Raw genomic sequence first — 57,671 nt, forward strand, 5'->3', positions numbered from 1 at the left:
CATCTAAGGGAGCCGTTCAATCACTTACAAGATCATTAGCAAAAGATTTAGCTGAATATGGAATTAGAGTAAATGCTGTATCTCCTGGTACAATTGATACACCATTTCATGCTCAAATTAAAGCAACTAAACCTGAGGTATTTGCTTCATGGGCAAATAATATTATGCTAGGAAGAATAGGTAAACCAGAAGAAGTTGCTTCGGTTATATCCTTTTTAGCAAGTGACGATGCATCCTTTATGACAGCTGAAACTGTTCAGATTGGTGGAGGTCAAGCCTTAGGCATATAGTATAAATACTTTTACTTATAGAAGTTAGAGCAGATGAATTTCCAGAATGAGTCGTTTATCTGCATTAGAATACCCTTTTTTCTTAATAGGTAAGCATGTTGATATCAATGGAGGTTTATTGTTTTATAAATCTTTGATTAGCAGATTCCGGGAAGATGTATTATACCCAATCGTTTCCCGGAATTTTGTTTAATATTTAGAATCAAATTAATATGAATCAGAAAGTTATTAGTTTCGGAGAAATTATGTTGCGTTTATCAACGCCTGGATATAAAAGATTCAATCAAGCGTCAGAGTTTGTTGCAACTTATGGTGGAGGAGAAGCCAATGTTGCAGTTTCTTTAGCAAACTATGGCATCCCAACAGAATTTGTAACGCGTCTGCCAAATAATGATATGGGTAGAGCGTGTACTATGGAATTACGAAAATATGGCGTCGGAATCGATCAAATCATTTATGGAGGAGAGAGATTGGGAATCTATTTTTTAGAAACAGGTGCAGTTAGCCGTGGAAGTAAAGTTGTTTATGATCGAGCAAATTCTGCTGTTTCTCAGATTGAAATCGGTATGATCGACTGGGATAAGGTTTTTGAAGGAGCCACATGGTTCCATTGGACAGGAATTACTCCAGCAATTTCGCAAGGAGCTGCTGATGTTTGTCTCGAAGCCATTAAGAAAGCCAATGAAAAAGGTATTACGGTATCGTGTGATTTGAACTATCGAAAGAATCTTTGGAAATATGGTAAAACAGCTGGTGAAGTTATGCCAGAGTTGGTTGCAGGTACAGATATTATTCTTGGAAACGAAGAAGATGCTGAAAAGGTCCTTGGTGTGAAAGCAGAAGGTGTTGATGTAACTGGTGGACACGTAGAAGGTGCAGCTTATGAATCTGTTTCGAGACAGATTATGAAGCAATTCCCTCGTTGTAAAAAAGTAATTACCACTTTACGTGGATCAATTAATGCGAATCACAATTTATGGTCAGGTGTACTTTGGGATGGAAAGACACTTTTTGACTCTCCAACTTACCAAATTACTCACATTGTTGATAGAGTAGGTGGCGGTGATTCGTTTATGGGAGGATTAATTTATGGCTTATTAACTTGGCCAAAAGATGATCAGAAAGCACTAAATTTTGCAGTTGCTGCGTCGTGTCTTAAACATACCATTTTTGGTGATTTTAATCAGGTGAGTGTTGATGAGGTAGAAAAATTAATGAGTGGAGATGCTTCCGGAAGAGTAGCACGATAAAATAATAATGAGTTATGAATTAGAAATTTATAATGATAACTAACGCATTGATAATTTTTAATTCGTAATTCTCAATTCGTAATTTAATAAATATGGCTCAGTTTTCAAGAATAGAGGTGGCATTAAAGATGGCAGAAACAGGAATTGTACCTGTTTTCTTTCATAAAGATATTGAAATTTGTAAAAAAGTTGTAAATGCTTGTTACAAAGGTGGAATTCGAGTTTTTGAATTCACTAATAGAGGAGATTTTGCTCATGAGGTATTTGCTGAATTGATTAAATGGTCTACTATTAATACACCTGAAATGATTTTAGGTATTGGCTCAGTTGTCGATCCAGGCACAACATCATTATATATTCAATTGGGAACTAATTTTGTGGTTTCTCCAATTTTGAATCCAGAAATGGCAAAAGTGTGTAATCGAAGAAAAATTCTTTGGTCGCCTGGTTGTGGTAGTTTAAGTGAAATCAACTATGCTGAAGAATTGGGTGCTGAGGTTTGTAAAATTTTCCCAGGTTCTTCGGTAGGTGGTCCCGATTTTGTAAAAGCTATAAAAGGACCTTGCCCTTGGTCTTCGATAATGCCTACAGGTGGTGTTAGTCCCGATGAGGAGAATCTTTCTGCGTGGTTTAAAGCAGGGGTGACTTGTGTGGGGATGGGATCACAATTGATTGGTAAAAATATTATAGAGAGTAACGCTTATGAAGAGTTAACTCAAACTGCTATGAAAGCATTGAAGTTTGTACAAAAAATTAAAAAGGAAAAATAAGATTACAGCGTGTGAAGTAGAAAAAGTTAGGTGTATTTGTTTGGAATGTAATTTAAGCTTAGCTTGGATGACCAGTTTGTTAATTTGATATTGTATTTAGAATATTCAGTTTTTGTTTTGAGGAAAACTCTAGTTTATTGTGGTTTTTTAATGTGTTGTAAACAACTATTTTACATCGTTCTTGTGAGTTATATACATAATTGATTTTGTACATAGTTTGTATAAGGATGAAAAGTGATTAAATTTGTCCAACCAATAGCGTTTTTGCTATTAGCTAGAATGAAAGTAATTGTTATTTATATGGACTTATTAGATAATTTTAAGACGATTGAAGTTGTAACACCTGTTGATAAAATTATTCGTCAGATTAGAGGCTTAATTGTTTCGGGGTATTTAAACCCTGGTGATAAATTACCTTCAGAAAGAAAGCTTTCAGAAAAGCTAGGAGTTGGTAGAACGTATATTAGAGATGCTATAAAAAAATTAGAATTTTTTGGCGTATTAACCACTCTACCACAATCTGGTGTTATTGTAAATGGAATTGATATTTCAGCAATGGAAGGTCTTTTTTCTAATATAATGAAAATAGAGCGACCAGATTTCTTTTCTTTGGTAGAGACTAGGGTTACTATGGAGGTTTTTTCGATGCGATGTGCTGCCGAAAGAAGAACAGAAGATGATTTAATAGAATTAGAAAAAGCATTGGAAGCATATGAAGAGAAGGCTAAAAAACACCTTCCTGCTGAAAATGAAGACTTTTTATTTCATTTAAAGATTGCTGAAGCTGGACATAATGCGGTGATAAAAGCCATGATGCTAATTATTTTGCCGGATATTTTAGCCATATACAGACAAGAACATGTTTGCCAAAAAGATGTGACTGAAGGAAATTCCAATGAACATCGAGATATTCTAAATGCAATAAAAGAGCAGGATGGTGAAAAAGCAGCTTTACTAATGGAGAATCATTTACAGAATGTCTTAGATTTTAGTAAAAGAATGTTGTAATTAGATAATGCGTAGATAGGTATTTATTGCAATTTGGATGTGTCATTTCCATGCAAAGTATTCTTTTATAATAACCACTTTCCTCAATTACTAGGTCAAGAATTTGCTTGATCTACTTCACTTTTATACTCAAAGATGAAATTAATATTTCAATTCATTGAGTGTTTTTTGTTACCTTTTTTTTTCAAGTCAGGCTCGTTTTTATTTACTAATCGTTAGAATCAGACATTAATTCTGATTTTCTAGTGTAAAGGGTGAATTATGGATTTATTAGAAGTCATTTTTATTGTTGGGGCAGGTGTTTTTGCTGGATTTTTAAATGTTCTTGCAGGAGGCGGCTCATTAATTACCTTGCCACTTCTCATCTTCTTGGGATTACCTCCAACCATTGCCAATGGAACAAATAGAATTGGTATTCTAGCTCAAAATATATTTTCAGTTGCAAAGTTTAATCAAAAAAAGGTACACTCTTATCCTTACAGTATTTATTTGGGCATATCTGCTTTAATAGGTTCAATCATAGGTGCTTTTCTTGTTGTTGATATTGATGAAGAACTTTTCAAACGTATTCTTTCCATTGTAATGGTATGTGTGGCCGTTTTAATTCTCTTCAATAATAAAGCTGGAGAATTGGCTACTGGGGAGAAAATGGAATTTAAAAACCAAATGTGGGGGGTAATCAGCTTCTTTTTTATTGGTATTTATGGTGGTTTTCTGCATGCAGGTATTGGCTTTATTGTTATCCTAGCCCTAACTAAATTAAATGGTTTCTCTTTGGTAAAAACCAATAGTATAAAAGTAACTGTGGCCTTAGTTTATACTTTTGCTGCAGTTGGCGTTTTCATTTATAAAGATGCTATCAACTGGAAATATGCATTAATTCTTGCTGTAGGAAATGCGCTTGGAGGATATTTGGGAGCTGCTTTTTCTGTAAAACGAGGCGACAAATGGATAAAAGGGATTTTATTAGTAGCCATATTGGTTTTGGCTGTTAAATTGTGGTTTTTTTAAATTGATAAATTTTTTTCAATGACTAATAAAAAAGTAATCACTTTTGGAGAAATTATGTTGCGATTGGCGACACCTGGTTACAAACGATTTTCTCAAGCGAGTACACTCGAAGCGACTTATGGTGGTGGTGAAGCAAATGTATCTGTATCACTGGCAAACTTTGGTATTCCCACTGCCTGTGTAACACGTTTGCCGAATAATGATATGGGGAGGTTTTGTGTAGAATCTCTAAAGGAATATGGTGTAGATACAAGTTCAATTGTATTTGGAGGTGAACGTTTGGGAATCTATTTTTTGGAAACAGGAGCTGTTGCTAGAGGTTCTAAAGTAGTTTATGATCGAGCAAATTCTGCATTTACAGGTTTTGCAAAAGGAATGATCGATTGGGATGAGGTATTTCAAGATGCGGTTTGGTTTCATTGGTCTGGAATTATACCTGCAGTTTCGTTTGGTGCTACACAGGTTTTAGAAGAGGCTCTTGAAAAAGCTAATGAAAAAGGCATTACCGTTTCATGCGATGTGAATTATCGAAGTAAGTTGTGGCATGATGGCAACAAAGCAGAAGAAGTTATGCCGGGTTTAATTGAGAGAACAAATGTGCTTATTGGAAATGAATTTGATGCTGAGAAAGTTCTTGGAATTCATACCAATTTGCCTTCTGATTCAAAATATTCAAAAGTAACATTTGGAGAGGTGTCCAAGCAGCTCATTTTAAGGTATCCTCGATTAGAAAAGGTAATTACATCGAGACGAGGTACTATTAATGCAAATTACAATACCTGGGAAGGAATGCTTTTCGATGGGGAACAGGTTTTTGAATCGGTAACTTATCCTATGACTCATATTGTTGATCGAGTTGGAGGCGGAGATGCTTTGATGGCTGGTTTAATTTATGGAATGCTCAAATGGCCTACGAATAATCAGAAAACCATTGATTTTGCAGTTGCTGCTTCTTTCCTAAAGCATACCATTACTGGTGATGTAAATGATGTTTGTGTTGAAGAAGTAGAACATTTATTAAATGGAGATTTAGGAGGAGAAATAGAAAGGTAAGCACTTCTCAAAACCTAACATTAAAAAAGCTCATCAATTAAAAGTTATTAAACTGATAATAGCTTATAAATATTTTTGATATACGTTAAAACAATAGAAATACGATGAAGAATTTGTACACAGAAGAATTTCGTGAAATTATGAAAGTTAATTATGATTATACTAGTATGAGTTCAACTCGTATCGAAGAAATCATGAATTTTGCAAGGGGTATTAATTTTGAGCGAATAGGAATTGCACATTGTATTACATTTTCAAATGAAGCTCAAATATTGAAGCAATATTTTTCGAAATACTTCGATGTTTATACTATTGATTGTAAGTATGGAAGGATAACTAAAAAGGATATTATTGGCGGAACTGGTGGTCGTATATTATGTAATCCTGCTGGACAAGCCGATTATTTAAATAAGAAAAATACAGAATTAAATATTTCGATGGGTTTATGCGTTGGTCATGATATGATATTTAGTAAAATGTCGAATGGTTTGGTTACAAATTTATTTGATAAAGATTTTACAAATAATAACAATATGGCGGAGGCTATTTCTCATATTTATTAAGTAAAATAATATACTATGAAAACAATTGATTTACACATTCACACAACAGCATCAGATGGTACCTATACACCTAAAGAGCTTGTTAATTATGCTGTAAAAAAGAAACTTTCAGCTATTGCTATTACCGATCATGATACCATGAGAGGTATACAAGAAGCAATGGATTATATTACGGAATCACAACTCCCAATAGAGCTTATCCCGGGTATGGAAATTTCAGCTTTAGGTTTAGGAGAGTTTTATGGAACTCACATTCTAGCCTATTTCCTTGATAAAAATAAGGAAGAATTAACTAATATCTTAAATAATGTAGAGGTTGATCTTCGCAAAAGTTCGGGAAGTCCAGAAGAGGTTATAAAAATTGTTTCGAAATATGGTGGAATTACCTCTTTAGCACATCCCTTGGAATATTCTTATTCGATGCCAAAATTGGAGAAACTTATTGGGGAACTTGCATCTTTGGGTTTAAATGGTGTTGAGTCAATTTACACGACTCACTCTGATGATCAAATTAAACAATTTAAAGCGATAGCTAAAAAATATAATTTGATTTATACTGGAGGCTCAGATTTTCACGGAACCAGAAAACCCGGTGTAGATTTGGGAAATGGTTTTGGAGACATGGTAATTCCTTATGATATAGTGAATTCGATGAAGAAAAAATCGATCGAGAATAATTAACTGTATGACAAATGATTATCAAATTTATGGTATTGTGCGATATGGAGTGTGATGCGTAATTAGCTCACTAATATTTAGTTTGTTTTTTTTAGATTTGGTGGATGTCATGCAATAATGAATAAATAAAATCAACTGGTATTCGGCAATTATCTGCTTACCGAATATCAGTTTTATGCTTATTAAAAATGGCTAATCAGCAGGGATCTAATTTTCTAATCACCTTACAAGGATTGCCTGCTGCAAATACATCTGAAGGAATATTTTTCGTAACAACACTACCAGCACCAATTATAGTTCGGTCTCCAATACTAACTCCTGGGCATATTACAACACTTCCACCAACCCAAACGTCTTCTCCAATTGATATGGCTTTACCTAACTCAAGTCCTGTAGCTCTTTCTTTATAGTTGATTGGATGTGTAGCTGTATATATCTGGACATTAGGCCCAAATATAGTTCGATTCCCAATTTTCACTTGCATGACATCTAATACAACACAGTTGAAATTAAAAAACACTTTTTCTCCAATAACTATGTTTGATCCATAATCACAATAAAATGGAGGTTGTATCCACAAATCATCTTTTGAATTCGGAATTAAATGATTAAGAATTTCTTGTCGTTTATCTTTCTCATCTTCTTTGGAATCATTTAAATCTTTCAATAACAATCTAGTTCTTAGTCTTTCATTTGAAAGTTTTGCATCTAAAGCGTTATATAATTCACCCGAAAGCATTTTTTCTTTTTCTGTTTTCATCTTTTGCTATTCGCTTATTTCTATATGGTATTCTTTACAATTTAAAACTTGAGTTTTATGGAATGTTACATTTTAAACTTGCAATACCGTTTATTTAAGTGTTTAAATATAGTACAAATTGAAATATTTTAGATCTTGTTTTATCATGCAGGCTAAAATGGATCCGCTTATTGCATGACTTTAAAAGCGTCAATAAAAATTGGTTCTGTGGTATAAGAAATTGGCTAAGTAGCGTTTCAATGAGTTTCGGTATTTGATGTAATTTGTTTTATCATTCCCTTAAATATAAATCCATGAAAAGGGTATACGGCATACCAATATAATCTACCTGCTAGGCCTAATGGTCTGAAAGTGGCAGTCTGAATAAGTTCATTGTTAACAAGCTTAAATTCTAACCAAGCTTCCCCAGGTAGCTTCATTTCAGCAAATAAGAGTAAACGTCCTTCGTTTTTGTTAGCATATAATACGCGCCAAAAGTCAATAGAATCCCCAACATTAATAGTAGATGGATTAGTACGTCCTCGTCTAAGTCCAACACCGCCAAATAAGTTGTCTATAAAACCTCTAGTTTTCCATAACCAGTTTCCATAATACCATCCGGTGTTTCCACCAATACGCCAAATTTTATCGATACAAGCTTCACGATTTTCAAAAGGTCTCGTTCGGTTATCTTTGAAACATCCAAAAGAGGGAACTTGAATAAATTCAGATATGTTGAAATTTATATCGCTACTAGAATAGGCATCTTTCCAGCTTGAGATAATTTCGTTGCTTTGAATTTTACTAAAGGCCCTTTTTAAAGAATCTTTATAGCTTAATGGGCTTACTCCAAGAATTGTGTCTAGCCGATTATCACGACAAGTCACTTCTATTTTCATACTATGTACTAGTGATGTGGCGAGCTTGTATGAGGTAGATGTAACAAAATATAACCAGTAGGATGAAAGCTTGGGAGTCATTATGGGAACAACAAAGATTCTACGTTTTAAATTCCGCACTTTCGCAAAATCTAAGAGCATGTTTTTGTAAGACAATATATCTGGACCACCTATATCAAAATTTTGATTAAACGTTTTTGAATTGAATAATGATTTGGAAAGGAATGAAATAACATCTGAAATACCAATGGGTTGACATTTGGTATGCAACCATTTTGGCGTAATCATAACAGGTAGTTTCTCAACTAAATCTCTAATAATCTCAAAAGAAGCACTCCCAGATCCAATAATAATTCCGGCCCTTAAGGCGGTAAAATTATATTCACCTTTGCTAAGTTCCAATTCTACATTTTTTCTTGAAGTTAAATGTTTGGAGAGTTCTGCCTCATTAACAATACCACTTAAATATATAACATGATTTACTTTTGTTTTTTGAAGTGCATTTCTAAAGTTTATGGCAGAAGTTTCTTCCAAGGATTGATAGTCGTCAGATGATGACATGGAGTGTACTAAATAGTAAGCACCATCAATATCTTCAGGGATATTTTCTAAAGATTTCTCATCTAACAAGTCTAACTTAAGCACTGTAATGTTTTCTTTTAAAGATTCAGGAGGATTGAATCTTTTTATGTCTCTTACACAGCAAACCACCTCATGGCCTAATTCAATTAGAACAGGGAGTAGTCGTTTACCAATATATCCTGTTGAACCTGTTAATAGTATTTTCATTTTAATGAATTTAAGGTTACTGTGTTAAGCTTATATCGAATTTTCGCCATGTTTCATAGTTTACCGTTAAATAACCTTACTAAGGTAAAGTATAGTCAGCGATCTACAAAGCCCCGCTTTGAATTTGAACGCGTATTAGGTATTGCTATTTAAAATGTTGCTTAGAGGTAAACTTCAATGCTTTATAAAGTTGTCAAGGTCAGATTTTTCCATTTATAATATTATCTAAAATTTATCGTCTACTGATTTATTTTGATTGTTAATTTACCTAATCAACTCTACTATTTTAGTTTCTAAAATAGGTTTGAAAAGGCTGGGAGTTGTTCTGTGTAATATGACTTTGTTACAATCGTTAAATTTCATAAAAGCTTCAAGTTCTTTAGATAAGGCAATAGAAAAAGCTTCGGTCTTTATAAAATTTGGTTCTAGAGCTAAATGGTTTATATGTAAAATAAATGTCTTTCTCTCAGCCTTACAATCCATTCGTGCAACGAGTTTTCCATTCCATAATATGGGTAGTGAGAAATAACCATATTGGCGTTTAGCTTCGGGAACATAACATTCAATTAAATAATCGAAATTGAATAAGTCTTTCATTCGCTTTCGCTGAATAAGTAGATTGTCAAAAGGAGAGAGGATTTTAAGTTGTGAACGAGATAGAGGTTTTTTTAATAGTTCCAATGAATTTGGCAAAGCGTAATAGCTGTTTTTCTTTACGTCAATCTGCAAAATTTCTTTATTAGAAATCATATCTTTCAATGTAGAATTAACTAGAGGTTTTGTGTTTTTTAGTAGATAAGCTATCTCCGAAGCTTGTCCTAAGCCATTGCTTTGCAGGTATCGCGATATGAGGAAACGGGTATATTCTTCCTTGCTAGGTATAGTCGTATCTATATCGTTCGGAATAACACGTTCTGTTAAGTCGTAAACCTTGTGGAAATTTCGACGAGAAGAAATCATCAAGTCACCTTGCATAAACAAATTTTCCAAGGCTTGTTTTGTAGGTTTTGTTCGCCATTCACCTACTTTTTGTCCTTTAAAGTCAAAATCTTTAGCCATTAAAGAACCTTCGTCGGTAATACGTTTAAGTACCGATTTCATTAGTTTATCATCACGTTTATACCAATGATTTTCTGTTCCATTTAAAATGGCTTGTTTGCGAAATAAGCTATATCGATAATCTCGCATTGGCAGGTAAGCTGCGGCATGCGACCAGTATTCAAATACCTGTTTGTTTGCAATCAGTTGGTCAAGGTGATCGTTTTGGTAGCGAGGGTTACGATTCCACATCGTATGATGATGTGCACGTTGAATAGCCGAAATTGTATCAATTTGAATATAACCAAGGTGCTCAACAACTGATAAACTTGCATCAATTGCTTGACCCGTTTGTTTTGCTGGTGGAATTTTTTGCGATAACAAAACCAATTTTTGAGCTTCTTGTAGGGAGAGTGATTCCGATGTTTTGGTCATTTATTTCTATTGGGTTTTAGATTTTAGCTTGTTTTGACTAACACTATCTATAGCGCTATTCATTTCTTTAATGGTATTGAGTAAAGTATGCTTGTGAATATTTTTTATCTAAGATAAGTGTGTATTCTTTAAAAGCAAGACGTTTCATATATAAAAGGACGTATTAAAAGAGTAGTCTTTTTTACGAGTATTTTTTAGTTGTGATTTAGATCTAACAAATGGGTATTATATAGTTTAAGCATTTATAATTTGAGTAATTCGTTTATACTTAGTATTCTTCTGTCAAAAATATATCTTCATTCAATTAAAACTGTTTTAAATATCATCTCATCTTTGTATATTTATTTCAGATTTTGCGTTCTGATAGAACACCTTAAAACCAGCATTATGAATAAGCTTTTAAATTTTATTTTTTTCTCACTTACCCTTTTGCTGATTTCTTGTGGAGATACAAGTGAGAATGATTTTAGCTTCGTGGAATCGTCAGAAGCTTCGAAAATCAATGAGATAAATAGAAAAGAAGCCTTTGATTATTTGAATGCTGTTCGAAATGAACCAGCGGCATATAGTGATGAGTTAGGTGTCGATTTATCAGATGTTGAGAAACGCCCACAATTAATTTGGAATGAAGAATTGGCTACGGCAGCTTATAATAAAGTTAAAGACATGGCAGAAAAAAAATATTTTTCGCATGTTGACTCGGCTGGTTATGGTATGAATTATAGAATAAATGAAGCAGGTTTCCATCTTGCCGATTATCTGTTACAATCTAAAACTGCGAACAGCTTTGAATCAATAGCTGCTGGAACAAAACTCAATACGGGGAAAATAATGATTCAACGGTTGATTATAGATAAAGATATTGAAGGATTCGGACATAGAAAACATTTACTAGGGATGACTGATTTTTGGGCAGAATCAGCATATTGTGGAATTGGCTTTTACAAACAGCCCGGCTCAAGATATACTCATTATATTTGCGTACTGATAGCGAGACATGAATAAAATAGCTGTATTGTATTAAGTGTCTTAGGAGTAGGGATTCTGTTTACGGAAAGAAGGATTTAGTTTATATCACGATCTCCAATTGGTAGTAAATTTACATCAGAAAGTGTAATGTCTTAAAAGTTAAAATGTAAGATCTAGTGTTTCCTTATTTCTTGTGTATTTTGTAATTCCCCATATTAGTTTAAAAATAGAGGTGGAGGTGCTTCGTAATTTGACATGTTTACAGTCACCTTCCTTTGTTTGTGAAATATAATATGTAAAAACTTCCTTAATTTGTATTGAATCTTAAATGTCTAATAACACTTTTTGTCTATGTAATTTGCTCAAGATTATTCTTACTTTACAAGAATAACAATCCTAAAGTAAATGAACAATTATGAGTAGAAAATACATACGATTTTTCGCAAGCATTTTTCTAATTTGCCTATGTAGTTCTCTTATAGCTCAAAATATTAAATCCCCAAAAGAAAAGAATATCCTCATTCTACATAGTTATCATCAGGGTTTAGAATGGACTGATAATATTTCAGAAGGCATTTTGTCTGTTTTTCAAGATAGAAACGATATTAATCTGTTCTTTGAGTATTTAGACACTAAACGAAACTATTCTCAAGAGTATTTTGATGCACTGAAAGAGATATATAAGAATAAAACCAAACAGAATCCATATACAGTTATTATTACCTGTGATAATGCGGCTTTTGACTTTATGCAAAAGTATAGTGATGAATATTACAATGGTGTTCCAGTTATTTTTTGTGGTGTAAATAATTTGGATAAAACGATATTAAATGAAGTTCCTCATTTTTATGGTTACGATGAAACAGTTGATTATAAAAGCACGCTAAATGCTATAAAGACGATATTTCCTAACAAGAAAAATGTATTAATCGTTAACGATCACACTTTAACAGGAAAAACGATTCGTAAAGAATTAGAAAAAATTCTGCCTCAATTTGAAAATGACCTGAATTTCGAGTTTATGTCTGAATTTAGTATTGATGAACTTAAGAAAAAGGTAAAATCTCTAGATGATACTTATGCTATCTATTTATTGGTCGTAAATAGAGATAAGGATGATAATTTCATCTCTTATAAAAACGGTATTAGGGCAATAAATAAGGTTAGTAAAGTTCCTATTTTTGGTTCGTGGGATTTTTATGAAAATAAAGGTTTGTTAGGTGGGAAAATTACAAGGGGCTTTAATCAAGGTAAATATGCTGCTTTAATGGCAGAAAAAATAATTGAAAATGGGATATCAGATAGTATATCTCAGTATAATAGTGGTGTTAATTCATATGTATTTGATTATAATGAGATGGAGAAGTTTGGTGTGTCTTCTAATCGACTTCCAGAGGGTAGCCTAATCATTAATAAGCCAAAAGGGAATGAGTCTCTATTTAAAATCATATTATTAATATTTTCTCTAGTTCTGCTTATAACTGTAATTGTTTTAGTAATTAGATTGAGAATAAAAAGAAGACGAGAACAGGCCCTTCAGAATTTAGTCAATGAAAAGACACATCTATTGACAGAAATGAATTTATCTCTAAAACATATTATATCCCAGAAAGATAGATTTTTATCAATAATATCGCATGATTTGAGAGGACCATTTAATTATTTGGTTGGTTTCTCAACCATGTTGAACAATGAATTTGATACATTGGACAAGGCAACTCAGAAAGATTTTATCAATACAATTCATCAGGGTATCGATCGCACTTATAAATTATTGGAGGATTTGTTATCATGGTCATATTCGCAGAGTGGTGCGATTAAATTTAAACCTGAAGAGATAAATGCAGGCGAAATAGTAAAAGAAATAATTGAGGTGATGAATTTTTCCTTGGAGCAAAAAAATATTAAGCTAATTAATAATGTGAAAGAATCTGTTTTTGTTAGTGCAGATAAAAATATGCTTTCAACAATTATAAGAAATCTTTTTTCTAATGCTATTAAGTTTACACCCAAAGAAGGCGTAATAGTGCTTGATGCCCAGGAGATTATTGGTGATAATAAAAAGAGTTTTATTGAATTTTCAGTAAAAGATACAGGTGTAGGAATAAGCAAGGAGAATCAATCTATGCTTTTTGATATTGCCAAGGTGTCATCAAACAATGGAACAGATGATGAGCCAGGAACAGGACTAGGTCTTATTCTTTGTAAAGAATTTACAGATAAACATAAAGGTGAAATTTGGGTTGAGAGTGAACCTGAAAAAGGGAGTAGGTTTGTATTTACAATGCCTGCTTTTGAAGCTGAATTTTAAGTCTATTATTGGATTGTGCAAGAGGTGGCTATGTAGCTTTGAGAATTATTTATGTTTTGTTATTTTTCTAATATTCAATTTTTTGTTCAGTGATTCCTATATTTCTTTAGATTAAATCTTATTTTTTGGTAGTAGAACCCATTTTTTAAAGTATTTCAAGGTGATTTTGTTTAAGCAACTTTTTTATCCTCGTGCTTAAATTAGTTTGTATGTCAAGTCCTAAAATATTTCCTCAATTGTTATTTTGAAATATCTATATATCCAATTTCAACTTTTATGCTTACTAATGCTATTTAAGAATAGGTTCAAATTTAAATAAATACGTCTTATTTTGCGATTTTAATTTAAGACTAAAATCTTGAGTTTTTCATTAACACCCACTGTGTTAGTTTGTTATTATATAGAATACATCTAAAAGGAAAGTACTGTGTAATACTAGGTGATTTTTTTATACATTTGTAACTGTGATTCAGTAATGAATATTGAAAGGTGTAAAAAAAATAAACTCATCATGAACAAGAACAATTCCAAAGAATACGATGTGATAATCATTGGTGGCGGAGTCACTGGCGCAGGAACGGCACGAGATTGTGCAATGCGCGGACTGAGCGTTTTACTTGTAGAGCGTCATGATTTTGCTACTGGGGCAACAGGACGTAATCATGGATTATTACATAGTGGTGCTCGTTATGCAGTAACTGATCCTGAATCGGCTTCGGAATGTATTAAAGAAAATATGACTTTGCGACGTATCGCAAACCATTGCGTTGAGGAGAATAATGGTCTATTTGTTACCTTACCTGAGGATGATTTGGCTTTTCAATCCCAATTTGTAGATGCTTGTAAAACGGCGGGTATTGGAACTGAAATTCTAGATCCTGATTTTGCTCGTCGTCTCGAACCATCGGTAAATCCTAATTTAAAAGGTGCCGTAAAAGTTCCTGATGGATCGGTTGATCCTTTTCGTCTGACGATGTCGAACATGTTGGACGCTAAAATTCATGGCGCAGAACTTTTAACTCAGCATGAAGTAACAGATGTGATCTGTGAGCAAAATAGAGCTATAGGTGTTGAGTTATTTAATCATGCAAAAAATGAAAAAGTAAAGTATTACGCTAAAATAATAGTGAATGCTGGAGGTATCTGGGGACATCATATTGCAAGTCTTGCAGGTATTAATATTAATATGTTTCCAGCAAAGGGATCTCTTCTTATATTTGGTCATCGTGTAAACAAAATGGTGCTTAACCGATGTAGAAAACCAGCTAATGCTGATATTCTAGTTCCAGGCGATACTATTTGCCTGATTGGAACCACATCGGAACGTGTTCCATACGATCAAATTGATAATATGTTTGTCTCTCAGGCAGATGTGGATGTTCTTATTCGCGAAGGTGTAAAACTTTCGCCATCGCTAGCTACAACTCGTATTTTACGTGCTTATGCTGGAGTTAGACCTTTAGTTGCAGCTGATAATGATCCTACAGGAAGAAATATTAGTCGTGGTATCGTGTTACTTGATCATCAGGAACGCGATGGACTTTCTGGTTTTATCACAATTACCGGTGGTAAGCTAATGACTTACCGTTTAATGGCTGAAGAGGCTACCAACTTAGTTTGTAAAAAGCTCGCTGTTGATAAGCAATGTGAAACAGCAGAAAAGGCGTTACCAGGTTCAGAAAAAAGTGATTTGTCTTTAGATAATGCAACCGATAAGATTTACTCAGGTATGAGTATTGCTCAAAAATCGGCGAAAGATCGTCATGGAACTCTTGCCAAAAATATTGCTGTCGGAGATAGTAATGACGACTCATTGGTTTGCGAATGCGAGGGTGTTTCGATAGGTGAGGTGAAATATGCAATTAAAGAATTACATGTCAACAACTTGATAGACTTGCGTCGTAGAACTCGTGTAGGCATGGGAACATGTCAAGGCGAACTTTGTGCTTGTCGTGCTGCCGGACTTCTTTGTGAGTCGTTGGAAGAACCCGGTGAAGCAAAAGATGACTTGGCCAATTTCCTTCAGGAACGATGGAAAGGCATGTCGCCAATTGCATGGGGAGATACGATTAATGAGGTTCAGTTTACCTCTTGGATTTACGAAGGTATTTATGGATTGAAACCAGATAACAATTAAGCTCGAAACAATATGAAGTTCGATAATATTATAATAGGAGGTGGGTTGAGTGGACTCACATGTGGCATTAAATTGGCAGAGCTAGGGAAAAAATGTGCGATTGTTTCATCGGGACAAAGTGCCATTCATTTCTTTTCAGGATCATTAGATTTACTTGGAAAAGTGAATGGCGAAGAAGTGTCTAATCCGCTTGAAAGCATTAAAACATTAGCAGATAATCATCCTTACCAACGTGTAGGAATTGATAATATGACTCGTTTAGCTGATGAAGTTCCTCAGTTTTTGGATCGTGCAGGCTTGAAATTTTCTGGAAATGCGAATCAAAATCATTTTGTGCTTACGCCAATGGGGGTTATGAAACCAACTTGGTTGACTATTGAAGATTTTACTCGATTTGAGACAAAGGACTCATTTCCATGGAAAAAAGCCTTAATAATAAACTTTAGTGGATTTTTAGATTTTCATACACTGTTTATAAAGGATGGTTTGAAAAAGTTAGATGTGACTACTCAGATTAAGAATGTTTCGATGAAACAGTTCGAAGCTATTCGTAAAAATCCGAGTGAAATGCGTTCTACTAATATCGCTAAAGTATTCGATAATGGAGATGCTCTTGATGAATTTGCTCAAAAGGCAAATGATTTAAGCGAAGGTTTCGACGTGGTGATATTGCCAGCCGTATTTGGTCTTTTGAACAAGCAAATTGTTTCGGAAATTAAAGCAAAAATACTTAAACCACTTGTCCTTCTTCCAGCTGTACCACCATCGGTACCGGGTATTCGAAGTCAGATATTGCTTCGTAAGAGATTTCAGGCCTTGGGTGGAACTTACTTTTTAGGCGATAATGTTGAAGAAGGATTTTTTGAGAACAACCGACTTGTTGCTATTGCAACCAATAACCATGGCGATATTAAGCTAAAAGCTGATCAATTTATTTTGGCAAGTGGAAGTTTTTATAGCAAAGGAATTGTAGCGACTCGAGATAAAGTATACGAACCAATTTTTGGTTTAGATGTTAATGGCGAAACCAATGGGTCTGAGTGGAAAGACGAGAAGTTTTTTAACGATCAGCCTTATATGCATTTTGGTGTTAAAACTGACAGCCAATTTCATGCAATGATAAATGGAGAGCCTGTAGAGAATTTATTTGTAGCAGGTTCTGTATTAGGAGGAGCTAATGCTCTTAAGGAAGGTAGTGGTGCAGGTATCAGCTTATTGACTTCGTTGCATGTAGCTGAGCAAATTTTAAAATAAGTGTAGGATGAAAAAGGAGATATTTGAGCCGTTTAATGTTAGCGATAATAATTTTGAGCAGTGTGTAAAATGTACTATTTGTACCGTTTACTGTCCTGTTTTGGAAGTTAATCCAGATTATCCTGGACCTAAGCAGTCGGGACCTGATGGAGAACGATTACGCCTAAAGGATGCAAGTTTTTACGATGAGGCGTTAAAGTTATGTCTTAACTGTAAACGTTGTGAGGTAGCTTGTCCACACGGTGTTAAAATTGGAGATATTATTCAGTTAGCTCGAATTAAATATAGCAAGAAGAAGCCAAAGGTTAGAGATATGATTTTGGCTAATACAGATATTGTAGGAACAATGGCGAGTACATTTGCACCTATAGTTAATCCTATAGTTGCTCTTAAGCCAGTTCGACGTATAATGGATTCTGTGCTTAAAATTGATCATCATAGAATATTCCCTAAGTATGCAGGATTGAGATTTGAATCTTGGTATCGCAGATACGCAGAAAAGAAACAAAACGATTTTAAGAAGCATGTTAGTTATTTTCATGGATGTTATGTGAATTATAACTTTCCTCAGTTGGGTAAAGATTTAATTAAGATTATGAATGCTTGTGGTTATGGCGTTCATCTTCTCGAAAAGGAAAAGTGTTGTGGTGTTGCTTTAATTTCCAATGGGTTGATTAAGCAAGCAACGAAGCAGGCTCTTCATAATGTAGAAGCTTTTAAGAAATCTATTGTAGATAAGAATATGCCAGTCATATCTACATCATCAACTTGTATTTTTACTATTCGAGATGAGTATCCACATTTATTAGGTATCAAAAATGACGAAATTCGTGACGAAAGTGAATTGGCTACCCGTTTTTTATATCGTTTAATCGATTCAGGAAAATTGAAACTAGTTTTCAAAAAGAATTATAAGAAACGTATTGCCTATCATACACCATGTCACATGGAGAAATTGGGTTGGTCAATATATTCAACATCGCTTTTGCGTATGATTCCAGGCGTAGACTTTATGGCACTTGAATCGTTATGTTGTGGTATTGCTGGTACTTATGGTTTCAAAAAGGAGAATTACGAAACTTCACAAGGTGTTGGTAAACCTCTTTTTGAGCAAATAGAAAGTTCAAAAGCAGATTTTGTTGCTACCGATTGTGAGACTTGTAAGTGGCAAATTGAAATGTCTACTTCTTTAAAGGTTCAGCATCCAATTTCTATACTTGCCGAGGCATTAGATGTGGAAGCTACAATGAAACTATGGAACGCGTAAATTGTTGAAAATTAGAATGAACGCCTCTTTTAGTGAAAGGCATTCATAAAAAGAATTTATATAAGTAAAGTCTAGTTTTTCAGATGAATGTCGTAGATATAGGATCTGTATTTCCTTTATTTACGGCATTTTTTTGTTGAATTTTAAACTTAGTTTAATTGTGATACTCTATTTTATCCTTTATAAAAGTGTTTTTTTATGAGAGTAAGTAATATTTTTGAATTAATAGGTTTTGATAAATAATCATTACATCCTGATTCTATAGCTTTTTCTTTATCTCCAGATAAACCATAGGCTGTTTGTGCAATAATGATTACATTTTTATTAAACTCTCGTATTTGTTTTGTGGCTTTATAGCCATCCATTTTTTGCATTTTAATATCCATTAAAATCAAATCAATATCAGGATTATTACGACAAGCTTCAACGGTTTCAATTCCATTTATGGTCTTTATAATTTTGTGACTAAATTTCTTGCTAATTATTGTTAATAATGATGCCGATGTTTCATCATCTTCAGCAATTAATATTTTTAAATCTAAGGATTTGGGTAGAATAGTACACTCTTCCTGATCTAATATTATCTCATTATTGGTATGGTGTTTTTCATTTTTTTCGGTATCATAAGGCAATGTGAAATAGAATGTTGATCCCAATCCTTCTTTACTTTCTACCCAAATAGTTCCACCAAGCATTTCGACATACGATTTGGTAATTGTTAAACCAAGTCCGGCACCTTGTAGTGCCATTTTATCCATAATATCAGCTTGTATAAAACGTTCAAAAATAGCAACTAAACGGTCTTTCTGTATTCCAATTCCTGTATCTTTCACGTAAAATTCGAGTTGTGTCTCCTTTCTATTGTAACCAAACTCTATAGAACCTTTGTTTGTATATTTAATAGCATTTTTTACGAGGTTTGTGATAATTGCAAAAACTTTTTCGCGGTCGGTAAAAATGACTGCTTCGTCGGTTGGTAATGTGTTTTTGAAAGTTAGTTTTAATCCTTTTTCTTCAGCTTCAGGTTTGAAGAACGTATCTATATATTCGATTTGTTCATTAACGTTTGAATATTTTTTGTCAATTTTCATTAAGCCAGCTTCAATCTTCGAAATATCAATAATATCATTGATGATATTTAGCATACGCAGACCGCTTTTTTCAATCAATTCGATAAATTCCTTCTGCTTATAGGACTCAAGTTTTGGTTCTTTAAGTAAACCTGCAAATCCGAGTATGCCATTCATTGGCGTTCGAATTTCGTGGCTCATATTAGATAAAAATGCTGTTTTTAAGCGATCACTTTCCTCGGCTTTTTCTTTTGCTTTAATTAATCTTATTTCCATTAATTTTTGCTCAGAAATATCGGTTTGAGAACCAGCTACCCTGTATGGTTTGTTGTTTTTGTCGTATATGGCTTTTCCTCGAGCAAAAATCCATTTATACTGACCATTTTTGCATTTTAATCGAAATTCAGCCTTATAAAAAGGCGTTTCTTTTTTTAAATGGTTTCCAAGTGCAGCAATAGTCAATTCTTTATCATCAGGATGTAGGAGTGATTCCCATGATGAATAATTATTCTCAATTTCATGATCTTCGTATCCCAGCATTGATTTCCATCGTGAGGATAAATAGATTTCATTGGATTTTAAATCCCAATCCCATATGCCATCTTGAGAACCTTCTATAGCTAGCTTAAATCGTTCTTCACTTATCTTTAGTTTTTCTCTATTTATGGCACTTTTTTCAATTTCCTCTTTCAGTTGAAGCGCCTTTTTCATTGCAGAATCTAGGCGTGTAAGTCTTTCTTTTACCACATAATCCCATGCGCCTTTTTTTATAGTTTCCGCAGCGGTTTCTTCATCTATTGTTCCGGTAACAATGATAAAAGGTGTCAATGGACATTTTTGTTTGGCAAATTCTAAAGCATCTAATCCCGTGAATCCAACAAGGTTGTAATCTGAAAGAATAATATCTGGAATATAGTCATCAATGGTTTCCATAAAATCATCAAACTCAAAAACATGTTTGAATTGATGTTTTATTGAACTTTTTAAAATCTGATGATGAATTAATTCGGCATCATATATATTATCCTCTAAAAGCAATATTTTTACGGTTTCTTTCATGCTTATTCAGTTACAATGATTCATTTATTAATAGCCAATAAAGGCCTAAAGTTGAAACAGCTTCAGAAAAGTTTTCAAATTTTATGGGTTTTACCACATAAGAGTTTACACCATAATTGTAGCTTTCTAATATGTCTTGTTCTTCGCTTGACGATGTTAATACAACCACAGGAATATTTTGTGTCTGTTCTTCTGATTTTAACTTTTTTAATATTTCAAGTCCGCCAACCTTTGGAAGCTTAAGATCTAAAAGTATTATTTTTGGTCTTTCGTTTTTATCTCTTTCTACATATCTACCAGTAGCAAATGTATATTCTAAGGCTTCTTCACCATCTTTAATTACTTGGATACTGTTTGCAACATTGTGCTTTCTTAAAGCTCTTAAGGTTAATTCTATGTCATTAGGGTTATCTTCAATGTATAATATGTCCTTTGTTTCCATAAGTTAACTAATATAGTTTAGATTTATAAGGTAAAAAAGAATGTTGTGCCTTTATTTATTTCTGATTCAACCCAAATTTTACCTCCATGTTTGAGAATAATTCGTTGAACGATAGACAAACCAATTCCTGTTCCTGGAAATTCTTCAACAGTGTGTAAGCGTTGAAAAACATCGAATATTCTTCCGGCATACTTCTTATTGAATCCAATTCCGTTATCCTTAATATAAAATACATTTCTTTTATTCTCATTCGTACAACCAATTTCCACAATAGCATTTTCAACTTTACTCGTGAATTTCACAGCGTTTGATATCAAGTTTTGTACGACATGGTAAATGAGTTTTTCATCCGCATTTATTAAGGGTAGAGGCTTTATTTTATAACTAATTTTTCTATTTTGAATACTGGGTTCTAGTTCCCTTTTTACTCTTTGCACAATTGTCAGCAAGTCAACCTGCGATTTATCCAATTTAGTACGTGCCATGCGCGAGAATTCAAGCAAATCAGTAATTAGTTGACCCATGTTTTCTGCATTGTCTATAACAAGGTTTATGTAACGATTCGATTCAGAATTTAGCTGTGGAGCATAATCTTCTTTTAATATTTGTGAGAATCCAATAATAGCTCGTAAGGGTGCTTTCAAATCATGTGAAACTGAATATGAAAAGGCTTCCAATTCCTTATTTGCATCTAGGAGTTTATTATTAGAAATTTCCAATTCCTTTCTAATATCATTAACATCTTCCAATAAATAGGTAAGAGCTTCTTGCGATCTACTAAGTTTTAATGTTTTGTCATTTAATTCTCTTGTCCGTTCTTCAATTAAACCTTCCAAGTCATTTTTATGTGTAGCCAGTTCTAGTTCATATTTTTTTTGTTTAGTTATATCTCTAATTTGTGTAAAAAGCTGATTGGGCTGATTATTACTATCTCTAATAATTGATAACGAAACTTGACCAAATATTATTTTCCCTGATTTATGTACATAAGCTTTACTAAGTGAGCTGTCTTTAATATTTCCTTCAAGTACTTCTTTTACAAATTTTTCTCCTACAAGTTTATCTTCTTTTGTAGTAATGTCAGTATAATTTAGGTTTATTAATTCCTCTTTGGAATAGCCCACAAAATCGCAAAAATAGTTGTTGGCCTTTTGTATCTTACCTTCTATTGTTGTAGTTACTATACCAATATTAGCATTTTCAATTGAACTCTCAAGTAGATTTTGAGCTTTTCTAAGTTCATTTGTTCGATTATTTACTTTTTCTTCTAGAGTTTTTTCTCTGTTTTCAAATTCAGAAATTGCATAATCAAGTATAGTAAGTTGGTTGCCATCAAAATTCGGGAATTGTTTAATTTTATCACCAGATGCATTTTTAATACGTTTAATCATATTGTTGATTGAACTTGATATGCTGTAGAAAATCCAAAGAAATATGATAATACCTAAACACAAAGCCCCAATAAAAAATAGAAGGAAACTACTTTTTGCATGGTTTAAAATATTTACTAAATTTTGATTGAAACTTGCCGCTTTTTCATCTGCATAATCAATCATTAGACCCGTTTTCTTTAAAAGTAATAGGATGTGATCGTTTCCTTTTCCCTTCGCGATTTTTGCAGCTGTATTTTTGTCACCATTCTTCACTAGGTTAATAATTTCATCTCTAATTGGTTTCCAGTTAACAAAAGTGGCGAAAGCGTTATTCATTAATTCTAAATCACCAAGAAATTTCTCTCTTACAATTTTAAAGTTATCATATATGAGTTGTTCATTTCTATTTATTAGGTTTATTGAATTATTTAATTCAATTTCGTTTTCAGACAATACGATGTCACTCATAGAACGATGTATGGCATTGATATAAATATCAATATCGCGAGCACTTTTGTTCACTGTATATGGGTGTTCAAAAATGTCATTGGTTACTTTATTAATCTCTTGAATATCTCTATAATAGAAAACACTACTGATGCTAAAAGATAAAATGATCAAAAGTAAACCTATAAATAATCGAGTTTGAAATTTTGGATGTTTAATTTTTCTCATCTGTTTTTTAGTTTATTGATTTCATTTTTCAGATCGTTAATTTTAAATTCTCGATCAACAAACAAATTATTAAAACGCTCCAGTTCTTTATTTTTCGTTTCTAATTCTTTGGTTCTTTCTTTTACTAACTCTTCTAGATTCTCACGATGTTTAGTGAGTTCTTGTTCTGCTAATTTTCGTACGTGAATATCAGAACCAACAGCAGTAGATATTCCATTTTCATCTGCTTTTGTTCCATGCCATGCTATCCATTTATATAAGCCGTTTTTACACAAGTAACGATTTTCAAAAGAGCTAGTTTTTTTGCCTTTCATCTGATCTAAGGCTTCATCAATTGTTTTTTGTCTATCATCAGGATGGACAAAATCAATAAATGGTTTTGATGTAAATTCTTTATTTGAATATCCAAGTATTTTGTTTACTGCTTTATTTGCTTCAACAAAATAGCCTGTGTTGATATTCGCTTTACATATTATGCTAGGTGATATATCAAACGTATTTCTGAGATTCTTTTTTGTATTGATTAAGTCTTTATTCTGTTTTAATAAGATTAACTCATTTTTTTTTAGTGAAAATTGCGTGTTTTTAAGACGCAGTAATGTATATGCAATTCCAAAAATTAATATAAATAGGAATATTATAGTAATTATAATTGGTGGAGAAAACGGAGAGGTAATTTCACTTTTCACCTGCAATTTCATCCCATTGTTTAAGGAACTTAGCGATTTTTGTGCATATATGACATTTGTGTCAAATTTCTTTTTTGATGATTCAGCTATAATTACATCCTCATTGTTAAGTAAGCTGAAACAAGTATTTGAATATTTTTCAATATCAATCCAAGTATTAATTACATTCTTACTTGAATAAACTGCGGCAAACAAGCCCCTAAATTTATTTTCATTAAAAGCAGGAATCCAAACTTCAAAAGATGATTCTCCTTGTATTGCATCAAAAGCTTGAGTATAGATGGCTTTTTTCTCTTTTTGGGCTAAACGGGATGTTTCCTTTGGTATGGGTAATTCAATATTTAGTCCAATTATATGTGAGTTTTCTTCAAGTGGACAAACAGACTTGATTGTGAAATTTGAATCGACCCACGTAATATTTATAAATTCTGGATGATTTTTTAAATAATTATTTACCTTTTCTTGAAAAACTGATTCCGAAAGATTGTTTTCACTTAATTCAATTGCAAGTAAATTTAGAAAGTCAATATTTCCTTTTAAATTCGACTCAATATTCTTTGAATATCTATCAGCTAATAATTCATTCGCATAAGTTTGTTTATTGATAGAATTATTATGTAGTATTATTAGTAATCCGCTCAGTGCAAATGTAAAAGCTAGGATGAATAAAATTGGAGACCTAAAATTTGATCTGCAAATGCTGTTTAATTCTGTTTTCTTCATGTTGCTATTTTTTATCAGAATTATATTTTACTAGTTTATCGATTTCATTTTTTAGCTCTTTAATTCTAAATTCTCTATCAACAAACAGATCATTAAATCTCGCTAACTCTTTATTTTTTGTTTCTAATTCTATGGTTCTTTCTTTTACTAATACCTCAAGATGTTCACGGTGTTTTGTTAGTTCTTGTTCAGCCTTTTTGCGTTCTGTGATATCTATTAAATTACCATAGACTTTAATAACTTTACCATTTTTAATTATAGGTTGTCCAATAGTTCTCACATATAAATTATCGCCTTGTGCATTTATAAATCGGACTTCCAAATCATACGGTTTTTGTCTTGTGATTGTCTCATTAAATGACCTAGAAACCAACTCTTTATCATCTGGATGATAAAAATGTTGTCCTTCTTCTGTAGTTGAGAATTTTTTCCCGTAAATTTCGTAAATAGTATCGGTGTAAGTTGATTGTCCGCTTTCCACATCGTGACTCCAACCACCCATTTTACTTAGTCTTTGTGTCTCTTTATAAAGAAACTCGCTATCTCTTAGTTTTTCTTCAGCTTGTTTTTGTTTGGTAATGTCTGGAGTTGCAATAAGAGCTTTTACCTTATTGGATTGAGATTTATCGATTTTAAGTGTTATGTGTATGTTTCTTAAATTACCTGATAAGGTTTTGACCTCAGATTCACTCTTAAATGTTTCTTTCCCTTCAGTCATAGCTAATATTTCATTTTTTAACACAATAAAAGATTTCTCTGTAAATATTTCAGAGAGATTTTCAATTAAGTGATTTTTATTTTTGGCCTCATGCAAATCTAGTGCAGCTTGATTCACATCTAAAACATTAATCATATTAGCACATTTTACTAATTCGTTCGGATTATTGTTAAAATAGTCGTGTAAATTACTGTATTCTTGTATTTTGATTTCCGATATATAAGCTGCGACTTCTGTAAGGTCCTCTTCCCATAAGGGTATTGGCGAATTATTAAATAGCGTTTTATATCTCTCGTTACTTAAATAAACGGCTTGTTCTGCCTCTTTTCGATCGGTAATATCAGACACAACATGTACGGCTCCTGTTAATTCATTTTTTGAATTAAATATTGGATCAACGTTAATTTCTAACCATCGTCCATTTTTATCAAAAATTATAGATTCGGGTTTATGACTTTTTTTCATCCGAACCAAAGGGCAATCGTTAAAAAAGCCTTTAGTTTCATGTACCATCTCAAAACATTTTTTTTCTTTTAGATCTTCTTCATTTGCGGTAAACATGGCCAATGTTGATGTATTGTATTGGCTTATGTTGCCATCCAAATCAATAATGCTTACCGAATCGCTCATGGCATTAAAAGTAGTCTGCCATTTTGTAGCCTGGTTTTTGATTGTTTCTTCAGCTTGCTTACGCTCAGTAATATCAGTTGCCTGCACCAAAATATAGCGAACATTGTTTTTTGTATCGCGAATGGCGGTATATGCAGCAAGAGCCGTATGAGCTTCTCCATCGATGGTTGTAAAGGTATCTTCTGTCAGCAAAGTCTCTTGCTTTGTTGATGCTTCTAAAATTTGTTTTTTTATTTTTGCTTGCCAATCCGGATTGTTTTGCCAAGTTTTTAGTTCCCAAAATATTTGTCCTAGTATTTCTTTACGTGTTCCTCCTTGCATTTTTAGAGGTAGTTCATTAATTTCGATAACACGACCATCTGGAGAAAGTACTGTCATAAACTGAAATTGCTGATTAAAAGCAATATGAAATAGTTCGTTACTTTCTTTTAATTTTTCATCTACTTGTTTGCGTTCAGTAATATCTTGAACAATACCAAACATCTTTATAGATTCATTTTGTTCGTTAAATTCCTGATTCCCATTTGCCCATATCCAACAAATCTTGCCATCATTATTTCGTTTAATTCTGCATTCGAAATTCCAATCTGTTTTAGTCGATAAAGCTTGATGAAATTTTTGATTCACCATTTCTCTATCTTCAGGTATAACATGCTCAATCATTATATCATAAGTCCACTCTTTTAGAGGCTTGTTATATCCAAAAATCTGATCGTGTTTAAGGGTGCGCCAAGACTCTAGAGTTTCTAAATCTAGTTCCCATGCTCCGGTTTCTATACTATTAAGGGCATATTCTAAGCGGTCTTTATTTTTTAATATTAATTGATTTGCTTGTTTATATTTAGTGATATCTGTAAACATGCAATAGGTTTGTTTAAAACTACCATCGGGATTATAGTCATTGTAACCTTCAAAAGCGATATTAATATAGTGTCCCGTTTTGTGTCTTATTTTAAACTCAATATCTTTAACGAAACCACAGCTTTTAAAGTTTGGAAAACATTCATGCTTTGCTTTTTCTGCACTTTCTGGATGTAAAAAATCAAAAAATGAATGGTTAATAACTTCCTCTCTTTTGTACCCCAACATTTTAAGCCATGCTGAGTTTACATCGATATAATTTCCATCCTTGTTTAATGATTGATAAGACAATGGGGAATTGTTATATAAGGCTCTAAATTTTTCTTCACTTTCTTTCAGTGTTATATTTGCTACAGTGCGCTTGTACTTCTCTAAACCAAGTTCTACTATTACTTCTGTCATTTGACTTAAAAATAATAGTTTGTTTTTTACTTCAGATTCTTTAAGAATTGGTACTTGTCTTAAGGCTTCTAGATATTCCTTTTTATCGAACTTGTATTTTTCTGCCTGTGCTATAAAAAATGATTCATTGGGCGTTTCAAAGAATAGTTGGCCAGTAAATAAATTGTAAAGATGTGTGTCGTTTACAATTATTGGGACAGCAATGTTTATTAAGCCATTTAAACACTTATATATATTATATTTATTACCAGTTTTAATTTTTCCTGCTAATATGGTATCGCTTTCAAGACAATTTTGAGCTGTTTCAGGATTTTTACGATGAAAATTAGTACATATCTTTTGCCATCCTGATTGCATTATAATATTTCCATCCAAATCTAGTAGTGCTGTCTCTAATCCGGTTGCTTTGGTATAGCTTTCTAAAAGTTGACTTATCTTTTTTATATCTATTATGTCTTCACTTTTATATTCCATAATTTGCAATTTAGATTTCTTTACTGCTTAAAATTCGTATTAGTTATGTTTTGAATTTTTAAACTCATTTATTCAGTATTCTAATTTCTTTGTTCAAAATTTCTATTCTTAACTAATTTCTTAGACCTTCCAATATCTTATTTTCATCTTTCTTTGCGAGTTGTTATCATTAGTGCATTTGGTATTTTTGATCATTTTATGCTTATTAATAATCTTTATCTTGTTTATTAAAAATTTAAAACAAAAGTATAGATGAACTTTTGTATTAAGTATGCCTAAATATAATTCGTAGTCAAATAAATATTAAAATACGTCTACTAACATTATTGTTTTGCAAAAAGAAGGATACGCATAAACAAATTCAATAATTAATTATTTAAGGAAGATACGATATAAAACATTTTAAACAAAAGTCTGAGGTTTATTAAATGACATAAAACCAGGCTTTTCGTATAATTGTTTTGTCTAAAATAAAGAGTTGATATCTTTTATTCGCTTAAAACAGCTGAGAACAAAGAATAAGAATGATAGGCGGATAAATATAAAGGTCTTACAAATTTTATTAATCAATTTAATATTTTATGAAAATGACTATAAATAGTGGGGAAGAAGCTTTCTGAATTTGTTAATGAAATAAGCAAATGGCGGCAATCTATCTACTATTAATAATTTAGCTTAAGGATTTCACAATCTAAATTGGTGTGAATCATTATTTGTTTATTTTTGATAATAAATAAACACTGCAGAAAATCGATAATATTATTTGGATGGCAGATTTGAGCTTAAATAATGGAGTGTATGCAATTTAGATGGGGAATGTTTCTTCTTAAATAGCCACGAAGTTGGTTAATTTAGTAAGTTCGTTCCTCTCTGGTATGATGACTAATGCGATTACTACCGCATTTTTTAAGTGTGTTTATTAAAATTAACTTCTTCGTGGTATATAATAGTTATCCGCTGTATTCGACTTAGAGTCAATATTTCTAAAAATGTTTTTGTATTAATGTATGTAATACAGTCGTATTAATAGGCTTGGCTATATATTCATTACATCCGGCTGCTAGTGCTTTTTCTTTGTCTCCAGTTAAGCCATAAGCTGTTTGTGCAATAATAATAACATTTTTATTGAATTGTCGTATTTGTTCAGTAGCTCTATATCCATCCAATCCAGGCATTTTAACATCCATTAAAATCAAGTCGATATCTGGATTATTACGACAAGTTTTAATCGCTTCAAATCCGTTAGTCGCTGTAATAATTTGGGTACTAAATTTCTCGATGGTTATTTTTAATAGTGAGGCTGAAACTTCATCGTCTTCAGCAATTAAAATTTTCAAGTTCATTACTTTTGAATTAATATTATGACGATTTTCATCAAGTAATATCTCCGTATTTGAAAGTTGGTTTTCGTCTTCTTTAGTTCGATAAGGTAAGGTGAAATAAAACGTCGATCCAACACCCTCTTTACTTTCTACCCAAATTTTGCCTCCAAGCATTTCAACATACGATTTGGTAATAGATAAACCAAGTCCTGCACCTTGTAGAGCCATTTTATCTTCAATATCTGCTTGAATAAATCGCTCAAAAATGGCTTCTATACGATCTTTGGGAATTCCTATGCCAGTATCTCTTACATAAAATTCTAGGAACTCATCCTTTTTATAATATCCAAATTCAATAGAGCCCTTGTTGCTATATTTAATCGCATTTTTAACAAGGTTTGTTAAAATGGCAAAAACTTTTTCGCGGTCGGTTTCAATAATTGCGTCTTCTAATGGTAATGTCGTATTGGAAATAAGTTTCATCTCCTTGGTTTCAACCTCGGGCTTAAAAAAGGTATAAATGTATTCGATTTGGTCGTTAATATTCGATTTTTGTATATCAGTTTTCATCAAACTGGCCTCAATTTTCGAAATATCTATAATATCGTTTATAATATTAAGCATACGTGTACCGCTTTCTTCAATTATACCGATATAATCTTTCTGTTGATCAACTGTAAGTTCTGTTTCTTTAAGCAGTTCGGCAAAACCCATTATGCCATTCATTGGGGTACGAATTTCGTGGCTCATATTAGCTAAGAAAGCTGATTTTAAACGGTCGCTTTCTTCTGCTTTTTCTTTTTGATAAACTAATTCAAGTTCAATTAGCTTACGATCTGTAATGTCAATAAAAGATCCAATCATTTTTTCAACATCACCATTCGCATTACGCTGAAATGGTGTGTCATAGGAAAGACACCATCGCCACTGTCCATTTTTAGCTTTGAAACGATACTCCAGAATATGCGTATTATCTTCGGTGTCTTCTTTTAAAATTCGCATGTGTTTAGCGACTTTCTCCCAATCATCAGGATGGAATAGCTCCGAAGATTTAGTTCCCATATTATTAATCTCATCAGAAGTCCAACCAAGTAGTTTGGTGTACTCTGGATTAACATAGTCGTTGTTGTCGTTTGCAAAATCGTAAATATATACCGCTGTTTGAATTGAGCTATATATTTTGTCTTTTTCTATTTCTTTGTTTTTACGATCGGTAATATTAGTAAATGTTCCCAGTATGCCAACAATTTCTTTAGAGCTATTATACATGGGTATTTTGTTCGTATCTAACCATACGTGCTTACCATTTCTTTGCTTTTGATGTTCAACGATATGAAATAGACTTTTTCCACTTTCAATTACCTTCTTGTCATCTTTCATATAAGATTTAGCTCGTTCTCTATTCAGGGTCAAATCATAATCAGATTTGCCTACTATTTCGTTAGCTGATTTTAAGCCTGCAATTTTGGCAAAATTATCATTACAGCCCATATATATTGAGTTTCTATCCTTCCAAAAAATATACTGAGGTATACTATCCATAACTAATTCAAGCATTTTTTTTGAATCGGATAGTGCATTATCTATTTTTGTTTGTATTGTAACATCAATAAGAACACCAGTTACTTTTAAAGGGTTTCCTTGGGCGTCTTTTTCAAGAGCCGCAATTGAGCGAATCGTTTTTTGAATGCCTTCATCTTCGGTAAGGATATCATAAACAAGATCATATTTTTTATCATGTTCAATCAAATCTATTAGGGCTTGGTGTACACGAATTTTGTCTTGAATGCATTTTTCTACACCTTCAGAGGTTAAAGTTTCTAGTTCTTGATCGAAACCAAAAATTCTTTTTGTCTCTTCAGAGCCCCAAAATTCTGTTTCCGCTATGTCATATTCCCAATTTCCTACATGACCAATCGACTGTGCTTTTTGGTAACGTTTTTTATTAAGCAAGAGTGCCTCTTCCGCCTTTTTGCGTTCTGTAATATCTATAAAAGTACAATAGGTTTGTTTAAAACTGCCATCGGGATTGTATCCAATGCAGCCTTCTAATGAGATATCTACATAATGCCCTTTTTTGTGACGAATTTTATATTGAATATCGTTCACATAGCCTCGTTTTTTAAACTTTGGATAGTTAGCGTCAAAATGCGCTTGCCAGTCAGGATGCAAAAAGTCTTTGTAAAATTTGCCAATGACTTCATGTCGTTCATATCCCATGGTATTGAGCCAGGTAGGATTTATATCTTTAAAACTGCCATCTTCGTTTAATGACTGATAGGACAAAGGTGCATTATCATATAGTGATTTAAATTTTGATTCACTTTCTTTTAGCTTTTCTTCTGAATGTTTACGTTCACTTATATCGTTGATAAAACTAACAAACTGACCGCCATCAAATGGTTGAAATTGGATGTTAATTTCAACATCGTAAACTGATCCATCCTTTCTGAGATGCTTCGATTCAAAACGGGCTGAACCTTTTTTAGCAATATGAATTATACGATTTTTTATGTCGGCTGTAGAATCTAAAGCATCCAGATCACTAACTTTCATGTCCAATAATTCATCATGACTATAACCACTCATGCGGCAGTAAGCATCATTAACCTCGAGGAATTCACCTTGATTATTTGTTATCCAAAAGCCACTGAGGGCTGTTTTAAGTATCGTTCTGTGTCTTTCTTCTCTTTCTTTTAGTTTCTCTTCTGTTTCTTTACGATCGTTAATATCTAGATGAGTTCCAAACATCCATTCCGGTTTTCCATCTTCTGTCCAGGTCACAACTTTTCCTCGGTCCAAGACCCAAATCCACCCTCTTGTTTTGTGTTTTATGCGTGATTCAAAATGGTAATAATCAAGTTCCCTTCTGAAAAGTTTATTGAGCAAAATATCACTTTGCACTAAATCATCTGGATGTGCATACTTATCCCATGTTTCTATAGATATAGGAAAAAGGTCCTCAAGGGTATATCCTATTAGATTGGCCCATTTCTCATTGAATATTGTTTCTCCAGTTTGAATATTCCATTCCCATGTGCCCAGATTAGCACTTTCAATAATATTATTTAATCTTTCTTTTTGATATTTCAGCTTATCATCTGCTTGTTTGCGTTCAGTGATATTCCGAACAAAGCCAAGAATAGCTATTTCTCCACCATAGTTAATACGTGAATACCGAATTTCGACAGGGATATGTAATCCATTTTTATGTTTATGTGTGGTTAAGAGTGTTCCTGGCTTTTCAAGTTCTAATTTACTCCAATGCTCTCTTTGAATGTCTTGGTCGATAACATTGATATCCAAATCGACTACTTTCATTTTAAGGAGTTCATTCGTACTATAGCCCAGCATTTGGCACGCATAATTATTTGTCATTTTAATTTCGCCGTCGAGATTGCATAAATACATAGCATCGCTGGCTTGATTAATTATTGTGCTATATCGTTCTTCGTTTTCTTTTAGTTGTTCTTCTTTTTTCTTTTGTTCGCTAATATCTTCACACAAAACAATCGAACCGATTATTCCTCCTTGTTTATCCATTATGGGGGCAAAACTGTATGTGCATGGCCATTTTTCGTTTGTCTCAATTCGTTTTAGTTGGTATTCTATATTATTTTCTGTTTCACCTCTAAGAGCTCTTGCTACAGGCCATCCTTCCAATGACAGTGGTTCGCCACTAGTTGAAAAGATTTCAAAAAGTTTAAAAAATGCATTTATGGTTTTAGGATATTCCTCTTTGCTCTCATATCTATGAAATCTAGAAAAAGCGGTATTAAAGTTTATTAAATTACCCTCTTTATCAGTAACAAAGATTGCTTTTGTCATGTTTTCTAAAGCAGTCTCAAACTTAAGTCCTTTTTGAGCATCTTCTTCATGCAAACCTACCAGCGAATTGATAAATGAGATATCAATATCGTTTTTTTCTGAAACGAGTTTTTTAAGCTTTTCATTTTCGATTATTAATTCCTCGTATGTTGGTTTGCTTTTTGACATTGCTTTGTTTTTATTTTTCCCGATCTAGTCTAGATAGTTTATGTTTCAACTCCTTTGTTAGGTGTAACCTGTTGACATCTAGAAAGTCCTAATTTTTCTATTCTTTGTTTTAAATATATATGGGTGTTATTACAGTTTGTTCTGTAGTATATTTAGTTGCTTTATGCTTATTAATCCTTTTGATTTTAATTGCCTATTTCATAAATTTTCAAACTAAAGCAGTACAAAAAATACATTATAAGGATAACATTTGTTTGTACGATAACGTATTGAAAATGATTTGTAACTAAACAAAAAGTGTGCATATTCTCATCATCGTTTTTGTTTAGCGAGAAAGAAGAATATTATATTCAAATTTATTTAAGGAAGATACTATATAAATATTATCCAAACAAAAGGTTAGTATGCAATATTGTATTCGGGGGTTCAATAATGGACTTTTTTTTAGGGTGATAATGATTTTTATTACCGAAAATGTTAAAGTCAAAAAACAGAAATATAAGTGACAAAGTCTTAATATTACTGATATTGTAGAATGGGATGTTTTTTTGAAAATGACTGAAAATTATTGGAGGGAGCTTAATATAAATGATATTTAATTCTTTTGCACATTATACAAATATTGTAAGATGTGTTATTCTGATTTTTCAGATTCTTAGAAATTTACATTTCCTCTAAGCTGAGCTATCCTAATTATCTTTAATTTTGGTACTTCTCTTCTTTCAAAATAATCTTTGCAATTAAGGTTTTATAAAAGATTCATTTTTCTGTTAATCTATATCAAGTTTGGTTAGAGACAGAAGTGCACGATTGATAATGCTTTGACTTTTAGGAGACTTCCTTTATAAATCTAATATATCACATATATCAGCTAAATAAATAAGTAAAAAAGATAATCCAAAGGCTAGGATAGGAGCTGTTACCCACATTATAAAAAACTTGTTGACTTCGGTCTTTTTAAAAATATTTTTGAATCCCAGTTTTGCAACACCAATGCCTATAATGGCTGCTACATTTAATTGAACCAATGAGGTTGGTATGCCTTTTATGAGTGATGCTGTAAGTAAAAGCGATGCAGAAACAAAAGCAATAATAACAGCTTCAATCTTCCCAAAAAGAACAATTTCTTTTCCTGTATTTTTTACAATTTTATGACCAAAAAGAGAGCTCCCAATTCCAAAACAAGGTGCAATAATAAGTGTCGCTAAAATTAAAATGTGAACATAGTAGGCTTCATTAATGTCTAAGATATTAAACGAAAGACTTGCAATTGGACCGACTGCATTGGCAACATTATTTGTACCTATTGAGAATGCAACATACAATGACATGGCAACAATTAATCCCTTCAAAATATAGCTGTCATTTATTTTTTTCGACATTGTATAGCCGCGTTTGCGTATGGGTTTATAAATATACTTTCCTATAAAAAAAGTAATTAGAAACGATACAATTGGCATGATTAGCCATGTGGGTAGTATTTCGTAAAATAGTTTATGCGTATTAAGGGAATTAAAATAAATTGCGGGCGCTACAATCGCTAGTACTGTTGATTGACTGGTAGATTGTGGAATTCCGAAGATATTGGCAAGGAGTAGTGACATGGCCACTGAAAATAGGATTATTGACACAACTGTATAAGTCATCATTTCGGGTGCAAGTAAACATTTGCCAACGGTTTTGGCCGTTTCTTTACCACCTATAATAGCTCCTAAAAAAACGGCTAGCCCAAATAAACCAGGAATTAAACTCTTTTTTAGAACATTGGCTCCATAGGCAGCCGAAAAAGCTGGTCCTGTACCGCTTCCTCCCATATTAATGGCAAGAAACATAGCAATTACAAAGGGAATTAAAAATGGAATTAGCATTACAAAGTCGTTTTACAATTATTAATCATGTAAAATTACCCCATAATGGCATGGCGCTTTAGCTGATAAAAGCGTATTTCTATAAATACGTTTAAGTACGTAGTTCTATTTTTTATAGTGTGTTGAGATAGCTATTTATATTTCGAAATAGCCTTTTTTTATAGCATAAACAACCAATTCGGCAGTGTTTTTTGATTGCGTTTTTAATAAGATATTCTCTCGATGCTTGTCTACTGTTCGTTTACTGATATAGAGTTGTTCCGAAATTTCTTGATTTGATAAACCTTGGCAGATGTTCAATAAAACTTCGAGTTCTCTTTTTGTAAGTTCATGATTAATAGGCGTATTTGTTTTTCTATTTAAACCTCTAATGATTAATGATAATATTTCTGGTGAAAAATAGTTTCTTCCATTATAGACCTCCTTTATGGCAGTTTCCACATCGATAAATTGTGAGTTTTTAAGTAAAAATCCTTTGGCTCCTGCTTCTATCATTTCGGTGTAAAAATTCTCATCTGAATACATCGATAAAGCAATGATCTTTAAATGACTATCATTTTTAATTGCTTGTAAAGTTGCTTCTATGCCATTCATTATAGGCATATCAATATCCATTAATATAATGTCTGGTTTAAAGTTTTGTAGGCCTTCAAGAAATTCCTGTCCATTTTTTGCTTCCTTTATTTCTGCAACAAAATTGCTATTTGCTAGTAAAAAGCGCAATCCTTCTCTAAAAAGCGAATGGTCATCGACTAAAAATATATTTAATTTTACACTCATTTTGGAAGTTTTATACTTGCATAAAAGCCTTTATTTATACTACTTGTTAATTCAATAGATCCATTTAATGATTTAACTCTTGATTTAATATTTGTTAATCCCATTCCATTGAATTCTTGTTTCGCAATCTCGAAACCTATACCATTATCATCATATTTAAATACAATCTGTTTTTCATTGTCATGAAGAAGAATGGTGATTTTGTTTGCTGAGGCATACTTTAAGGTATTATTAATAAATTCGCAGCATATACGGTATATAATAACTTCAATATTATGACCATATCGTATTTTTTCAATGTTTGTAGAAAACTCAATTTTAATAGTTTCTTTTGTAGCTACATTTCTTATAAAAGTATCAATCGCTTTTTTTAAACCATATCGTTCTATTACATGAGGTGTAAGGTGATTTGAAATTTCTTTTGATGTTGCTATTGCATTATCTACCAGACTTTCCACCTTGTTTAATAGGTCTACATTTCGCTCATTAAATTCTGTTTTATCAATTGCCGAAATAGTCATTTTTGCAGAAGATAGTACGGGTCCTAAACCATCATGTATTTCTTTTGAAAAATATTTTCGTTCATTTTCTTCAGTAGAAATAGTAGCAGAAAGAAGTTTAGCTTCATTTTCTTTTCGGAGTTTGCTAATTCTGTTTAAAACTTCAAATATTTTTCGAATGTAGATTGATGCAACAAGCATGGCTATAGAAATGATGACTGCTATCCAGCTGCTAATATCTGATAGTTTATTCGGATCATCTATATTTAAAACATGAAATGCTTCGACCAACCTACGAAGAGCCATAAGTAAGAAACCCACAGAAATACTAATCCATGCAATTTTAAACCTTGTTTTAGGAATAAGGCTTATCGTAATAAAAAATGCAGTAAACTGCAGAATAACAGATATAACTAAAGCAATTTGTAATTCCATTCTGCTAAGTTATATCAATTTACATAATTTTATATACGCTTTTATCCGTATTCTAAGAAATATCAATATTGTTATGTAGAATATCGTTGATGAAGAATCTTTTATGGACTCAGCTTTGTATAAACAAAAAGATTTGATTTATGCTTTTAAGTTTTTTCGAGGTTTGTTTCCTTATGTGTTTATATGAAAAAATGGGTTGCAATTATCATTATTTGCAACCCGTTTTTTTGATATACTTTGTTCGTATTTGCGTTTTAGATAATTTTATAAATCAAAACGGTCCAAGTTCATTACTTTGGTCCAGGCTGTTATAAAATCATTTACAAATTTTTCTTTAGCATCACCACTTCCATAAACTTCGGCAAGCGCTCTAAGTTCTGAGTTTGAACCAAATATTAGATCGGCACGAGTTGCTGTCCATTTAACTTTACCAGTTTCTCGATCTCTACCATCAAAGGTTTCTTTATCTTTAGATGAAGGCATCCATGCGGTATTCATATCTAAAAGGTTTACAAAGAAATCGTTGCTTAAAACTTCAGGGTGTTTTGTGAAAACACCGTAGTTCGAATTATCATAATTTGCATTTAAAGCTCGCATTCCACCAACAATAACTGTCATTTCTGGTGCGGTTAATGATAATAGTTGTGCTTTATCAATTAACAGTTCTTCGCTAGAAACTTTAATTTTAGTTTTTAGGTAATTACGGAAACCATCGGCTACTGGTTCAAGTACTTTGAAGGATTCAACATCCGTTTGTTCCTGAGAAGCATCCATACGTCCTGGTGTGAATGGAACTTTAACTGGAAATCCTCCATCTTTGGCAGCTTTCTCAACACCAGCACATCCAGCTAATACAATTAAATCGGCTAGTGATATTTTTTTATCATCCGATTGTGAACTATTAAATGCCTCTTGAATTGTTTCCAATTTTGCCAAAACTTGGCTGAGTTGGGCAGGATTGTTTACTTTCCAATCTTTTTGAGGAGCTAAGCTAATACGTGATCCATTGGCACCACCACGTTTGTCCGATCCACGAAAAGTAGACGCAGATGCCCAAGCTGTTGATACTAGTTGTGATATGGTAAGTCCAGATTTTAAAACTTTCACTTTTAGTTCAGAAATATCACTTTCATCAACAAGAGTGTGATTTAATGCAGGAATATTGTCTTGCCAAATAAGTTCTTCGGTAGGAATTTCAGAGCCTAAATAACAAGTTCGTGGTCCCATATCACGATGAGTTAATTTAAACCAAGCTTTTGCAAAAGCGTCTGCAAATTCGAGTGGATTCTCATGGAAATTTTTTGAAATTTTACCATATACAGGATCAAAACGCAAAGCTAAATCAGTAGTTAGCATTGTTGGTTTGTGTTTTTTTGATGCATCGTGAGCATCGGGCATTTCCTGACCGGCATTTTTTGCTGTCCATTGCTTTGCTCCAGCAGGACTAGTTGTTAGTTCCCAGTCAAATTTAAACAGGTTGTCGAAGAAGTAATAACTCCATTTCGCAGGTGTTTGTGTCCATATAACTTCCAATCCACTAGAGATAGTATCTCCTGCTTTTCCAGTGCCAAAGGTATTGTTCCAACCCAAACCTTGTTCTTCAATATTTGCTGATTCTGGTTCTGCTCCAACATGAGCCGCATCACCTGCACCGTGGCATTTACCAAAGGTGTGACCACCTGCTATTAGGGCAACGGTTTCTTCATCATTCATTGCCATACGGGCAAATGTATCTCGAATATCCTTAGCTGCTAAAAGAGGTTCTGGATTTCCATCTGGTCCTTCTGGGTTTACATATATTAATCCCATTTGTATAGCAGCAAGCGGGTTGTCTACTTCCGATTTATCTAAATTACGTTCATCATTTTCTAACCATTCATCCTCTGAACCCCAATATACATCCTCTTCAGGTTCCCACACATCTTCACGTCCTCCTGCAAAACCCAAAGTTTTAAAACCCATAGATTCTAAGGCAACATTACCAGCTAGTATCATAAGGTCGGCCCATGATATTTTTTTACCATATTTTTGTTTGATAGGCCAAAGTAATCTTCGTGCTTTATCAAGGTTTACATTATCTGGCCAACTATTTAGAGGTGCAAAGCGCTGTTGTCCGCTTCCTGCTCCGCCACGACCGTCGCTGGTTCGATAAGTTCCCGCACTATGCCAAGCCATTCTAATAAAGAACGGGCCATAATGTCCGAAGTCGGCAGGCCACCAGGATTGTGAGTTGGTCATTAACTTTTGAAGATCCTTTTTAATGGCTTTTAAGTCAAGACTTTTAAATTCATCGGCATAGTTAAATGCTTCACCCATAGGGTTGGATTTCGATGTATGCTGACGAAGAATATTAAGTTTTAATTGATTAGGCCACCAATCACGGTTTTTAGTGCCACTAGAACCAACAGAATGTTTACCGATAGCTCCAGTTACGGGGCATCGACTTATTTTTTTAGCTTTATCTACCATGATTTAAATTTTTAATGAGAAATTATATAACTCAATTTACAAAATACTAAGTAGACTGACTATCATTTCATTAAGTAAAGTGTTTAATTGGAATGATTCTTTTTTGATGATTGTGATTGGTTCATTTTTCTGGTTTTGTCATGTGTTCCTTTGAGGAAACAAGCTGTGTGAACCATGATAAAACAAGCAGAATTGGCTAAAAGTGCCTGTAAATTCAAAAGGAGAGTGGGGTGGGTTCAGTATTTGTGTTGAATGTGCTGTTTTGCGCAAATCGGTGCGGAGCATGACGAAATATAGAAATAAAGTCGAAGTATATAATTTTCTCTGTATTCCTAAGTATAGGAGATAAGTTTTGTAGTAACTTAGTGTTCTATTTATTCGCTTTTATTTTCTGCTCATAAATGATTTTGTGATACGTTCTCTTACAGGTACCTTTCTTATTTCAAACTCTTCCATTAGCCCATCATCAGAATATTGAATTGACAATTTTTCTAATTCAATTTTGTCTTCTAAAATTTCCAAAATTCCAAGTCTTACTTCGGGTTTGTTATAGCATCCTGCCGAGCCCAAATTAACATACCGACATCTACCTGTTTGGTCATTTTCGCGATGTGTATGTCCATAGAATATTATTTCAGAGTTTATTCCGCTGAATAGGGTATCCAATTCTTCTATGCTTGGATTTTCTATTCGTGTCGCAAACCAATTTTGCTTTTGATTTAAACCATAATGCTGAAAAGTTATCTTTTTATCTCTACCTATTGGATAATCTATTGAAAATTTCCATTTCTTCACTCTGTTTTTATAGTCATTTCCTATTTGGCGATTAATCCATGTTCTATGTTGAACTTCTTCCTCACTCATCCAGTCGGGAATAGGCTTTGGCAATCCGTGAGCATACCAATAATCATGATTTCCCATAACAAAATTCATTTCTTCAATTGAAAATGCCAGATCGATACATTCTTTTGGAAAGGGACCAATTCCAATCAAATCTCCAACATGAAATATCTTATCACATCCATTGGCTCTAAATGTTTCAATTGCCTTTTTTAATGCAGGTAAATTTCCATGAATATCTTGAAATATTCCCAATTTCATTTTGTAATTTCTTTTCGTGTATTATAATTATATGAGCTATAATCAAATGTCATTTTGTTGACCTTTTTTGTTTCGCTAAGCTGAATTTTAGAAAAACAACAATAGATTAGATCGCTAAAAAAACAAACCAACTTTAAAATTATTAACACCTATAGAATAGGGTTGTAAGTTAAGTTGGCTCTTTGTTTTCTAGCTGTATTATACTAATATCTTACGAGATGAAATTACTCGTTAGCGATTCTAAAATATTGTTTAATAAGGTAATGTGTTTATACGAAAAATTCAGGCTCTTTTCTCTCCGAACAATTGACAAATAATTTTTCTTTAATTGCATTCATTGTAGGGTTGTCGACTATTCGTGCTTCATGTGGACAGTATTTTACACAAGCACAACAAAACGTACACAAATCTCCATTTGTTGTAACAGTATCTGTAATTGTTATAGCATTTGTAGGACATTTTTCGGCACAAATTCCGCAAAGATCACATTTATCAATATCCGTTGTTGGATGAAATTCTCCAGGTATTTGACCACGTTTTTTGTATGGATAGTTACCTGATATATCTAAGTCTGAATTTATATCTGTTTCATTTAATTTTGCAGTTATCATCTGTGCAAAATTCTTACACTTTACAAGATCTTCTTTATCTGGTCTATTTTTAGCTATTGGTTTTTCGTCTGATGAAAATGAATGTTCTCCGATAAATGCAGCACCAGCAATTGTTTTAAATCCACAATTAGTTGTAATCTCATTAAGCTCCAAAAGGGCATCATCGTAATCTCTATTACCGTATGTAGCTACAATAACAACTGGTGACTGGTTAGATTTTAATTTTTGTAATGTTTCAATAGCTGTTAATGGTATTCGACCTCCATATACAGGCATTCCAATTATGGTTAAACAATTATCATCTATTTTAGAATCTATTTCAGTATTGCTTTTGGTAATATTATTTTCTGAGATGAGCTCTAAGCCAATGTTTTTGCCAATTTCTCTAATAATTTTTTGTGTTGTTCCTGTTGGTGAAAAATAGATTAACCTTAATGTTTTCATATTCTATAATCCTTAATTTAATTATAATTGTTTTGATGTGCTTTTGTTATTTTACTTAGAAGTAAATTGTAAAAGTAATGGTAGAATGATTAACTCTTTTTGTTCAATTGTTTAAATTTTGAGCTGTTGTAAACATTGATATTAGAATTTATTCTACCAATACTGATACAAATCTAATGTAAATTTATTTTTATTTTTTTTGATAAAAGACACCTCTTTCTTGTTCGACTGTTTTAATTTTTTCTTCTGATTCTAAAACATCTAAATACTTATTAATTTCATTGACATGTAAACCTAAAATTTTTGTTAAATCATCAAGAGTACAAGGTCTGCGTGCAATAGTTTCTATAATAGCTGTTTCAATATCGCTTCTAAATGATTGTATATCTCTTCTTTGCTGAGAGGAACAAATTATTTCAACATTATCTAACTTCCAATTATCAGATATCCGTTGTAATTCTTGTTTTGTTGCACCTCTTAAATTAGAAACTGTTCCTGGTCTGTCTAGTGTATTTAATTGAACAGACTCAGGTTTTATTTTCAATATTACTTTTTTGAGTTCTGCCAATTCATTTTCACTATCATTATACTCAGGTAAAATGAAAATTTCGAGCCATATTTTGCCCTTAAATTCTTTTCTAAAATCGATTAACCCTTGAATATACTTATCAATACTTAAATCTGTTGCAGGTCTATTAATTTTCTTAAAAACATCTTCAGTTGCAGCATCAAGAGATGGTAGAACAACATCGGCATTTAGGATTGCTTCTCTAACCTTTTTATCGTATAAAAGAGTTCCATTAGTTAAAACAGCAACTGGTATATTAGGCTTGTTTTGTTTAATGAATTGTAATATTTCTCCGATAAAAATATTCAATGTTGGCTCGCCTGATCCTGAGAAAGTTATATAATCGGGATCTGGATTGTTTTTGAAATAATGACTTAGTTCTTCTTTAATTTTATCAAATTTAACATACTCTTTTTTGTCAAGTGTCAGTTTTGTGGTTTTACCTACTTCACAGTAAACACAATCGAGAGAGCATACTTTTTTTGGAACTAAATCAACGCCCAAAGACATGCCTAATCTACGAGAAGGAACTGGTCCAAATAAATATTTATACATCTAATGTTTTCTTATAGTTAATTATATTTTACCCTTAGATCTTTATTACCTAATGTAGGTTTAATTAAATCTTGCCATTCCTTAGTTTGCCATGTTTCAAGATTCTTATGGGTGGTAAAATATTTTTGTGGAATAGGATGAGTTCCAACAACAACTTTTATTTTGTATTTTTCTTCTATAAATTTCTTGAAATATGCGATATGAGGGCAGGGTGGATAGCCAACAACCATTCCTGTTGCAAAATGAATGGCTTCTACGCCGTTTTTAATCATTTCTTCAGGTGTATATTCAATGTTTCCACCTGGGCATCCTCCGCAACTGGTGTATCCAACTACTTCGAGAGGTTCATCTTTGCTATAAATATCAAAAGCACCTTCTCTGTTTTGCATGGCTTTAAAACATTTTCCGCCTGCGCAAGTTTTATATCTGTCACATATTATTATTGCTATTTTCATATAGTTAGTTTTTTAGATTTAATCCGTAAAGGGTTAGTTTTTAGATTTGAAAATTGAATGTTGTTTATATTATTAAATGGTGTAAGTAAGCGGGATGTGAGTCTTAATTACTTACAAACCCGCCTTTTATTTATTAGCATTTCCTATTTCTTTTTTAATACTTTATCTAGAACCGTTTTTTTATCAAGTTTTTTGGTGCAGAAGAACCAGTCCTGACAGTTAATTTCACTATCATCCATTCTGTCTTTGGCAGAACCACAAGAACCTGCAGGTCCGATTATGACATCATCTCCAGGACGCCAATCAGCAGGCGTTGCAACTCCAAATTCATCAGCTGCCTGCAATGCAATAATCACTCTGTATAATTCATCAAAATTTCGGCCTAAACTTAATGGATAGTATATTATAGTTCTAATTATGCCTTTGGGATCAATAAAGAAAACAGCTCTAACCGCTTTTGTTGAATCCTCATTGGGTTGAATCATGCCATACTTTTTGGCAACATCCATAGTGATGTCTTCTATCAATGGAAAATTAACTTCAACATCTTTCATGCCCTTGTATTCAATCTTTTCTTTGATTGTACGTAACCAAGCAATATGGCTATATAAGCCATCAATAGAAAGACCCACGAGTTTGCAATTGGCTTCTTCAAATTGATCTGCCATTGTAGCAAAGGTCATGAATTCCGATGTGCAAACAGGTGTAAAATCTGCAGGGTGACTAAAAAGAATAACCCATTCACCCTTATAATCTGAAGGGAAATTGATATCTCCTTGTGTTGTTACTGCTTTAAATTCAGGTGCAGCATCGCCAATTCTAGGCATACTAAATACCTCTTGTTCTTGATTTTGTTCCATGATGTTTAATTTTAAAGTTAATGTTTAACATTTATCGAATGTTCCTCTAATTTGAACTACAATGTCTTCTAGCTTAAATCCGGGGAATTTTTTCTTTTTAAAATAGTCTTTCAATAACTCATCTAACTCATGATCCATATAATCTTCAATCAGATCACATTCAGAACAATATAAATGATGATGAGCTTCTATTATCCCATCATATCTCATAATATCTCTATCAGTTTTAACCTTTTTTATTAAATTATTCTCAACTAAAGTTTCTAATACCTTGTATACTGTTCCAGTCGCTATATTGGGGTGAGTTTCGCGTATATATTCAGTAATATTATCGGCAGTTGGATGATTGTCTAAATCATAGATAGCCTCAAGAATACAAATGCGTTGTGGTGTAACTTTCAATCCTTTTTTAGATATTTTATCTCTAATATGTTCGATTGATGTTTTCATTTGTAAACTTCTTTAAGGAGAATGATTCTTATTTAGTAATAAATAAAGTTAAGCATTTATTTAGAAATAGAATGATACTTATTGAATTAAGGATAAATTTTATTTTGATGTGCGATTTACAATGAGTTTAGATTGAATTTGTTTTTAATTAGTGGCTTTAGTAATTTTCGCAAAATAAAATTGTTGTGTGTTTCAATTTCACAGTAATTACTTATGCTTAAAGGCGATTGTTCTATGAAATTTAAATATCACTTTTTATTAATATTTTGCTTGTTTATTCTTGTTAATCCGCTAAAAGCAAGAAAGAAAAAGGTTTTGGTTTTGCATTCCTATCATCAAGGTTTAAACTGGACCGATAATATTACACGAGGAATACAATCTGTCTTTAATCAGTACGATAACTTGGAGTTGCAGTTTGAATATATGGATTCAAAGCGCAATTCTGATTCGATATACTTAAAGGAATTTGCTAAACTTTACGAACTAAGACACCATGATATTCCTTTTGAGGTGATTATTGCATCAGACAATAATGCACTCGAATTTGTAAGAAAATATCAGGATATCTATTTTAAGGATATACCTGTGGTTTTTGCTTCAATCGATCAATTTGATGAGAGTTTGATAGCGGGAATGGATAATGTAACAGGTGTAACAGAGTTTATAGATTTTAAAAGAACTATTCAGGAAGCTCTTCGTCTACACCCTAAAGCAAAAAATCTGGTGGTAATTAACGATAATCAAACCACATCGGCCATTATCAATCGAAATTATATTAAATCATTTTGGCCCGAAATTGATACTGACATTAACTTGGTTTTTCTGGAGAATTTATCAATTAAAGAACTTGTAAGTCAGGTGAAAAGCTTGGATGAATCGAACATCATTCTTCTTCTGAATTTCAGTAAAGACCAAGATGGCAATTATATTTCTTATCAAGAAAATATTGAAATTATAAGTGAGGCTACCAAACTGCCTATTTATAGTTCGTGGGTATTTTATTTGGGAGAGGGGATTGTGGGAGGTATGCTAACCAGTGGTTTTGACCAAGGTAAGTTGTCAGCTCAAATTGCTTTACGGGTAATTAATGGTGAAAATATTAATCAAATTCCTTATGTAACTTCAGGTTATAATAGTTTGATTTTTGATTATAATCAGATGAAGCGATTTGGTATTAAACCCAATGAACTGCCCAAAGGAAGTCGTATTATTAATTTACCAATGACTTTTTTTGAAAAAAATAAAAGCTATCTACTGCTTACATTTGTTTTCCTATTACTTATTGTTTTGATTGTTTTATATACTCGACACATAAGAAAACGTAACGAAAATAGATTGTTTGCAATTAATAAAGATTTGGAGCTTAATAAAACCCGTTTATTGCGGATGTTAGATTCCAATTCTGATGGTGTATGGGAACACAACTTCAAAACAGAATGTTTTACTTGCAGTAAGCAAATTTGGTTGAACCTAGGTTACGATCTTGATTTGATTAAAAATACAATAGAATTTGTATATGCTCATATTCATCCCGATGATAAGATAATTGTAAAAGAAAGGCGATTAGATTATCTAAAAGGTAAAACAAAGACTTTTGAAGTGGTTTTTCGATTTTGCAATGCCGAACACGAGTGGATGTGGTATAAGGGAAAAGGTAAAATTCTGGATAGGGATGAGGATAATGCGCCTATAAATATGGTAGGTACTTTGATTGATATCACGCAACGAAAATTGGCTGAGGAACAGGTTCATGAAGATAAAAAACAGATTATAGCTTCTGAAAAACGTTGGAGATCGTTAGTCGAACAGGCTGCTGACGAGATTTTGATTCACGATTTTACAGGTGAAATTATTGATGCCAACTCGTCGGCATGTAAAATATTTGGTTATAATCATAAGGACTTGCTTCAAATGAATGTTGCTAGTTTTGATTGTAAATATACACGTTTAAACCTTGAGGCATATTGGAATATGCTGAGTCCACAAAATAGTTCATTGAGTATAGAATCTATTCAAAAACGGGCTGATGGTTCTACCTTTCCTGTTGAGATGAACCTAAGTCTTATTGATTTAGAGGAGGATCGATTGATACTTGCCGTAGTGAGAGATATTAGTAAACGTCAGGAAACTGAGCGTAAAGTATTGAATGCTGTGATAAAAACTGAAGAAACGGAGCGTAGACGATTTGCCAAAGACTTGCACGATTCAATTGGACCATTGTTATCTAGTATTAATCTTTATCTTTCGGCTCTTAATCGAACTGATGAGGAGGAGAAAAAACAGCGAATTGTTAAGGTGTCTCGTGAGGCTGTTACCGAAGCTTTGGTTAGTATAAAGGAAATTTCGAATAATTTGAGTCCGCATATTTTGAGCGATTTTGGACTTGAGAAGGCTATTGATTCTTTTACTCATAAATTAAAAGTTTCTGAGTCGATTAATATTACGTTTCATGCTGAAAATTTAAATGAGCGCCTGAATGAACAGATTGAAGTTGTAATTTATAGAGTGGTGACTGAGCTAATTAATAATACCATTAAACATGCTAAGGCCAACAATATTGAGATTAATCTGTCTCGTGAAAAGATCGATCTAAAGTTGATTTATATTGATGATGGTATTGGTTTCGACATTAGAAAAACGGAATCAGATAAATCCACAGGTATGGGACTGCATAATATTTTGAGTCGTGTTCGCTCTTTAAATGGAACATATAAAATGAAAAGTAAGTTTGAGAATGGTGGTATGATGACCATTATTTCAGTTCCTTTAGAATCTAAAGAAAATTTATAGTAATACTTCCTAAATAGAAAGAAATGAAAGAGTATGGGCTAGCTTTAGTTGACGATCATAAAATGTTTCGCAGTGGATTGCGTTTTCTGCTTAATGATATTCCGGAAATTAAAGTGGTAGGTGAAGCTTCAGATGGTTTGGAATTTCTTGATATGGCAGCCAATAAAATTGTCGATATTGTTTTAATGGATATTAATATGCCCAACATGAATGGGTTAGAGACTACGCGTAAGGCTCTTAAGCTTTATCCCAAGCTTAAAGTTATTGTACTTTCCATGCACGACGAAGAGGAGTATTACGACCAGATGGTTGATGCTGGCGTTCAGGGGTTTCTTTTGAAGAATTCTGGTGTTGAGGAATTGAATGCTGCTTTGCAGGCTGTTATCAATGGTGGAACTTACTTTTCTCAAGAACTCTTGGTTGGTATTCTTGATAAAAAGAAACGAAAGCAATTTCAGACTGAGGTTGTTAAATTAACTCAACGAGAGTTAGAAATCCTGAAATTGATTTGTAAGGGGTTTTGTAATAATGATATTGCAGAGAAACTGTTCATAAGTCATCGTACTGTCGAGCGCCATCGTTCCAATCTTTTGAGTAAAACAGATTGTCCTAATGCAACCTCATTGGTGATGTATGCCGTGAAAAATAAAATTATTGAGGTCTAAGCCAAATTAATGGATTATATTAGGTTTTAATGACTCTTATTTGTGATGTTTTTAAAAGTGATTTTTTTACAAATGAGAGGTCCTTTTTTTTGTTACGCAAACGTTTTATACTGTGTAGATGCATTCAAAATAAAGAATGGAGTAGTCTTGTGTATAGTTGTTTATGTGTTTTTGTGTCAAAAATATGGGTAAAAACACCCATTCCTAATTGGGTGTTTTGTGTCTTATAAATAGGTTTTTCCCACCTTTCTTATTCTTTCTAAATCTGCTTGTTTTGTTTGTAGTAATTGGATTCACTTTTCTAAGAGCTATTTACAAACTAAGTAACACGAATATGATAACTTTTATTTTATGTATCGTTGCCCTTATTGTAGGGTATTTTATTTACGGAAAATTTGTTGAGAAACAATTTGGTATCGAGCCTGATTCTGTAACTCCGGCTATTGCAAAAGAAGATGGTGTTGATTTCGTTCCCATGAACTGGAGAAAGATCTTTTTGATTCAATTCTTGAATATTGCAGGTTTAGGTCCAATCTTTGGAGCTATTGCGGGTGCACTTTGGGGACCAGTTGCTTTTATATGGATTGTATTTGGATGTATTTTTGCCGGTGGAGTTCACGATTACTTTTCTGGAATGCTTTCGGTACGTCATGGTGGAGCTAGTATTCCTGAGGTTGTTGGAAAGTATTTAGGAACTGGTTTTAAAAAATTTATGCGTGTATTCTCTGTTATTTTATTGGTACTTGTAGGGGTTGTTTTTATAAAAGGTCCTGCAGCTATTCTTACTGGTTTAACAGGTGTTAATGTTTCCATATTAATTGGTGGTATTTTCTTGTATTATGTACTAGCAACCATGATTCCTATTGATAAGTTGATTGGTAAAATATATCCTATTTTTGGTATTTCACTTTTGGTTATGGCCTTTGGTATTGCTGGCGCTTTAATTTATGGAGATTATAGTATTCCTGAATTAACAGTAAGTAATTTTTCTAATATGCATGCTAACCCTTCTAAGTTTGTTGTTTTTCCTTTGTTATTTATTACAATTGCTTGTGGGGCTATATCTGGATTTCACGCTACTCAATCGCCGCTGATGGCTCGTTGTATGACCAATGAGAAGCAGGGGAGAAAGATTTTTTATGGAACCATGATAGCAGAAGGTATTGTAGCTATGATTTGGGCTGCTGCTGCTATGACATTCTTTGGAGGTGTACGCGAATTGGGTGAAACCATGGGACAGTCAGGACACAATGCTGCTTGGGTTGTGAATGAAATTTGTGGAAGTTTATTAGGTAAAGTTGGTGGTATATTGGCCATATTTGGTGTTGTTGCTGCTCCTATTACATCTGGTGATACGGCTTTTCGTTCTGCTCGTTTGACTATTGCTGACTCTTTTGGTTATTCTCAAAAGAAACTGATTCAGCGTTTGGCTATTACGCTTCCCCTATTTGCAATCGGGTTTTTATTGACTCAAGTAAACTTTGCTATTATTTGGAGATATTTTGGTTGGGCAAATCAAACTCTTGCTACTATTGTTTTGTGGACTGCTGCTATGTATATGGTAACTAAAGGACGCAGCCACTGGTTTGCAACCATTCCCGCTTGTTTTATGACGGCTGTAGTAACAACTTATATTCTTATCGCACCAGAAGGTTTTCAGTTATCACAAACTATTTCTTATACAATGGGTATTCTTTCTATGATAGCAACATTGTCTATCTTTTTATATGTGGCTAAACAGAAGAAATTGGTGTTGAAAAAAGTAAGTGTGAAATAATTAAATCTAAATATCTTTTATACAAAATGACCTTGATTCTAATTGGAGTCAAGGCCATTTTGCATTGTAGAAAAAGTGAAAATCAATTTCTATTGTTGCAGCTTAAAACTATTTCGATAATTAAAATGATTAACATTCAATACCTTCTCTTGCTTCAACACCTTTGGTGTAATAGTGTTTTATTTCTTTCATTTCACTTACTAAATCAGCAATTTCAATTAACTCAGTAGGGGCGTATCTACCTGTAATAATAATTTCAGTTTCATCTGGTTTCTTTTTTAGAAGTTCAATAAGCTCTTCGACCGAAAAAAGCTTAAAATAGATAGCAATAGTGGCTTCGTCGAGAATAACGACATCATATTTAGCCGATGAAATAATCTTCGAGACTTTTTCAAGTCCTTTACGTGCTACATCAATATCTATTTGCGTTGGAGCCTTTTCAATAAAGCAATCTATTCCATATTGTTCAACAGTAATGTTTGGAAGAAATTGTCGTGATGCTTTAACCTCCGAATAGACTAGCCCTTTTACAAATTGACCGATATACACCTTTTTACCTGCGCCAATAGCTCTTAATGCAAGACCAAATGCTGCTGTGGTTTTTCCTTTTCCGTTACCAGTGTATACATGTATATATCCTTTCATAAAATATAATTTTTAATAATACTGATGATTTTAATTCTTTAACATGACTTTGGGGGGATTCCCAATTTTATCAGTGTTTTAGTGCTTTTGTTTAATTGATGACTAATGTTTAGAACAAGCTCTGTTTAGCCTTACTCCAACGAAGAGTTGACAGTCTGAATATAACCCGTTTTGTTATAAATAGACCATATACATTATACATTTTTTAGCTTACAAAGCTAATATTTATAGCTCAAATTGTTATTGTTTACGAGTTGTATTATTTATTTAAACGAGACATCAGCTTGGCAATAAGGATTTGTTGTTAGTTTATTATGTTTGGTTTATTTTGAAAGTGTGGGACAGTAATTGATATAGCAGTAAAAAGACTAAAAATAGCTAATAATTACTGAAGCTAAACGCAGACTTCTCAAAAGAGAAATTACAACCAAAGAATTGGCTTTCGTACTATGTTTTGATTCCATAAGTAGCTTTTCTCGATTCTTCAAAAAAAATGTAGGCGTTAGTCCATCAATATTTAGAAATCAAGACTAATTCTGAGTTTATTTCTTGAATAGATATACCTTTTCTTATCCGTGTTACGGATAGTTTAATTTTACTGTTTGGTGAATTTCGAAGCCTTATTAAAATAGTTCTAACAGAATAGTTTATTGACAGCTTGTTCGAATGTAAGTCTGATCCATATTTTAATTTCTTATTCACTTATCAAAATGAGATAATCTTATCTTAATTATCTTTTCCCAATTGCAACTTTAATTTTATTGATAGCTTCCTTCTTCAAAGAGTTTCCTATTTCTGTTATACTAATGCAGATGGTGTGTGTGTGTTAATTTTCTATTGTTTAATTCTTTGGTTGTGATTCATTGTGCCTGTTTTTAATGCATTAAGTAGTATTAGTCTTTTCGAATTTAAAATATTATGAAGTAAAGTTGATAGCTGAGTCTAAATCTTTCAAAATATTTTTTTACACCAGAGTTAGTTGTGTTTTAGTTATCTATTTGTTGAGGATGAGATCACTTAGTTCGCTTTGTTTTCCTGTGTTTCATAGCTAAATTATGATGATGTAGAGGTGTTGTGAATATAGTATTTTATTTTATGCGTGGATTATGAAAACTATAAAAATGTAATTTATACGACTATTTGTGAGAATTTATAAATTATTCTTATACATTTGTTTGTGTATTTTTGAAAAATGAGATTTTATTTTGTTAGCTATATCGAGGTGATGTTAGGCTGATGAATTCAAAAAGGATAGATCTATAAAGTATCAATTGACTCTACTACTATCATTATTACCCAAAATAATGACTGTATATTTAATTTGTATCAAAACACTTTATTTTTTCATAATAAAGCGTAACATATTGTTTTAACTCTAAACCCAAAGTAAATGATGAAACCAAACATTTATTTAAATCTAACGCCTGAAGCTTTAATTGCCTCCATGCTTTCTCCTACAGAATTTGGAAGCTATATGGCAGTAGGAACTCATAAGCGTACGCATGGGCAGGTAATTTTTCTTGAGGTTGACAGTGATGCTATTGAGGATATTCTTCCTATGGAATATATAAAGAAAAGATGTGTTCCTCAAGAAGGAGGACGACCTAAAAGCTCGGTTTATCTTTCTATTTATCGTGCATTGGAAACGATTCCGGTTAAAGCTTTTAAAAGTTTATATCTGACAACGGACGATGGGCGAACAATGGAAATTAAAAAAGGAGATTATACCGGCGATGTTAAATCTAGTGCGTACTTGTATCAGGAACTTTGTCCGATTGCACCTAGAATTATCAGTAAATTAGCTCCCTTGAAATTCTTAAATTACATGACAGGAGGAAAAGAACAAATTTGTGTTCCTAAGTTGGCATTTGTAGACTTGCAATTGAACGGATTGACAGATGATTTTGAAAATTCACCCGCACATAATCTGCCTTATCCAAATTTAGATCATATACGAGATTGTATGAAGATTCTTAATGAAGAACCGGGTAAAGTTCAAAAAACTATTATGCGTTTCTTCTCACGGGAACTCTTTTTTAGAACAATTAAGAATGGTTTTTTCATCGGTGATAATAAAGAAATGATCTATTATCCTTTCCCTTCAGAAGAAGAGTTGAATGATAAGCATTATGTATGGTGGAGATCAGCTAAAGCTATTGGATTGAAATAAAACATAACATTAAAAAACACAACAAAAATGCAAAACATTGATAATATATTTTGGTTGATCCCAATAAGCTCTCTAATTGCTTTAGGCTTTGCCTTTTACTTTTTTAAACAAGTAATGAAAGAAAGTGAAGGGACCGATAAAATGATAAAAGTTGCTTCTCATGTTCGAAAGGGAGCAATGGCATATTTAAAACAGCAATATAAAATAGTAGGTATCTTTTTTCTAGTTATAGTAATTCTGTTTTCCATATTAGCTTATGGTTTTAATTTACAAAACGAATGGGTTCCTGGAGCTTTTCTTACGGGTGGTTTCTTTTCTGCATTAGCCGGTTTCTTTGGTATGAAAACAGCCACTTATGCCTCAGCTAGAACGGCAAATGCTGCTAGAACATCTATGAGTCTTGCTTTAAAAGTGGCTTTCAGAAGTGGTGCTGTTATGGGACTTGTTGTCGTAGGACTTGGTCTTTTTGATATTTCAGCTTGGTTTATTGTGCTTAACTATTTTGTAGATGAGCCAACTATAGCTGAAAAAATGATGATTATTACAACAACCATGTTGACATTTGGTATGGGAGCATCAGCTCAAGCTTTATTTGCTAGAGTAGGTGGTGGTATTTTCACAAAAGCTGCTGATGTTGGCGGTGACCTTGTTGGAAAAGTAGAAGCGGGGATTCCCGAAGATGACCCAAGAAATCCTGCTACGATTGCTGATAATGTTGGTGATAATGTAGGTGATGTTGCTGGTATGGGAGCCGATTTGTACGAATCGTATTGTGGCTCAATATTAGCTACTGCGGCGCTTGGTGCTGCAGCTTTTATAAAAACCCCTGAATTACAAATGAAGGCAATTTTAGCTCCTATGTTGATTGCTTCGGTTGGAATACTGCTTTCTATTATTGGTATTTTTATGGTTAAGGCCAAAGAAGGTGCTACTCAAAAACAATTACTTAAATCCTTGTCAAGAGGAACAAATATTAGTTCTGCTTTGATTGTCGTTTTCTCATGGATCATTCTTTATGTTCTTAAGCTTGATAATATTTGGGGAATTTGGGCTGCGATTGTTACAGGATTGATTACAGGAATAATTATTGGGCGTGCAACAGAATATTACACCTCAGAAGAGTATCGTCCAACACAAAAAATTGCAGAAAGTTCTAATACAGGAGCTGCTACTGTAATTATTTCTGGTTTGGGAATGGGAATGATTTCAACAGCAATTCCTGTTGTGGCAGTTGTTTTAGGTATTATGTTTTCATTTATGTTTGCTTCAGGATTTGATATGGCTAATATGGGTTTAGGTTTATATGGTATTGGTATTGCTGCAGTAGGAATGCTTTCTACTTTGGGAATAACTTTAGCTACTGATGCTTACGGACCAATTGCTGATAATGCAGGAGGTAATGCAGAAATGTGTGAGCTCGGTGCTGAAGTTCGAAAACGTACTGATGCTCTTGATTCTCTAGGAAATACAACTGCAGCAACAGGTAAAGGATTTGCTATTGGTTCTGCTGCCTTAACTGGTTTAGCTTTATTAGCTTCTTATATCGAAGAACTTAAAGTGGGTATTATTCGTTTGCTTGAAACGGCTGAAAGTTATGCTTTCCCAAGTGGACATACCGTATTCTCAGCTAGTGACGTTAGTTCAATCAACTTGATGGATTTCATGAACTTTTTTAAAGTTAACCTGATGAATCCAACCGTATTAATCGGTATATTTTTGGGATCGATGATGGCATTTGTATTTTGTGGTTTAACCATGAATGCAGTTGGTAGAGCGGCTGGAAAAATGGTAGATGAGGTAAGAAGACAATTTCGTGAAATACCTGGTATCTTAGAAGGTAAAAATGAACCAGATTACGCCAATTGTGTTGCTATTTCGACTAAAGGGGCTCAAAAAGAAATGTTGTTGCCTTCAATTTTGGCAATTACTGTTCCTATTGTTGTCGGCTTGGTATTTGGAGTTGCTGGTACGATGGGTTTATTGGTAGGCGGATTAGGTGCCGGTTTTGTTTTAGCTGTTTTTATGGCAAATTCTGGGGGTGCTTGGGATAATGCAAAAAAATACGTTGAATCAGGACACTTAGGAGGTAAAGGTTCTCCTGCTCATAAAGCAACCGTAATTGGTGATACTGTGGGTGATCCCTTTAAAGATACATCAGGACCAAGTCTTAATATATTAATTAAATTGATGAGTATGGTTGCTATTGTAATGTCGGGAGTAACTGTTGCCTATAGTTTAATGTAAAATATCTATTTGATTAAATTCAATGGGGTTAAACAACTTGTTTAACCCCATTCTTTTTTTGTGTATAAATCTAATATCAAAATATTAAAGTTTCAGTTTTGTAAACTCCCTTTTGAATTGTTTTTATATGAAAATTCTCCATAGTTGAGCAACTAAAAAAGTGATAATAAAACCAGCAAAAACTGGAAGTAAAGTTGCTACTACAGTCCATTTTAAACTATTGGTTTCTTTGTAAATAGTATATATTGTTGTACTACACGGATTATGCAATAAACTAAATAACATGACATTTATTGCTGTAAGTAGCGTCCAACCACCTGCTCTTAAAATATCTGCTGTGGCAGTTACAGAGTCTAGTTCAAACATAACACCATCACCAACGCCACCAGAAATACCAGTAACCATTACGGTTAGCATAAGTATTGTAGGTATTACGATTTCATTGGCAGGAATGGCAACAATGTAAGCTAGTAGAATTACACCATTTAAACCCAATAAAAAGCCAAAGTCATCAAAGGAATCGATTAACCAAGAGGCAACACTTTGGTCGCCAATAAATACATTAGAAATCAACCAGATAACTGCTCCTGCCGGTGCAGCAAATACGATAGCTCGCCATAGAACAATTAAAGTTCTATCGATTAGTGATGTATAAATTGTTTTCCAAAAAACAGGTGGTCTGTATGGTGGCAACTCTAAATTAAATGTAGAAACCTCTCCCTTTAATACGGTTTTGGATAAGGCCCAAGAGAAGAAAAACATAAAGAAAATACCTAAAATAGCAATACCTATTACAGCCGATAAAGAAGCTAAACTTGAATATGATTCAGGCACAACAGCCCCAATAAATATAGTGGCTAATAATATTTGTGTTGGCCAACGACCATTACATAAAGAAAAATTATTGGTAATAATCGCAATTAAGCGTTCTCTCGGACTATCAATAATACGTGTTGCAACAACGCCTGCTGCATTACAACCAAAGCCCATACTCATTGTTAATGCTTGTTTTCCATGAGCTCCAGATCTTTTAAAAAGGTTATCCATATTAAAAGCGACTCTAGGTAAATAACCAAAATCTTCAAAAAGTGTAAACAGTGGGAAAAAGATAGCCATAGGTGGCAGCATAACTGCTATAACCCAAGCCACAGCTAAATAGACACCATCAAATAAAAATCCATTTAACCACCAAGGAAAACCTAGATTTGTTCCAAAATCTTTCAAAATTGGATGAATGTTATCTAAGAGCAATGAAGCTAACATAGAAGAAGGGTAATTGGCTCCAATAATGGTAAGCCATAAAACAGCTCCTAAAATAAAAAGCATAATAGGAAAGCCCCAAATTCTACTTGTAACAATTTTGTCTATTCTAGCGTCTAATCTAAATTTCGATTTTTTATTATCTTTTGTCACCGCATCTTCTACAATTCTAGAAGCATCAGCATAAATACTTTCACTTAGGTTATCGTGAAAGTCATCGCCAATTTCCCAACGTAATTCTTCTGATAATGCGATTATATCATCTATATTTTTAGTATTCATTGCTAGCTATTTTACCTGTTTTTAAAGCTTCTATTATTTGAGCATCTCCTTCTAATAATCTAAAAGCTATCCATCTACTATTTGAAATATTGGGATATTCTTTTTCTATTGTTTTACTCAATTTTTGAATTGAACTCTCAATATTTTTAGGAATATTTTTTATTTTTCGTGGTTTGCATTTTATTTTTCCATTAGCCAATTCACTTATAGTTTGAATAAGTTCAGGAATTCCTCTTTGAAACCTTGCGCTTGTTGGTACAACAGGAATGCCAAGGTCTTTTGCTAAAATTCTGGTATCTATTTTGATATTATTTCTTTCCGCTTCGTCTATTAAGTTTAGACATAAAACAGCATTGTTTGTAATTTCTAGAATTTGTAATACTAAATTTAGATTACGTTCTAACCTACTAGCATCTACCACAATTACTGTAACTGTTGGTTTTCCAAAAAGGATAAAATCTCTAGCAACTTCTTCGTCTTCCGATGTCGATAGTAACGAATAGGTTCCAGGTAAATCTACCAGTTTGAATTTTTCGTTGTTATACTCAAATGCTCCTTCAGCTCTTGTAACGGTTTTACCAGGCCAATTTCCTGTATGTTGTCGTAAACCAGTAAGGGCATTAAAAACGGTACTTTTACCTGTATTAGGATTGCCAGCAAGAGCCACTACAAAATCAAAATCACCAGTTTTTACACCTAGCTTTTTAAGTCCGTCAGCATTAAAATGAGCACAGGTTTCGCAAGCACTTTGGGGTTTATTTTTCATTACTAATTTCTGTTTATTAAAATTTTTGACGCTTGATCTTTCCTTAATGCAATAGATGTTCCTTTTATTAAATAGGCTTTAGGATCACCTAAAGGATTTAATAAATCGATGGCTACAATTGCTCCTTTAACGAAGCCTAAATCCAATAATCGTCTTCTACTTTCACCTCTACATTCTTTCGATAATCCAACAATCATTGCTGTTTCTTCAAATTTTAAACTCGATAAACGGGCAATATTTTCTTCTTGTATTTCATCTTTTTCTAATAATGAGATGGTAATATTTCCTGCTACTATTGGTGCTAAAATAAATTGCTCTCCTTCTGAATGAAATACAATACGTTTAGGGTTATTTTCAATAACTCTAACAGTAGAATATAAATAGATATTTTCTGCTAATATCTGTTTGTAAATAATATCTGGCTTATCTTCAATATGTATAATTTTACCTATGTCACCTTCTTTAAGAGACGATAATGGAATACCTTTTGAACTAACCATTTTCCCTTTTTTTGTTGGTATTGGATCGCCATGTGGGTCAAATTTTGGATGTCCTAAAAGGTTCGAGAGTTTATCTATTTCAGATTGACTTAATTCATGCTCTTTTTTCTCTGCTCTTTCGTGCCATTCTTCTTTATGAAAGCCTGTTTTTTCAGATAAATATTTTTCCCATAATCGGTGAGCTCTAATTATTTGTAAAGCATATTCACTTCCAGCTGTCGTTAATTTATAACTGTCTTTTTCTAATGAAATTAACTCATTGGCCAGCATTGTTTTTAGACTCTCGACAATTATATCATTCGAAAATTCTAAAGTACTAGTTAAATGGTTGGTAGTTATGTGCTTGTTGGATGTTTGATTATGATATAGGAATTTTAATATATCTTCTATAATCATCTTGTCCTCTTGGTGATACATATTTTTCAGTAAAGAGTAAATTCCTTTTTTAGGTCTGAAAACAAAAAAAAGCAATAAACTAATTCCAAAGAATATGAGAAGAGCTGTTATTGGGTTATAATTCATTTTTTTAAGTATAAATTTTTAATTACGTTTTCCGAAATATTAAATTGTTTTCTATCTAT

At 32.9% G+C, this 57,671-nt stretch carries 43 protein-coding genes (1 of these 43 running past the window's edge); 19 read left to right on the forward strand and 24 right to left on the reverse strand.

Annotation, left to right across the window (positions count from 1 at the left end; all coding sequences use genetic code 11):
- The 8 genes from EMN46_RS15215 to EMN46_RS15250 form a co-directional block, all read left to right on the forward strand.
- The coding region (locus tag EMN46_RS15215; protein ID WP_154201678.1) for an SDR family NAD(P)-dependent oxidoreductase at positions 1-290 on the forward strand (290 nt) is incomplete at its 5' end.
- A 212-nt stretch (positions 291-502) separates the two neighbouring features.
- Entirely contained in the window at positions 503-1,540 is a 1,038-nt protein-coding gene (locus tag EMN46_RS15220; RefSeq protein WP_154201679.1) for a sugar kinase, read from the forward strand.
- A 92-nt stretch (positions 1,541-1,632) separates the two neighbouring features.
- A complete protein-coding gene (locus EMN46_RS15225) occupies positions 1,633-2,310 on the forward strand; it encodes a bifunctional 4-hydroxy-2-oxoglutarate aldolase/2-dehydro-3-deoxy-phosphogluconate aldolase (protein ID WP_154201680.1) in 678 nt (225 codons plus the stop codon).
- Positions 2,311-2,610: 300 nt separating this feature from the next.
- Positions 2,611-3,318, forward strand: coding sequence for a FadR/GntR family transcriptional regulator (locus tag EMN46_RS15230; RefSeq protein ID WP_154201681.1), 708 nt, complete (start codon positions 2,611-2,613; stop codon positions 3,316-3,318).
- A 261-nt stretch (positions 3,319-3,579) separates the two neighbouring features.
- The gene (locus tag EMN46_RS15235) at positions 3,580-4,329 is read left to right on the forward strand and encodes a sulfite exporter TauE/SafE family protein (RefSeq protein WP_154201682.1); all 750 of its coding nucleotides are present in this window, start codon (positions 3,580-3,582) and stop codon (positions 4,327-4,329) included.
- An 18-nt stretch (positions 4,330-4,347) separates the two neighbouring features.
- Entirely contained in the window at positions 4,348-5,382 is a 1,035-nt protein-coding gene (locus EMN46_RS15240; RefSeq protein ID WP_154201683.1) for a sugar kinase, read from the forward strand.
- Positions 5,383-5,486: 104 nt separating this feature from the next.
- Positions 5,487-5,945, forward strand: a complete 459-nt coding sequence (locus tag EMN46_RS15245; protein WP_154201684.1) for a DUF1847 domain-containing protein — start codon at positions 5,487-5,489, stop codon at positions 5,943-5,945.
- 15 nt (positions 5,946-5,960) lie between these two features.
- A complete protein-coding gene (locus EMN46_RS15250; RefSeq protein WP_154201685.1) occupies positions 5,961-6,626 on the forward strand; it encodes a PHP domain-containing protein in 666 nt (221 codons plus the stop codon).
- Between the two features lie 193 nt (positions 6,627-6,819).
- On the opposite strand, the gene EMN46_RS15255 is transcribed toward EMN46_RS15250, so the two are convergent.
- The 3 genes from EMN46_RS15255 to EMN46_RS15265 form a co-directional block, all read right to left on the reverse strand.
- The gene (locus EMN46_RS15255; RefSeq protein WP_154201686.1) at positions 6,820-7,383 is read right to left on the reverse strand and encodes a sugar O-acetyltransferase; all 564 of its coding nucleotides are present in this window, start codon (positions 7,381-7,383) and stop codon (positions 6,820-6,822) included.
- 236 nt (positions 7,384-7,619) lie between these two features.
- Entirely contained in the window at positions 7,620-9,050 is a 1,431-nt protein-coding gene (locus EMN46_RS15260) for an SDR family oxidoreductase (RefSeq protein WP_154201687.1), read from the reverse strand.
- 264 nt (positions 9,051-9,314) lie between these two features.
- Positions 9,315-10,523 (reverse strand): winged helix-turn-helix domain-containing protein, encoded by a 1,209-nt coding sequence (locus EMN46_RS15265; protein WP_154201688.1) that lies wholly within the window; start codon positions 10,521-10,523, stop codon positions 9,315-9,317.
- 387 nt (positions 10,524-10,910) lie between these two features.
- Here EMN46_RS15265 and EMN46_RS15270 point away from each other — a divergent pair, with 387 nt between their 5' ends.
- The 5 genes from EMN46_RS15270 (at position 10,911) to glpC (ending at position 18,461) form a co-directional block, all read left to right on the forward strand.
- Complete coding sequence (locus EMN46_RS15270) at positions 10,911-11,528, forward strand: CAP domain-containing protein (RefSeq protein WP_154201689.1); 618 nt, start codon at positions 10,911-10,913, stop codon at positions 11,526-11,528.
- A gap of 379 nt (positions 11,529-11,907) precedes the next feature.
- Positions 11,908-13,803 carry an ABC transporter substrate binding protein gene (locus EMN46_RS15275; protein WP_154201690.1) on the forward strand — a complete coding sequence of 632 codons (1,896 nt, stop codon included), beginning with the start codon at positions 11,908-11,910 and terminating at the stop codon, positions 13,801-13,803.
- 511 nt (positions 13,804-14,314) lie between these two features.
- Positions 14,315-15,940, forward strand: a complete 1,626-nt coding sequence (gene glpA, locus EMN46_RS15280) for an anaerobic glycerol-3-phosphate dehydrogenase subunit A (protein WP_154201691.1) — start codon at positions 14,315-14,317, stop codon at positions 15,938-15,940.
- 12 nt (positions 15,941-15,952) lie between these two features.
- Positions 15,953-17,194 carry a glycerol-3-phosphate dehydrogenase subunit GlpB gene (gene glpB, locus EMN46_RS15285; RefSeq protein WP_154201692.1) on the forward strand — a complete coding sequence of 414 codons (1,242 nt, stop codon included), beginning with the start codon at positions 15,953-15,955 and terminating at the stop codon, positions 17,192-17,194.
- 7 nt (positions 17,195-17,201) lie between these two features.
- Complete coding sequence (glpC, locus tag EMN46_RS15290) at positions 17,202-18,461, forward strand: anaerobic glycerol-3-phosphate dehydrogenase subunit GlpC (protein ID WP_154201693.1); 1,260 nt, start codon at positions 17,202-17,204, stop codon at positions 18,459-18,461.
- Between the two features lie 173 nt (positions 18,462-18,634).
- Here the strand turns inward: glpC and EMN46_RS15295 are convergent, their stop codons facing one another.
- The 16 genes from EMN46_RS15295 to EMN46_RS15370 form a co-directional block, all read right to left on the reverse strand.
- Positions 18,635-20,590, reverse strand: coding sequence for a response regulator (locus tag EMN46_RS15295; RefSeq protein WP_154201694.1), 1,956 nt, complete (start codon positions 20,588-20,590; stop codon positions 18,635-18,637).
- A gap of 10 nt (positions 20,591-20,600) precedes the next feature.
- Complete coding sequence (locus EMN46_RS15300; RefSeq protein ID WP_154201695.1) at positions 20,601-21,032, reverse strand: response regulator; 432 nt, start codon at positions 21,030-21,032, stop codon at positions 20,601-20,603.
- 23 nt (positions 21,033-21,055) lie between these two features.
- Positions 21,056-23,080: an ATP-binding protein gene (locus tag EMN46_RS15305; protein ID WP_154201696.1), complete on the reverse strand. Its 2,025-nt coding sequence runs from the start codon at positions 23,078-23,080 to the stop codon at positions 21,056-21,058.
- Positions 23,077-24,492 (reverse strand): PAS domain-containing protein, encoded by a 1,416-nt coding sequence (locus EMN46_RS15310; RefSeq protein WP_154201697.1) that lies wholly within the window; start codon positions 24,490-24,492, stop codon positions 23,077-23,079. Before EMN46_RS15310 ends, EMN46_RS15305 begins: the two co-directional genes overlap by 4 nt.
- Positions 24,493-24,496: 4 nt before the next feature.
- Positions 24,497-27,577, reverse strand: coding sequence for a PAS domain S-box protein (locus EMN46_RS15315; RefSeq protein WP_154201698.1), 3,081 nt, complete (start codon positions 27,575-27,577; stop codon positions 24,497-24,499).
- A 983-nt stretch (positions 27,578-28,560) separates the two neighbouring features.
- A complete protein-coding gene (locus EMN46_RS15320; protein ID WP_154201699.1) occupies positions 28,561-32,895 on the reverse strand; it encodes a PAS domain S-box protein in 4,335 nt (1,444 codons plus the stop codon).
- Between the two features lie 842 nt (positions 32,896-33,737).
- Positions 33,738-34,763 (reverse strand): inorganic phosphate transporter, encoded by a 1,026-nt coding sequence (locus EMN46_RS15325; RefSeq protein ID WP_154201700.1) that lies wholly within the window; start codon positions 34,761-34,763, stop codon positions 33,738-33,740.
- A gap of 135 nt (positions 34,764-34,898) precedes the next feature.
- Positions 34,899-35,543, reverse strand: a complete 645-nt coding sequence (locus tag EMN46_RS15330) for a response regulator transcription factor (RefSeq protein ID WP_154201701.1) — start codon at positions 35,541-35,543, stop codon at positions 34,899-34,901.
- On the reverse strand, positions 35,540-36,478 hold the full coding sequence (locus EMN46_RS15335; RefSeq protein ID WP_154201702.1) for a sensor histidine kinase: 939 nt from the start codon (positions 36,476-36,478) through the stop codon (positions 35,540-35,542). Before EMN46_RS15335 ends, EMN46_RS15330 begins: the two co-directional genes overlap by 4 nt.
- Positions 36,479-36,742: 264 nt before the next feature.
- Positions 36,743-38,947 (reverse strand): catalase/peroxidase HPI, encoded by a 2,205-nt coding sequence (gene katG / locus EMN46_RS15340; RefSeq protein WP_154201703.1) that lies wholly within the window; start codon positions 38,945-38,947, stop codon positions 36,743-36,745.
- Between the two features lie 384 nt (positions 38,948-39,331).
- Positions 39,332-40,048, reverse strand: a complete 717-nt coding sequence (locus EMN46_RS15345; protein ID WP_154201704.1) for a metallophosphoesterase — start codon at positions 40,046-40,048, stop codon at positions 39,332-39,334.
- Positions 40,049-40,317: 269 nt separating this feature from the next.
- Positions 40,318-41,103: an EFR1 family ferrodoxin gene (locus EMN46_RS15350; RefSeq protein ID WP_154201705.1), complete on the reverse strand. Its 786-nt coding sequence runs from the start codon at positions 41,101-41,103 to the stop codon at positions 40,318-40,320.
- Positions 41,104-41,293: 190 nt separating this feature from the next.
- On the reverse strand, positions 41,294-42,226 hold the full coding sequence (locus EMN46_RS15355) for a radical SAM protein (RefSeq protein WP_154201706.1): 933 nt from the start codon (positions 42,224-42,226) through the stop codon (positions 41,294-41,296).
- Between the two features lie 17 nt (positions 42,227-42,243).
- The gene (locus tag EMN46_RS15360; protein WP_154201707.1) at positions 42,244-42,681 is read right to left on the reverse strand and encodes a CGGC domain-containing protein; all 438 of its coding nucleotides are present in this window, start codon (positions 42,679-42,681) and stop codon (positions 42,244-42,246) included.
- Between the two features lie 143 nt (positions 42,682-42,824).
- A complete protein-coding gene (locus tag EMN46_RS15365; RefSeq protein ID WP_154201708.1) occupies positions 42,825-43,541 on the reverse strand; it encodes a peroxiredoxin in 717 nt (238 codons plus the stop codon).
- A gap of 24 nt (positions 43,542-43,565) precedes the next feature.
- The gene (locus EMN46_RS15370) at positions 43,566-43,991 is read right to left on the reverse strand and encodes a Fur family transcriptional regulator (protein ID WP_154201709.1); all 426 of its coding nucleotides are present in this window, start codon (positions 43,989-43,991) and stop codon (positions 43,566-43,568) included.
- 234 nt (positions 43,992-44,225) lie between these two features.
- Between EMN46_RS15370 and EMN46_RS15375 the strand changes: the two genes are divergently transcribed.
- From EMN46_RS15375 to EMN46_RS15385, 3 genes are all read left to right on the forward strand, one after another.
- Positions 44,226-46,781: an ABC transporter substrate binding protein gene (locus EMN46_RS15375; RefSeq protein WP_195715285.1), complete on the forward strand. Its 2,556-nt coding sequence runs from the start codon at positions 44,226-44,228 to the stop codon at positions 46,779-46,781.
- A 23-nt stretch (positions 46,782-46,804) separates the two neighbouring features.
- Positions 46,805-47,446 carry a response regulator transcription factor gene (locus tag EMN46_RS15380; protein WP_154201711.1) on the forward strand — a complete coding sequence of 214 codons (642 nt, stop codon included), beginning with the start codon at positions 46,805-46,807 and terminating at the stop codon, positions 47,444-47,446.
- 334 nt (positions 47,447-47,780) lie between these two features.
- The gene (locus tag EMN46_RS15385) at positions 47,781-49,223 is read left to right on the forward strand and encodes a carbon starvation protein A (RefSeq protein WP_154201712.1); all 1,443 of its coding nucleotides are present in this window, start codon (positions 47,781-47,783) and stop codon (positions 49,221-49,223) included.
- Between the two features lie 129 nt (positions 49,224-49,352).
- Here EMN46_RS15385 and cobO read toward each other — a convergent pair whose 3' ends face one another.
- Complete coding sequence (cobO, locus tag EMN46_RS15390) at positions 49,353-49,868, reverse strand: cob(I)yrinic acid a,c-diamide adenosyltransferase (protein WP_154201713.1); 516 nt, start codon at positions 49,866-49,868, stop codon at positions 49,353-49,355.
- Between the two features lie 384 nt (positions 49,869-50,252).
- On the opposite strand from cobO, the gene EMN46_RS20485 reads away from it, so the two are divergent.
- The 3 genes from EMN46_RS20485 to EMN46_RS15405 all read left to right on the forward strand — a co-directional run bounded on the left by EMN46_RS20485 (position 50,253) and on the right by EMN46_RS15405 (position 54,282).
- Positions 50,253-50,402, forward strand: coding sequence for a helix-turn-helix domain-containing protein (locus EMN46_RS20485; RefSeq protein WP_368667559.1), 150 nt, complete (start codon positions 50,253-50,255; stop codon positions 50,400-50,402).
- Between the two features lie 856 nt (positions 50,403-51,258).
- Positions 51,259-52,038: a hypothetical protein gene (locus tag EMN46_RS15400; protein ID WP_154201714.1), complete on the forward strand. Its 780-nt coding sequence runs from the start codon at positions 51,259-51,261 to the stop codon at positions 52,036-52,038.
- 27 nt (positions 52,039-52,065) lie between these two features.
- Positions 52,066-54,282 (forward strand): sodium-translocating pyrophosphatase, encoded by a 2,217-nt coding sequence (locus EMN46_RS15405; RefSeq protein ID WP_154201715.1) that lies wholly within the window; start codon positions 52,066-52,068, stop codon positions 54,280-54,282.
- Positions 54,283-54,405: 123 nt separating this feature from the next.
- On the opposite strand, the gene EMN46_RS20040 is transcribed toward EMN46_RS15405, so the two are convergent.
- The 4 genes in view from EMN46_RS20040 to EMN46_RS15420 are tightly spaced (at most 2 nt apart) and all read right to left on the reverse strand, a layout consistent with a single transcriptional unit that may run on beyond the window.
- A complete protein-coding gene (locus EMN46_RS20040; RefSeq protein WP_229130392.1) occupies positions 54,406-55,824 on the reverse strand; it encodes a nucleoside recognition domain-containing protein in 1,419 nt (472 codons plus the stop codon).
- Positions 55,814-56,590 (reverse strand): FeoB small GTPase domain-containing protein, encoded by a 777-nt coding sequence (locus tag EMN46_RS20045; RefSeq protein ID WP_229130393.1) that lies wholly within the window; start codon positions 56,588-56,590, stop codon positions 55,814-55,816. Before EMN46_RS20045 ends, EMN46_RS20040 begins: the two co-directional genes overlap by 11 nt.
- A 2-nt stretch (positions 56,591-56,592) precedes the next feature.
- Positions 56,593-57,612 (reverse strand): DtxR family transcriptional regulator, encoded by a 1,020-nt coding sequence (locus EMN46_RS15415; protein ID WP_154201716.1) that lies wholly within the window; start codon positions 57,610-57,612, stop codon positions 56,593-56,595.
- Positions 57,609-57,671, reverse strand: the end of a protein-coding gene (locus EMN46_RS15420) for a metal-dependent transcriptional regulator (protein WP_154201717.1). Its footprint extends 591 nt past the window's final position; the window shows 63 of its 654 coding nt (coding positions 592-654); its start codon lies beyond the right edge, outside the window; the stop codon is at positions 57,609-57,611. The genes EMN46_RS15415 and EMN46_RS15420 overlap by 4 nt, the downstream gene beginning before the upstream one ends.

It is taken from the genome of Ancylomarina sp. 16SWW S1-10-2 (assembly GCF_009669305.1).
Classification (GTDB): Bacteria; Bacteroidota; Bacteroidia; order Bacteroidales; family Marinifilaceae; genus Ancylomarina.

What these genes read in the sequence shown, in the direction of transcription:
- EMN46_RS15220 (WP_154201679.1), top strand. Translation starts at nt 503, where the DNA reads ATGAATCAGAAAGTTATTAGTTTCGGAGAAATTATGTTGCGTTTATCA.
- EMN46_RS15225 (WP_154201680.1), top strand. Translation starts at nt 1,633, where the DNA reads ATGGCTCAGTTTTCAAGAATAGAGGTGGCATTAAAGATGGCAGAAACA.
- EMN46_RS15230 (WP_154201681.1), top strand. Translation starts at nt 2,611, where the DNA reads ATGGACTTATTAGATAATTTTAAGACGATTGAAGTTGTAACACCTGTT.
- EMN46_RS15235 (WP_154201682.1), top strand. Translation starts at nt 3,580, where the DNA reads ATGGATTTATTAGAAGTCATTTTTATTGTTGGGGCAGGTGTTTTTGCT.
- EMN46_RS15240 (WP_154201683.1), top strand. Translation starts at nt 4,348, where the DNA reads ATGACTAATAAAAAAGTAATCACTTTTGGAGAAATTATGTTGCGATTG.
- EMN46_RS15245 (WP_154201684.1), top strand. Translation starts at nt 5,487, where the DNA reads ATGAAGAATTTGTACACAGAAGAATTTCGTGAAATTATGAAAGTTAAT.
- EMN46_RS15250 (WP_154201685.1), top strand. Translation starts at nt 5,961, where the DNA reads ATGAAAACAATTGATTTACACATTCACACAACAGCATCAGATGGTACC.
- EMN46_RS15255 (WP_154201686.1), bottom strand. Translation starts at nt 7,383, where the DNA reads ATGAAAACAGAAAAAGAAAAAATGCTTTCGGGTGAATTATATAACGCT.
- EMN46_RS15260 (WP_154201687.1), bottom strand. Translation starts at nt 9,050, where the DNA reads ATGAAAATACTATTAACAGGTTCAACAGGATATATTGGTAAACGACTA.
- EMN46_RS15265 (WP_154201688.1), bottom strand. Translation starts at nt 10,523, where the DNA reads ATGACCAAAACATCGGAATCACTCTCCCTACAAGAAGCTCAAAAATTG.
- EMN46_RS15270 (WP_154201689.1), top strand. Translation starts at nt 10,911, where the DNA reads ATGAATAAGCTTTTAAATTTTATTTTTTTCTCACTTACCCTTTTGCTG.
- EMN46_RS15275 (WP_154201690.1), top strand. Translation starts at nt 11,908, where the DNA reads ATGAGTAGAAAATACATACGATTTTTCGCAAGCATTTTTCTAATTTGC.
- glpA (WP_154201691.1), top strand. Translation starts at nt 14,315, where the DNA reads ATGAACAAGAACAATTCCAAAGAATACGATGTGATAATCATTGGTGGC.
- glpB (WP_154201692.1), top strand. Translation starts at nt 15,953, where the DNA reads ATGAAGTTCGATAATATTATAATAGGAGGTGGGTTGAGTGGACTCACA.
- glpC (WP_154201693.1), top strand. Translation starts at nt 17,202, where the DNA reads ATGAAAAAGGAGATATTTGAGCCGTTTAATGTTAGCGATAATAATTTT.
- EMN46_RS15295 (WP_154201694.1), bottom strand. Translation starts at nt 20,590, where the DNA reads ATGAAAGAAACCGTAAAAATATTGCTTTTAGAGGATAATATATATGAT.
- EMN46_RS15300 (WP_154201695.1), bottom strand. Translation starts at nt 21,032, where the DNA reads ATGGAAACAAAGGACATATTATACATTGAAGATAACCCTAATGACATA.
- EMN46_RS15305 (WP_154201696.1), bottom strand. Translation starts at nt 23,080, where the DNA reads ATGAGAAAAATTAAACATCCAAAATTTCAAACTCGATTATTTATAGGT.
- EMN46_RS15310 (WP_154201697.1), bottom strand. Translation starts at nt 24,492, where the DNA reads ATGAAGAAAACAGAATTAAACAGCATTTGCAGATCAAATTTTAGGTCT.
- EMN46_RS15315 (WP_154201698.1), bottom strand. Translation starts at nt 27,577, where the DNA reads ATGGAATATAAAAGTGAAGACATAATAGATATAAAAAAGATAAGTCAA.
- EMN46_RS15320 (WP_154201699.1), bottom strand. Translation starts at nt 32,895, where the DNA reads ATGTCAAAAAGCAAACCAACATACGAGGAATTAATAATCGAAAATGAA.
- EMN46_RS15325 (WP_154201700.1), bottom strand. Translation starts at nt 34,763, where the DNA reads ATGCTAATTCCATTTTTAATTCCCTTTGTAATTGCTATGTTTCTTGCC.
- EMN46_RS15330 (WP_154201701.1), bottom strand. Translation starts at nt 35,543, where the DNA reads ATGAGTGTAAAATTAAATATATTTTTAGTCGATGACCATTCGCTTTTT.
- EMN46_RS15335 (WP_154201702.1), bottom strand. Translation starts at nt 36,478, where the DNA reads ATGGAATTACAAATTGCTTTAGTTATATCTGTTATTCTGCAGTTTACT.
- katG (WP_154201703.1), bottom strand. Translation starts at nt 38,947, where the DNA reads ATGGTAGATAAAGCTAAAAAAATAAGTCGATGCCCCGTAACTGGAGCT.
- EMN46_RS15345 (WP_154201704.1), bottom strand. Translation starts at nt 40,048, where the DNA reads ATGAAATTGGGAATATTTCAAGATATTCATGGAAATTTACCTGCATTA.
- EMN46_RS15350 (WP_154201705.1), bottom strand. Translation starts at nt 41,103, where the DNA reads ATGAAAACATTAAGGTTAATCTATTTTTCACCAACAGGAACAACACAA.
- EMN46_RS15355 (WP_154201706.1), bottom strand. Translation starts at nt 42,226, where the DNA reads ATGTATAAATATTTATTTGGACCAGTTCCTTCTCGTAGATTAGGCATG.
- EMN46_RS15360 (WP_154201707.1), bottom strand. Translation starts at nt 42,681, where the DNA reads ATGAAAATAGCAATAATAATATGTGACAGATATAAAACTTGCGCAGGC.
- EMN46_RS15365 (WP_154201708.1), bottom strand. Translation starts at nt 43,541, where the DNA reads ATGGAACAAAATCAAGAACAAGAGGTATTTAGTATGCCTAGAATTGGC.
- EMN46_RS15370 (WP_154201709.1), bottom strand. Translation starts at nt 43,991, where the DNA reads ATGAAAACATCAATCGAACATATTAGAGATAAAATATCTAAAAAAGGA.
- EMN46_RS15375 (WP_195715285.1), top strand. Translation starts at nt 44,226, where the DNA reads ATGAAATTTAAATATCACTTTTTATTAATATTTTGCTTGTTTATTCTT.
- EMN46_RS15380 (WP_154201711.1), top strand. Translation starts at nt 46,805, where the DNA reads ATGAAAGAGTATGGGCTAGCTTTAGTTGACGATCATAAAATGTTTCGC.
- EMN46_RS15385 (WP_154201712.1), top strand. Translation starts at nt 47,781, where the DNA reads ATGATAACTTTTATTTTATGTATCGTTGCCCTTATTGTAGGGTATTTT.
- cobO (WP_154201713.1), bottom strand. Translation starts at nt 49,868, where the DNA reads ATGAAAGGATATATACATGTATACACTGGTAACGGAAAAGGAAAAACC.
- EMN46_RS15400 (WP_154201714.1), top strand. Translation starts at nt 51,259, where the DNA reads ATGATGAAACCAAACATTTATTTAAATCTAACGCCTGAAGCTTTAATT.
- EMN46_RS15405 (WP_154201715.1), top strand. Translation starts at nt 52,066, where the DNA reads ATGCAAAACATTGATAATATATTTTGGTTGATCCCAATAAGCTCTCTA.
- EMN46_RS20040 (WP_229130392.1), bottom strand. Translation starts at nt 55,824, where the DNA reads ATGAATACTAAAAATATAGATGATATAATCGCATTATCAGAAGAATTA.
- EMN46_RS20045 (WP_229130393.1), bottom strand. Translation starts at nt 56,590, where the DNA reads ATGAAAAATAAACCCCAAAGTGCTTGCGAAACCTGTGCTCATTTTAAT.
- EMN46_RS15415 (WP_154201716.1), bottom strand. Translation starts at nt 57,612, where the DNA reads ATGAATTATAACCCAATAACAGCTCTTCTCATATTCTTTGGAATTAGT.